Origin of the sequence: Larkinella punicea (assembly GCF_003334855.1) — a bacterium.
GTDB classification, from domain to species: domain Bacteria; phylum Bacteroidota; class Bacteroidia; order Cytophagales; family Spirosomataceae; genus Larkinella; species Larkinella punicea.
In genome coordinates, this window is sequence record NZ_QOWE01000029.1 from 1 (window position 1) to 57,671 (window position 57,671).

48 protein-coding genes are annotated in these 57,671 nt (G+C 51.6%); 17 read left to right on the top strand and 31 right to left on the bottom strand.

Annotation, left to right across the window (positions count from 1 at the left end; all coding sequences use genetic code 11):
* Window positions 1-80: 80 nt before the first annotated feature.
* From DUE52_RS27320 to DUE52_RS27340, 5 genes are all read right to left on the bottom strand, one after another.
* A complete protein-coding gene (locus DUE52_RS27320) occupies window positions 81-344 on the bottom strand; it encodes a hypothetical protein (RefSeq protein ID WP_114409269.1) in 264 nt (87 codons plus the stop codon).
* A gap of 20 nt (window positions 345-364) precedes the next feature.
* Entirely contained in the window at window positions 365-889 is a 525-nt protein-coding gene (locus DUE52_RS27325) for a hypothetical protein (protein ID WP_114409270.1), read from the bottom strand.
* 1 nt (window position 890) lies between these two features.
* Window positions 891-1,694, bottom strand: coding sequence for a hypothetical protein (locus tag DUE52_RS27330; protein ID WP_114409271.1), 804 nt, complete (start codon window positions 1,692-1,694; stop codon window positions 891-893).
* A gap of 91 nt (window positions 1,695-1,785) precedes the next feature.
* Entirely contained in the window at window positions 1,786-2,979 is a 1,194-nt protein-coding gene (locus DUE52_RS27335; RefSeq protein WP_114409272.1) for an NRAMP family divalent metal transporter, read from the bottom strand.
* A 46-nt stretch (window positions 2,980-3,025) separates the two neighbouring features.
* Window positions 3,026-6,817, bottom strand: coding sequence for a hydantoinase B/oxoprolinase family protein (locus DUE52_RS27340; protein WP_114409273.1), 3,792 nt, complete (start codon window positions 6,815-6,817; stop codon window positions 3,026-3,028).
* Between the two features lie 20 nt (window positions 6,818-6,837).
* Here DUE52_RS27340 and DUE52_RS27345 point away from each other — a divergent pair, with 20 nt between their 5' ends.
* Window positions 6,838-7,116, top strand: a complete 279-nt coding sequence (locus DUE52_RS27345; protein ID WP_222930334.1) for a hypothetical protein — start codon at window positions 6,838-6,840, stop codon at window positions 7,114-7,116.
* 3 nt (window positions 7,117-7,119) lie between these two features.
* A complete protein-coding gene (locus DUE52_RS27350) occupies window positions 7,120-7,500 on the top strand; it encodes a type II toxin-antitoxin system VapC family toxin (RefSeq protein WP_114409274.1) in 381 nt (126 codons plus the stop codon).
* Between the two features lie 26 nt (window positions 7,501-7,526).
* On the opposite strand, the gene DUE52_RS27355 is transcribed toward DUE52_RS27350, so the two are convergent.
* Window positions 7,527-10,049 (bottom strand): PIG-L family deacetylase, encoded by a 2,523-nt coding sequence (locus tag DUE52_RS27355; RefSeq protein WP_114409275.1) that lies wholly within the window; start codon window positions 10,047-10,049, stop codon window positions 7,527-7,529.
* 224 nt (window positions 10,050-10,273) lie between these two features.
* On the opposite strand from DUE52_RS27355, the gene DUE52_RS27365 reads away from it, so the two are divergent.
* Window positions 10,274-12,958 (top strand): sodium-translocating pyrophosphatase, encoded by a 2,685-nt coding sequence (locus tag DUE52_RS27365; protein ID WP_114409277.1) that lies wholly within the window; start codon window positions 10,274-10,276, stop codon window positions 12,956-12,958.
* Window positions 12,959-13,198: 240 nt separating this feature from the next.
* On the opposite strand, the gene DUE52_RS27370 is transcribed toward DUE52_RS27365, so the two are convergent.
* From DUE52_RS27370 to trpS, 4 genes are all read right to left on the bottom strand, one after another.
* Window positions 13,199-13,762 (bottom strand): 50S ribosomal protein L25/general stress protein Ctc, encoded by a 564-nt coding sequence (locus DUE52_RS27370; RefSeq protein WP_114409278.1) that lies wholly within the window; start codon window positions 13,760-13,762, stop codon window positions 13,199-13,201.
* A 114-nt stretch (window positions 13,763-13,876) separates the two neighbouring features.
* Window positions 13,877-14,818 carry a ribose-phosphate pyrophosphokinase gene (locus tag DUE52_RS27375; RefSeq protein WP_114409279.1) on the bottom strand — a complete coding sequence of 314 codons (942 nt, stop codon included), beginning with the start codon at window positions 14,816-14,818 and terminating at the stop codon, window positions 13,877-13,879.
* Between the two features lie 171 nt (window positions 14,819-14,989).
* On the bottom strand, window positions 14,990-15,553 hold the full coding sequence (locus DUE52_RS27380; RefSeq protein WP_229312332.1) for a phosphatase PAP2 family protein: 564 nt from the start codon (window positions 15,551-15,553) through the stop codon (window positions 14,990-14,992).
* 93 nt (window positions 15,554-15,646) lie between these two features.
* The gene (gene trpS / locus DUE52_RS27385; protein ID WP_114409281.1) at window positions 15,647-16,621 is read right to left on the bottom strand and encodes a tryptophan--tRNA ligase; all 975 of its coding nucleotides are present in this window, start codon (window positions 16,619-16,621) and stop codon (window positions 15,647-15,649) included.
* 144 nt (window positions 16,622-16,765) lie between these two features.
* Between trpS and DUE52_RS27390 the strand changes: the two genes are divergently transcribed.
* Window positions 16,766-17,476: a DUF2461 domain-containing protein gene (locus DUE52_RS27390; RefSeq protein WP_114409282.1), complete on the top strand. Its 711-nt coding sequence runs from the start codon at window positions 16,766-16,768 to the stop codon at window positions 17,474-17,476.
* A 99-nt stretch (window positions 17,477-17,575) separates the two neighbouring features.
* Here DUE52_RS27390 and DUE52_RS27395 read toward each other — a convergent pair whose 3' ends face one another.
* Window positions 17,576-17,983: a DUF4332 domain-containing protein gene (locus DUE52_RS27395; protein ID WP_114409283.1), complete on the bottom strand. Its 408-nt coding sequence runs from the start codon at window positions 17,981-17,983 to the stop codon at window positions 17,576-17,578.
* Window positions 17,984-18,070: 87 nt separating this feature from the next.
* Window positions 18,071-20,149, bottom strand: coding sequence for a TonB-dependent receptor (locus DUE52_RS27400; protein ID WP_114409284.1), 2,079 nt, complete (start codon window positions 20,147-20,149; stop codon window positions 18,071-18,073).
* A gap of 187 nt (window positions 20,150-20,336) precedes the next feature.
* Between DUE52_RS27400 and DUE52_RS27405 the strand changes: the two genes are divergently transcribed.
* The 4 genes from DUE52_RS27405 (at window position 20,337) to DUE52_RS27420 (ending at window position 24,501) form a co-directional block, all read left to right on the top strand.
* Window positions 20,337-21,407 carry a sensor histidine kinase gene (locus DUE52_RS27405; protein ID WP_133299957.1) on the top strand — a complete coding sequence of 357 codons (1,071 nt, stop codon included), beginning with the start codon at window positions 20,337-20,339 and terminating at the stop codon, window positions 21,405-21,407.
* Between the two features lie 15 nt (window positions 21,408-21,422).
* Complete coding sequence (locus DUE52_RS27410; protein ID WP_229312333.1) at window positions 21,423-22,472, top strand: sensor histidine kinase; 1,050 nt, start codon at window positions 21,423-21,425, stop codon at window positions 22,470-22,472.
* 30 nt (window positions 22,473-22,502) lie between these two features.
* Entirely contained in the window at window positions 22,503-23,561 is a 1,059-nt protein-coding gene (locus DUE52_RS27415; RefSeq protein WP_114409286.1) for a sensor histidine kinase, read from the top strand.
* A gap of 163 nt (window positions 23,562-23,724) precedes the next feature.
* Window positions 23,725-24,501 carry a LytR/AlgR family response regulator transcription factor gene (locus DUE52_RS27420; RefSeq protein WP_114409287.1) on the top strand — a complete coding sequence of 259 codons (777 nt, stop codon included), beginning with the start codon at window positions 23,725-23,727 and terminating at the stop codon, window positions 24,499-24,501.
* Window positions 24,502-24,510: 9 nt separating this feature from the next.
* Here DUE52_RS27420 and DUE52_RS27425 read toward each other — a convergent pair whose 3' ends face one another.
* The 8 genes from DUE52_RS27425 to DUE52_RS27460 all read right to left on the bottom strand — a co-directional run bounded on the left by DUE52_RS27425 (window position 24,511) and on the right by DUE52_RS27460 (window position 33,973).
* Window positions 24,511-24,981: an SRPBCC family protein gene (locus DUE52_RS27425; protein WP_114409288.1), complete on the bottom strand. Its 471-nt coding sequence runs from the start codon at window positions 24,979-24,981 to the stop codon at window positions 24,511-24,513.
* 10 nt (window positions 24,982-24,991) lie between these two features.
* Complete coding sequence (locus DUE52_RS27430; protein ID WP_229312334.1) at window positions 24,992-25,342, bottom strand: hypothetical protein; 351 nt, start codon at window positions 25,340-25,342, stop codon at window positions 24,992-24,994.
* A gap of 156 nt (window positions 25,343-25,498) precedes the next feature.
* Window positions 25,499-26,068 (bottom strand): Crp/Fnr family transcriptional regulator, encoded by a 570-nt coding sequence (locus DUE52_RS27435; protein ID WP_114409290.1) that lies wholly within the window; start codon window positions 26,066-26,068, stop codon window positions 25,499-25,501.
* A 27-nt stretch (window positions 26,069-26,095) separates the two neighbouring features.
* On the bottom strand, window positions 26,096-27,244 hold the full coding sequence (locus DUE52_RS27440) for an FAD-dependent monooxygenase (RefSeq protein WP_114409291.1): 1,149 nt from the start codon (window positions 27,242-27,244) through the stop codon (window positions 26,096-26,098).
* Window positions 27,245-27,372: 128 nt separating this feature from the next.
* On the bottom strand, window positions 27,373-28,710 hold the full coding sequence (locus DUE52_RS27445; protein ID WP_114409292.1) for a sensor histidine kinase: 1,338 nt from the start codon (window positions 28,708-28,710) through the stop codon (window positions 27,373-27,375).
* A gap of 236 nt (window positions 28,711-28,946) precedes the next feature.
* Window positions 28,947-31,214, bottom strand: a complete 2,268-nt coding sequence (locus DUE52_RS27450; RefSeq protein ID WP_114409293.1) for an aconitate hydratase — start codon at window positions 31,212-31,214, stop codon at window positions 28,947-28,949.
* Window positions 31,215-31,420: 206 nt separating this feature from the next.
* Entirely contained in the window at window positions 31,421-32,194 is a 774-nt protein-coding gene (locus DUE52_RS27455) for a glycosyltransferase family 2 protein (RefSeq protein ID WP_114409294.1), read from the bottom strand.
* 60 nt (window positions 32,195-32,254) lie between these two features.
* Window positions 32,255-33,973 carry an LIC_10190 family membrane protein gene (locus DUE52_RS27460; RefSeq protein ID WP_114409295.1) on the bottom strand — a complete coding sequence of 573 codons (1,719 nt, stop codon included), beginning with the start codon at window positions 33,971-33,973 and terminating at the stop codon, window positions 32,255-32,257.
* A 424-nt stretch (window positions 33,974-34,397) separates the two neighbouring features.
* On the opposite strand from DUE52_RS27460, the gene topA reads away from it, so the two are divergent.
* Window positions 34,398-36,950 carry a type I DNA topoisomerase gene (gene topA / locus DUE52_RS27465; protein WP_114409296.1) on the top strand — a complete coding sequence of 851 codons (2,553 nt, stop codon included), beginning with the start codon at window positions 34,398-34,400 and terminating at the stop codon, window positions 36,948-36,950.
* 164 nt (window positions 36,951-37,114) lie between these two features.
* Complete coding sequence (locus DUE52_RS27470) at window positions 37,115-37,825, top strand: SIR2 family NAD-dependent protein deacylase (RefSeq protein WP_114409297.1); 711 nt, start codon at window positions 37,115-37,117, stop codon at window positions 37,823-37,825.
* Here DUE52_RS27470 and DUE52_RS27475 read toward each other — a convergent pair.
* Together DUE52_RS27475 and DUE52_RS27480 are read right to left on the bottom strand one after the other, a co-directional pair.
* The gene (locus DUE52_RS27475) at window positions 37,803-38,693 is read right to left on the bottom strand and encodes a YitT family protein (protein WP_114409298.1); all 891 of its coding nucleotides are present in this window, start codon (window positions 38,691-38,693) and stop codon (window positions 37,803-37,805) included. The two genes, DUE52_RS27470 and DUE52_RS27475, sit on opposite strands and share 23 nt — an antisense overlap.
* Window positions 38,694-38,751: 58 nt before the next feature.
* Window positions 38,752-39,096 carry a hypothetical protein gene (locus tag DUE52_RS27480; RefSeq protein ID WP_133299958.1) on the bottom strand — a complete coding sequence of 115 codons (345 nt, stop codon included), beginning with the start codon at window positions 39,094-39,096 and terminating at the stop codon, window positions 38,752-38,754.
* A gap of 190 nt (window positions 39,097-39,286) precedes the next feature.
* Here DUE52_RS27480 and DUE52_RS27485 point away from each other — a divergent pair, with 190 nt between their 5' ends.
* The gene (locus tag DUE52_RS27485) at window positions 39,287-40,168 is read left to right on the top strand and encodes a bifunctional 5,10-methylenetetrahydrofolate dehydrogenase/5,10-methenyltetrahydrofolate cyclohydrolase (protein WP_114409300.1); all 882 of its coding nucleotides are present in this window, start codon (window positions 39,287-39,289) and stop codon (window positions 40,166-40,168) included.
* Window positions 40,169-40,618: 450 nt separating this feature from the next.
* Here DUE52_RS27485 and DUE52_RS27490 read toward each other — a convergent pair whose 3' ends face one another.
* Window positions 40,619-43,507 carry a TolB-like translocation protein gene (locus DUE52_RS27490; protein ID WP_229312335.1) on the bottom strand — a complete coding sequence of 963 codons (2,889 nt, stop codon included), beginning with the start codon at window positions 43,505-43,507 and terminating at the stop codon, window positions 40,619-40,621.
* Between the two features lie 164 nt (window positions 43,508-43,671).
* On the opposite strand from DUE52_RS27490, the gene DUE52_RS27495 reads away from it, so the two are divergent.
* Complete coding sequence (locus DUE52_RS27495) at window positions 43,672-44,112, top strand: response regulator (protein WP_114409302.1); 441 nt, start codon at window positions 43,672-43,674, stop codon at window positions 44,110-44,112.
* A gap of 12 nt (window positions 44,113-44,124) precedes the next feature.
* Here DUE52_RS27495 and DUE52_RS27500 read toward each other — a convergent pair whose 3' ends face one another.
* Window positions 44,125-45,126, bottom strand: coding sequence for a hypothetical protein (locus DUE52_RS27500; protein ID WP_133299959.1), 1,002 nt, complete (start codon window positions 45,124-45,126; stop codon window positions 44,125-44,127).
* A 73-nt stretch (window positions 45,127-45,199) separates the two neighbouring features.
* Complete coding sequence (locus tag DUE52_RS27505; RefSeq protein ID WP_114409304.1) at window positions 45,200-46,630, bottom strand: aldehyde dehydrogenase family protein; 1,431 nt, start codon at window positions 46,628-46,630, stop codon at window positions 45,200-45,202.
* Between the two features lie 73 nt (window positions 46,631-46,703).
* Here DUE52_RS27505 and DUE52_RS27510 point away from each other — a divergent pair, with 73 nt between their 5' ends.
* Window positions 46,704-47,804, top strand: coding sequence for a helix-turn-helix transcriptional regulator (locus DUE52_RS27510; protein ID WP_114409305.1), 1,101 nt, complete (start codon window positions 46,704-46,706; stop codon window positions 47,802-47,804).
* A gap of 416 nt (window positions 47,805-48,220) precedes the next feature.
* On the top strand, window positions 48,221-49,579 hold the full coding sequence (locus DUE52_RS27515) for a hypothetical protein (protein ID WP_133299960.1): 1,359 nt from the start codon (window positions 48,221-48,223) through the stop codon (window positions 49,577-49,579).
* A gap of 9 nt (window positions 49,580-49,588) precedes the next feature.
* Here DUE52_RS27515 and DUE52_RS27520 read toward each other — a convergent pair whose 3' ends face one another.
* Together DUE52_RS27520 and DUE52_RS27525 are read right to left on the bottom strand one after the other, a co-directional pair.
* Window positions 49,589-50,368 (bottom strand): hypothetical protein, encoded by a 780-nt coding sequence (locus tag DUE52_RS27520; protein ID WP_114409307.1) that lies wholly within the window; start codon window positions 50,366-50,368, stop codon window positions 49,589-49,591.
* Window positions 50,369-50,412: 44 nt separating this feature from the next.
* A complete protein-coding gene (locus DUE52_RS27525) occupies window positions 50,413-51,465 on the bottom strand; it encodes an AMP-binding protein (protein WP_114409308.1) in 1,053 nt (350 codons plus the stop codon).
* Window positions 51,466-51,639: 174 nt separating this feature from the next.
* On the opposite strand from DUE52_RS27525, the gene DUE52_RS27530 reads away from it, so the two are divergent.
* The 3 genes from DUE52_RS27530 (at window position 51,640) to DUE52_RS27540 (ending at window position 54,105) form a co-directional block, all read left to right on the top strand.
* A complete protein-coding gene (locus tag DUE52_RS27530; protein WP_114409309.1) occupies window positions 51,640-52,098 on the top strand; it encodes a DUF2452 domain-containing protein in 459 nt (152 codons plus the stop codon).
* Window positions 52,099-52,254: 156 nt separating this feature from the next.
* Complete coding sequence (gene menB, locus DUE52_RS27535; protein WP_114409310.1) at window positions 52,255-53,079, top strand: 1,4-dihydroxy-2-naphthoyl-CoA synthase; 825 nt, start codon at window positions 52,255-52,257, stop codon at window positions 53,077-53,079.
* Between the two features lie 9 nt (window positions 53,080-53,088).
* Window positions 53,089-54,105, top strand: coding sequence for a GntR family transcriptional regulator (locus DUE52_RS27540; protein ID WP_114409311.1), 1,017 nt, complete (start codon window positions 53,089-53,091; stop codon window positions 54,103-54,105).
* Here the strand turns inward: DUE52_RS27540 and DUE52_RS27545 are convergent.
* From DUE52_RS27545 to DUE52_RS27560, 4 genes are all read right to left on the bottom strand, one after another.
* On the bottom strand, window positions 54,078-54,974 hold the full coding sequence (locus tag DUE52_RS27545) for an N-acetylmuramoyl-L-alanine amidase-like domain-containing protein (RefSeq protein ID WP_114409312.1): 897 nt from the start codon (window positions 54,972-54,974) through the stop codon (window positions 54,078-54,080). The genes DUE52_RS27540 and DUE52_RS27545 overlap by 28 nt on opposite strands.
* Window positions 54,975-55,104: 130 nt before the next feature.
* The gene (locus tag DUE52_RS27550) at window positions 55,105-55,512 is read right to left on the bottom strand and encodes a type II toxin-antitoxin system VapC family toxin (RefSeq protein WP_114409313.1); all 408 of its coding nucleotides are present in this window, start codon (window positions 55,510-55,512) and stop codon (window positions 55,105-55,107) included.
* Window positions 55,509-55,745 carry a hypothetical protein gene (locus tag DUE52_RS27555; protein ID WP_114409314.1) on the bottom strand — a complete coding sequence of 79 codons (237 nt, stop codon included), beginning with the start codon at window positions 55,743-55,745 and terminating at the stop codon, window positions 55,509-55,511. Before DUE52_RS27555 ends, DUE52_RS27550 begins: the two co-directional genes overlap by 4 nt.
* A gap of 120 nt (window positions 55,746-55,865) precedes the next feature.
* Window positions 55,866-57,611: an alpha-amylase family glycosyl hydrolase gene (locus DUE52_RS27560; protein ID WP_374755927.1), complete on the bottom strand. Its 1,746-nt coding sequence runs from the start codon at window positions 57,609-57,611 to the stop codon at window positions 55,866-55,868.
* Between the last annotated feature and the right edge of the window lie 60 nt (window positions 57,612-57,671).

Consider the following 57,671-nt stretch of genomic DNA (forward strand, 5'->3'; position numbering starts at 1 on the left):
GGCCCTGATTGACTAACAGGTAGTCCGAGTAAAGGTCGAAAATAGGTGAGACGAAGTGCATACCTAATTTTTTGTTAAATTTAATCAGTAAGCTGGCTTTCACGAAAGAGCTTGCGTAACATCAGTTCATCAAATTTAATTGGCTCCCATGTGTGGGTCTCCATTCCCACAAAAAGTATCTTCTTGTTTGCTTGGATGTATTCAGGATAAACATGCATCATGAATGGCCCCGAAACCTTTGTTAAATCATTACCGCCTATATTAGCATGAATGATTGAATTAATTGTGGGGAGACGATCTAAATAAAGTTTGCGAAGGGTTTGGTTTAAAAAGTAATCATTCATACTATTTTTTCATCATGTAGTTATCGACTCAAGAAATACGCTTTAAACGCATCCAATTCCCCCAATTCAACTTCTAGGTATTTTCCAAACAGCTTCTCACCCACCTGAGTCTTTAAAGCCGAAATTCCGACATCAATCAGCCGTAACCCTTTATCAGTCAGCATAATGTTGTCGTATTTCTCTCCGCTCTGATCGGAAGGGCGCCGGATATCCCGGTGGACAAAACCGGCCTTGTGCAGTTCTGTTAATTCATCCTCAAAAACATCCAGCAACAATTCCCGTTTGGAAATTTCAATACTACGGAAATCCAGAGGATAAAGCCGTTCCATCACCAACATGTCCCACTCGTTCGCTTCGTCGTAATCCAGTCGTATAAACTGGGCAACCAATCCATTGATCTGATTGGCAATCTTCAGCTTTTCGGCTTCCGATCCGATATCCGAACGCGTATCCCCCCGAAAAACCTTGGCCACTTCGGTTTCGGATAAAGCCACGACGAGATTATTGGCTCCGTAGGAAAGCTGGTTGGGATACCGTTTCTGCATGTTACCTCCTCCGCTTTTCCGCTTTTACCCATTCTTGCTGAAACGTAATCATAATCGATTCATAATCAGACACCGGATAGTTGACCAGCAGGTGTTTGGCATCGCGGCTCATGGGCAAATACACCAGGCCCCGAACGGATTCGCCGGGCTGTAAGGTCGTGGGTTTGAGTGCTAATTCCTTCCAGCGGTAGGATTCGTAATCGTAGCGTTGCATCCGGTCGGCAAACATTCCGTGGTCGATGATGCGTTTGGCCTGAATGGCGGAGTACATATTGTTGTGGGTAATCCGGTTCTGTACCCAGCGTTCGGGCCGCTGGTTGTTGCGGGACGACGAACTGGCGACATCGCTGGCCACGGCCGCCACCAGCAAAACCGTATTGATGACTTTCGCCGTTTTGAGCCGTTTCACCTCCCGCTCCTGGTTGTAAACCGTGCGGTCGGCTTCGTGAATAGGGTCAGCCGCTGAGAACATGAGTGGTTTCTGGGGCGAACTGGCTGTCCGGAAAACCGTGTGCTGTTCTTCATCCAGGGCCGTGTATTCAAAGTTGGCCGGATTCACCTCGAACGGGCGATCCGTCTTGTTCTTTACTTCAACATCCAGTGCCACATACTGCAAATCCAGCCGCTCGTAGGAAGCCACGACCACAATACCGTCTTTTTCCGCTTTGGTGGTCGGCCGACCGTCGATCAGGGCCACATCGCCGGAAACCGGTTTAAGTTGGTATACTTTTGTCGCACAGCCGCTTAATCCGGCCAGCAACACCATTGAAATCCACAAAGTCAGTGTAGTTTTCCCCGTTTTCATACCATCATTTGTTTGATTAATCGAAGATACACTTCTCCTTAACCAAAATCAAAAGGTTTTGTGATGAACGAACGGGAACGGGTTTGATCTGCTACTTCAGCCAGTTCTGAACCGCCAGCCACACGTTCCAGCCGCCAAAAAGCAGGGAGACGGCCACCACCACCAGCATCGCCAGATTTTGCAGTCCTGAATTCCGGTAAGCTTCCGGAATGAGTTTTTTGTCGTTCACCGCCCGAAACAGAAATATCGTCACAACCGGCAGCAAAACCCCGTTAATGGCCTGAACCACAATGATAACCGGAACAGGTCGCGCATTCATCAGCCCAAACATCAGCCCTACACCCATCACTCCCAGCCACACCAACCGATACCGCCACGAAGAACCGGCCCAGCCCAGCAAACTCTGGGACGTTACCGCAGCAGCCATTGGGGCCGTCAGGGCCGACGTAAATCCGGCGGCAAACAAGCCAAACGCAAAAAGTCGCCGGCTCCAGCCACCAACCCGGTTGGCCAGAGCGTCGGCGACCTGCTGAAATGAAAACTCGCCGGTTACCAGGGTTCCGGTCACCAGAATCGCCATCGAAATGAGTCCGCCAATCAGCACCGCCAAGCCGATTCCCCAGCGCATTTCTGCCAGGGATTGCCCCTTTCCAAGACCCGATGCAAGAAACAGATTATACGGAACAATGGTCGTACCGATCAGGCCAATGACCAGCACAAACGAATCGGCGGTGGCAACCGGCACCACCAAAGCCTTCACAAACATACCGGCTGACACGTCAGTCCGGGTTGCCACATAGGCGAACGCAACGCCCATGACGAAAACAATCACGCCCAAAAAATTAGCAATCAGGCGTGTGGAGCCCTGCCAGAGCAGAAAAATGCAGACCAGCCCGATTCCAGCGGTTAACCAGACCGGCGAAACCGGCAGGATCATCGATAACCCTGCCACCGCCCCCAGAATGTTTCCGGCCTGATAGGCGGCACACCCCAACACGATAGAAAAAAGCAGCGCACCCGCAATCCAACGGCTCCCGGTTCCGTATGACCGGGCCACCACCTGCCCCAGACTTAAGCCGGAAGCGATGGTGATCCGGGCGGCAGCTTCCTGCAAAACGATCGTGCCGATGGTCGAGAAGGTAAGCGCCCAGAGTAAATCCAGCCCGAAGCGTGAACCCGCCATGGCACAGGTCGTGACCGTTCCGGGCCCAATGAAAGCCGCAGAAATGACCGACCAGAACAACACACTTCCGAGACCGGAACGAAAGGAAAGGGATTTTGGCACGAAAAGCTGAGTTAAGAATGAGGAGTTAAGAATGAAGAGTTAAGCGTTATGTTAGGTCGGGGTTGGGACTTCCATAGCCGCCACCACCCGGCGTTTCAATCCGGATCCGTTCGCCCGGAAGCATGGCGCGGGTAAATATTCCCGGCAAGGCGGTTTCGGTTCCATCCGGTTCAATCAGTGTCTGCTTTCCGGTCTGCCCCGGTTCTCCGCCCTGCAATCCGTAGGGTGCCTCTACCCGATGCTGGCTGAGCAGGGTGGCCTGAACGGGCTCCAGAAATTCGATTTCCCGGACAATGCCGTCGCCACCGGGCCAAGCCCCCGACCCTCCCGAACCAGCACGAATATCAAACCGATGCAGGCGCACCGGATACCGCCGTTCCAGTTCTTCCGGATCGGTGAGTTTGGTGTTGGTCATGTGTTGATGAACCGCCGGGCGACCCGCAAAACCGGGTCCGGCACCCGCGCCCCCGCCGATGGTTTCGTAATAGCCAAACGCCGAATTACCGAACAGGAAATTATTCATGGTTCCCTGACTACAGGCAGCTAATCCCAGGGCTTTCAGTAAGGTATCCACCAGCCGCTGGCTGACTTCGGTATTGCCACCCACCACGGCCGGACAGTCGGCCGGGTCATCCGAAAACGTGGGATTGAGAAAACACTCGGGCAAGCGAAGCGAAACCGGAGCCATCAGACCTTCATTGAGCGGTATGTCCTGCCCACACCACAACCGAAGCACATACAAAACCGCACTGTATAAAATGGACAGGTTTGCATTCAGATTGCGGGGATGAACGGGCGACGTACCGGCAAAATCAAAGAGAATCGACTCCTGCTCAACACCTATTTTGACACAAATCCGGTGACCATCGTCCAGCAACTCCTGCGCCGAAAAGGTTTGTCCGGCAAAATGCTTCAAAACCGGTTTTAATGCATTCGCAGCCGCCTGCTGAAGACGGTACATATACCCGTGAACCGTTGCTAAACCGTGCTGACGAACCAAGGCCTGCAAAGCGGTTTCTCCGGTCCGCAGTGACGCCAGCGCGGCTTCGATGTCGGCCCGGTTTTCGGCCAGCGAGCGGGTCGGGAAAGTGGCTTCCGTAAACCGTTTCTGGATGTCTTCCCACAAAAAGTTGCCGCTTTTAACAAGGTATTGCGGTTCCAGCACCACACCTTCTTCGACCAATCGCGTGGCATCGGGCGGCATCGAACCGGGCACTTTCCCGCCAATTTCGGCGTGATGGGCGCGGTTGACGACGTAGCCAATTAATTCATTTTTCTCGGTAAAAACACCCGCGATTAAGGTCACATCGGGCAAATGCGATCCGCCGTATTTGGGGTGGTTGGTGATCACAACATCGCCCGGACCCAGCGACAGCTTGTTCAAGACCAGACGCGTGCAAATCCCCAGGCTTCCAAGATGTACCGGAATGTGGGGCGCATTAACCAGCAATTCGGCCTTTTCATTCAGCAAGGCACAGGAAAAATCCAGCCGCTCTTTCACGTTCACCGAAAAAGCCGTTCGCTGCAACTGAGCGCCCATTTCTTCGGCAATGGCCGTAAACCGGCGGGCAAACAATTCGGTTTGAGCCGTTTCCAGCAAGGGTGCATCGGCAGTTTTTACCTCACCTGTATACCGGGCAACGGCATTTCGATTCGGGCCAATGGTAACTTCCCAGCCCTCTTCCAGAAAACCGGACGACGTAGTATTCAATAACAAGGCCGGACCTTTGAAAACCGCACCTTCCGGTAGCATTATCCACTCATAAACAGGAACCGACCCGACAGAAAAAGCCGGGGTGGCCGGTACGTCAGGTACCTTAATTAGGCTGGGTGACGCACGTAAACGTTGTTCACTGACAAGGACCCGAATGCTTTCCAGCTCAATCACCCGGTTGGCCGGAAAGTGACCGTAAAGCTGCTGATACCGGTCGCGGAAACGCGCTTCAAGGTTCTTTTCCAGGTCCAAAATCAACCCGGTTTTTTGGTCCATCATTCCGTTATACGGGACTTCGATCGCACTTTCCTGGCCCTTCAATCGCATGAAAAACAGAACATTATTCACCTCAACAGCCGTTTGTTCACCAATATCCCGGCGTAAAACCGCTGTTGCTTCTGTGATTAAATCAGTAACTAATTTGCTCAATTCGGGCGCGGCTTTTTCAAGCGGTTGCAGGATTTGCCGGACAGCCATCCGCTCGATCCGGGCCTGACCAATCCCATACGCACTCAACAAACCGCCGTCGAATGGTAGAATCAGCGTCTGAATGCCCAGCAACTGCGCCACGGCGCAACCATGCAAGCCCCCGGCACCCCCAAAAACCAGCAAGGCGTAGTCTCTCGGATCAAACCCACGGGCCACGGAAATTTTACGAATCGCACCGGCCATCGTTTCGTTGGCAATCCGTTCGAATCCCAGCAAAAGGCTTTCTTCTTCAACGGCTTTACCGGTTTTCTCTTCTACCTGTTTCTGAACCCGTTGCAAAGCCGCCTTTGCCTTTTCGACCTGAACCGGAATGCCAAACAAGGCCGGATGCAGCCGTCCCAGTAACAGATTGACGTCCGTAATCGTCAACGGCCCACCCGCTCCGTAACAGGCCGGACCCGGCGACGCACCCGCACTCTGTGGCCCAACCCGCAATTGTCCGAATGTCGACCCGGTTTCGTCGAACCAGCAAACCGAACCACCCCCGGCCGCCACGGTTTCCACGGCCAGCGAGGGCGATTGCAGCGCAAACGAGCCTACTTTGGTCATAAACTGGTAGTCGACCCGGCCATCGAACCGGGCCACGTCGGTGCTGGTGCCGCCAACATCGAGGGTCAGCGTGCGGTTAATCGAAAACCCAGCCAGACTTTTGGCAACGTGTCCGGCGCCAATTACCCCACCAGCCGGGCCACTCAGCAAACTGTCTTTGGGCTGAAACAGGTCGGCTTTCACCAGTCCCCCTCCGCTGGTCATCACCCGAACGGGATTTCCGCCGAGTTGCCGGGTCAAATTAGACAAATAGGTACGCAAAACCGGGGTCAGATACGCATCGACCACCGTCGTTTGCGTGCGGGGCAGGTAGTGAATGGAGGAGGATAGTTCACTGGAAAGCGTCACCAGAAAACCGGCTTTGCGCAAGGCTACCCCTATCTGCTGTTCGTGTTCCGGGTTTCGGTACGCGTTCATCAGAGAAACAGCGACGACCTCCGGTTTGGTCAACTGAAGATGTTCCAGAAGTTGGGTCATCGAATCATCGGCCAGCGGCTTAACCGGTCGCCCGTCGGCATCCATTCGTTCGTCCAGTTCAAACACGGTTTCGTAGACAAGCTCCGCCGGTGGAATGTCCAACTGGAAAAGATCAGGTCGCTGCTGCGTCCCGATTTTGAGCAAATCTTTGAATCCGCTGGTAACGATCAGCCCGACCCGACCACCTTTTCGCTCCAGCAAGGCGTTGGTTCCTTTGGTCGTTCCCAGACGCATTTCCAGGGATGGAAACGGCTTATCTAACGGTGTTAAGGTCAGTAATCTCGTGGCTAAAACCGGTGCTTCTTCGCCCGTAAATAACTCAACTGTTACTTCACTTTGAAGGTTTATTAGTTTATCCAACAGAAGATTACCAGCCAAATCCAAGCTTAAAACCGTTGCTTCTTCACCGGTTTCCAGAATTCGCAACCGATAGCCATTAAAAATGGGAGCCTGAAGCCATTGCGCGTCCAGATGAAGCCCGTTATCAGACGTGATTATTCCCCGAAGGCAACTACTGCTTAGTACTTTGGTGCGGTGTACCGTACCTTCCGGATCGGTGGCCATACCATCCGTGAAGGTTCCACCGGTATCAATCCAGATTTGCCACATATTACCAATTTTTGAACGCCATGCTTATTAATTTCGTTTCTTTGCGTGAGTATCAAACCAAACCAGCCATGGCTTTACAGTATTTATCAGATGCTTCCGGCAAGCCTACCGCCGTTGTGATTCCGATCAAGGAATGGGAGATGCTCAAAAAAAGGCATCAGGATCTTCAACAATTGGAAAAATCAAATTCCAGTTGGAAGAAGAAACCATCAGATTTTGCCGGTACGCTGCCTGCTGATATTGCCGAAGCGATGCAAAATCATGTAGCACAGTCAAGAAATGAGTGGGACCGGTTATAATCTATGCATTTACTCGATTCCAATACCATCATCGATTACCTCGCGGCTAAACTACCTCCTTCATCCATGCTGAAAATGCATGAGATTGTTAATGGAGGTTTATTTATATCCGTCATTTCACAAATAGAAGTCTTAGGATACAATACAGGCTATACGGATATCGATACTCGTAATGCCCTTTTTATCGACTTGGCTGAGATTTTCACCTTATCGACTGAAATTGTGCAGAGAACCATTGCTATTCGCAAACAGTATAAAATTAAACTTCCTGATGCGATCATTGCAGCAACAGCACTAGTCCATGATTTTACACTGATCACCCGCAACAGTAGCGATTTCAAAAGAATCGATGCATTGCGGCTTACCAATCCCTACGAGTTATAAAACGCAGGTTTCTCTCCAAAGTCGCATTACTTCCCAACCGAAATCATGTTTGCGAATAAACGATAAGCTCCCGGAACACCAGCCGGTAATTCCCGGAAAAACACCAGACCGGTATACATAAAGTGGCCTTTTCCGTACTTGCAGTATATCAAGCTCCCGTCCTTGGCGGCTTCGTTTGTGTCGTGCGCCGAAAATAGGGGTTCATACGCTTTGTCCCATTCCTGCGCAAAATAAATGCCGCGCTCCTGAACCCAGCCGTTGAAATCTTGATCCGTAATCTTGTTCGGCGTATTCAGCAAGGGATGCTGCGGTTTTAAAAACGTCATTTTGGCCTCTTCTTCCGTCACCCGATCCCGGCCAACGGTAAACGGATACGGCCCGATCTGATTCACTTTCAGGCCATTCTGAATGAAAGAACCACCCGGTGTTACGTATTGCACGATCATGGTACCGCCATTTTTGACGTAATCCATTAGCTTCGGCTGGTAATACCGCAGCCATTCTTCGGTGTTGTAGGCCCGGACGCCCACAACAATGGCATCGAACCGCGCCAGATCGGCGTTCAACTCGCGGGGACCAAGCGGAGTTACCAGACATCCGATCTGCTGCAAAGCTGCCGGAACTTCGTCACCTGCTCCCGCGATGTACCCAATGTTTTTACTTTTTACCTTGACGTCCAGCTTCACCAGCTTGGCTTCAGCCGCCGGAAACAAGGTTTGGGTGGGAATGTGCTTGTAGGCCACCATCCGCAGACTGCTGGCGTACCCGGTTTTTTCCGGCGATTCGGTGCTGACCACCGCCCGCAGTTTGCCCTCGCTGTAGGCCACCGATGGAAATACCCGGAACGACACCCGCACTTCCTGCGCCTTTTCTTTCAACTCGAACGGCAGTTGCGCCGGTTCGATCCGCCAGCCCGCTGGAACTTCGAGCTTTAACGTCCCGGAAACGTTTGCCCGGCCGGATTTCAAAATTACATCGACGGTTTTGGGCGTATTGTCGGCAAATACATAAACCCGTTCGGCAAGGTTCGCCATGACGGCCGGCTGGATGATAAACGGGCGGTAGATTTCGCCATCCACCGGATCGGTCGATTTGTAGCTCCACGGACGGCTAAAGGTAAACGTCTGTCCATCAATGTCGAAGGTATAAAGCGTCGTGAAAGCGGGCGGATTTTCGGGATAGCCGATCAGTGCCTGGTTGCTCACCTGAAACAAGCCTTTCACCACCGGTTTTTCCAGCCAGTAGGGCTGCGAGATCGGCTGGTTGGCCGGAATGCTCACCGTCGTTGTAAACGCAGCCACATCATTTGGCTTCAGGACCAGATTCATGACGGTATCTTTCTGGATCGCGGGCATTTGAATGCCAATCAACTTGACCGGGTAGTCGGTGCGGTTCACCACGCTGCTCGTCACTCGGATGGCTTCACCCGGCGCGGCTGCGTAGTTGCCGGGGTTGGTTTCAAACCAGAGTCCGATGCACTGCTGAATCAGCGTTTCAATTTCCAGGCGTTTGGTTTTGACGTAAATATTGGCGGTGTCGAGCCGACTGAGTGCCTTATACGTCTGCACCAGCACCGGCACCGAAGCCACCGGTTTTTCGGGTTTGAAGTTGGCAATCGCCTGATTGATCAACTGTTGCACCGGTTCGCTCCCCGCAACCCGTTTCCAGCTCAGATCGACACCATCGAAGGGGTCATTCGGGGCCGGTTCTCCGCCTTTCAAGGCCAGGTAATCAATTTTAACGCCCCGGTTGGCCGGAACGCCAAAGCCCTGGCTTTTGTGCTGACTCCGGCTTTCGGCGGCAATTTCACCGTACGATTTTCCCAGCAACGGATTATACAAACCGGTTTCCACCGAAATCACACCCGGTTCGTCCGGTTTTTTATTGCTCATAAACGCCCCCGGAATAAACACGTTCCAGAAAATCCGCTTCGGTTGCCACGGTTTCACCCACTTCAGTTGCTCGGGATATTTGGTCGGATCGTTGGCAATCTTGAAGGCTTCCTCGGCCAGATACCCCGACGCGCTGTGGTGACCGTGCCCCGCCCGGCTGTCGGGCGGAAACCGGGTGATGATCACATCCGGGCGGTATTTCCGAATCATCCAGACCACATCGGCCAGGGCCTGCTCCTGCCCCCACATCCGAACGGCTTCGTCCGTCGATTTGGAAAAACCGAAATCGTTGGCCCTGCTGAAAAACTGATCCGGCCCGTCGATTCGCCGGGCCGCCAGCAATTCCTGCGTCCGAATCACGCCGATGTATTCGCCCTGCTCGGGTCCAATCAGGTTCTGACCGCCGTCGCCCCGAGTCATGGAGAGGTAGCCGGTCCGGAGCAGCCGCTCGTTGGCCAGATAGGTCAGCAACTGCGTATTCTCGTCGTCCGGGTGAGCTGCCACATACAGAACTGACCCTACCACGTTGAGTTTTTTGAGTCCCTGCAAGATGGTTCCGGCCGCGGCCGGTTTGTTTTGCCCGAACGAAAGGTGAGCGAACGCGGTGATTACAAACGCGGTATAGCAGCAGAATTTAAAATAAGGTCGATTGATCATCAGAAGGAAGCAGTCACATGAATAACAAAAATAGTCAGGGTAACCGAACGAATTACTACCGGCTTCGGCGCATTTTGAATTAAAAGTGCGTTTTTTTTGAACCCTAAAAATAAGCACAGTTTTTCTCTAAAAAATCTATCAAAACCAGTTTCCCGATTTTCAATTGCTGTCAATCCAATTATATTTGCGACTTTGCAAAAATTAAACCTCATTAATCTTACAGCATGAATTCGAGTATTTACCTTGTTCCCATTCTGGGTCTCATTGGCCTGGTGGTGATGTACACCAAATTTATATGGGTTTCGCGCCAGGATGCTGGTAACGAACGGATGCAGGAGATCGCATCCTACATCGCCGACGGTGCCATTGCCTTTCTAAAAGCTGAATGGCGGGTCCTCATAATCTTCGGTGTTTTTGTTGCCCTCCTGCTCAGTTTTGCCGGTACTTTAGTTGAAAACTCCGACTGGCCCATCGGGATTGCCTTCGCCATCGGGGCCTTCACTTCGGCCCTCGCCGGGTACATCGGCATGAAAATCGCTACCAAAGCGAACGTTCGCACGGCACAGGCCGCCCGGACCAGCCTGACCCGCGCGCTGGCGGTTTCGTTCACCGGCGGCTCGGTAATGGGCATCGGCGTGGCGTCTCTGGCCGTGATTGGGCTGAGCGTTTTGTTCATCATTTTTTATTCCATTTACGTGGGAGCCACCGGCGATGTGAACGGGATTCCCATGGAAAAAACCCTGGAAGTGCTGGCCGGTTTCTCGCTGGGTGCCGAGTCCATTGCCTTGTTTGCGCGCGTTGGGGGCGGTATTTACACCAAAGCAGCCGATGTGGGTGCGGATTTGGTGGGGAAAGTTGAAGCCGGAATCCCGGAAGATGACCCACGAAATCCGGCAACCATTGCCGATAACGTGGGTGACAACGTCGGTGACGTGGCCGGAATGGGTGCTGATTTGTTCGGTTCGTACGTGGCCACCATTTTGGCCACGATGGTGCTGGGTCGCGAAATCCGGATTCCGGATGTGAGCAACATTTTTGGTCACGCGCCCATCGTGTTGCCGATGCTAATTGCCGGCATGGGGCTGATCTTCTCCATCATTGCCACCTATTTTGTGCGGGTAAAAGACGACAACGGCAACGTGCAGGCGGCTCTGAACATGGGCAACTGGGCGTCCATCATCCTGACGGTTGTTGCGTCCTATTTTCTGGTGAACGCGGTTCTGCCCACCGGGATCCTGGAAATCCGGGGCGTTGAGTTCACGCGGCTCGATGTGTTTTACGCCATTGTCACCGGTTTGGTGGTCGGGGCGTTGATGTCGATTATTACGGAATATTATACGGCGATGGGCCGCCGTCCGGTGATGACCATCGTTCGCCAGTCGTCGACCGGTCACGCGACCAACATCATCGGCGGTTTGTCAGTAGGGATGGAATCGACGGTTTTGCCAATTCTGACGCTGGCCGCCGGTATTTTCATTTCCTACAAATTTGCCGGTCTGTACGGGGTGGCGATTTCAGCCGCCGGGATGATGGCGACAACCGCCATGCAGTTGGCCATCGACGCCTTTGGTCCGATTGCCGATAATGCCGGTGGGATTGCCGAAATGAGCGAACTGCCCGAAGAAGTTCGGGGTCGTACGGACATTCTGGATGCCGTTGGAAACACGACGGCCGCTACCGGAAAAGGATTCGCCATTGCTTCAGCCGCCCTGACGTCGCTGGCCCTGCTGGCCGCTTTCGTGGGCGTTTCGGGTATCACCGGCATCGACATTTACAAAGCCGATGTGTTGTCCGGCCTGTTCGTTGGCGGGATGATTCCATTCATCTTCTCGTCGCTGGCGATTGCCGCCGTGGGTCGGGCGGCCATGAAAATGGTGGAGGAAGTTCGTCGTCAGTTCCGCGAAATTCCAGGCATTCTGGAAGGAACCGGCAAACCGGAATACGAAAAATGCGTCGCCATTTCAACCCAGGCGTCGATTCGCGAAATGATTCTGCCGGGTGCTATCGCCTTGATTTCACCGGTCATTGTCGGATTTATTTTTGGCCCCGAAGTATTGGGCGGTTTTCTGGCGGGGGTTACGGTTTCCGGTGTTTTGATGGGGATTTTCCAGAGCAACGCCGGTGGTGCCTGGGACAACGCCAAGAAATCTTTCGAGAAAGGCGTCGAAATCAACGGGCAGATTTATTACAAAAAGTCAGAACCACACAAAGCGTCGGTAACGGGTGATACCGTCGGTGATCCGTTCAAAGACACCTCCGGCCCATCGATGAACATTCTGATCAAGCTGATGTCGATTGTATCGCTGGTTATTGCGCCGTACATCGCCGTGCAGTCGACTGAAACCGCGGAATTTGTGCAGGAAGGCCAGGTTGCGGTGGGCGGCATGGAAGGCGTCGATCTGGAGAAATCCACCGGTGCTGACAATGAAACCGTTAGCACGCCCAATCTGGGCGCGTTTCAACCGGTTAAATTGACAAACGGCACTGAACTCTCCCTACCTGAACTGGGCGTTGAAAACAAACTGCTGGCCTTTATCGAGGATGACGAAAAAGCCGTCGATAAAGAAACCTGGTTTGACTTCGACCGGCTGACGTTCGAAACCGGCAGCGCCACGCTCAAACCCGAGTCGCAGGAGCAGTTGAAAAACATCTCCGAAATCCTGAAAGCCTATCCGGGTGTCGCCATTAAATTGGGCGGTTACACGGATAATACCGGCAATGCGGATTCCAACCTGAAACTCTCGGGCGACCGGGCCAAATCCGTACAAAACGAACTGGCCAATCTGGAAATTGACAAAAGCCGGCTGGATGCAGAAGGCTACGGCCAGGAACACCCGGTGGCATCGAACGACACCGAAGAAGGCCGCGCCCAAAACCGCCGGATCTCGATTCGGGTAACGAAGAAGTGATTTTTATAGACAAGAGAGGATAGACAATAGATCAAAGACGAAAACATTTCAATCAGAAGCGTAGCTCTTACTTCTCTTGTCTTACCTCTCTTGTCTTACCTCTCTTGTCTTACCTCTCTTGTCTTACCTCTCTTGTCTTACCTCTCTTGTCTTACCTCTCTTGTCTAATAGATTAGAAACAGAAAACCCGCCCAATTGGGCGGGTTTTCTGTTTCTAATCTATTAGCATTCAAACCGGTGTTAAGCGGTTTTTCCCCGCATAGAACGCGGAATTTCAATCGTAGCAATCGGGAGAGCTGTGCTATCCAGAATTTCGACGCCTTCCAGTTGGATGGCGCTTACTTTCACCGTTTTGCCCAGTTCCAGATTCGAGATGTTCACTTCAACGTAATCGGGAATCTTGGTGTAAGGCCCGCTCAGTTTCAGTTTACGCATTTTCTGAATCAATTTACCCCCTTGTTGTACACCGGGAGAAATACCGCTAAAACGAATCGGTACTTCCACTTTAATATCTTTTCCTTCAACGATTTCCAGGAAATCGGCGTGCAGAATCTGGTCGTTCACCGGATGGAACTGCGCGTCCTGTAAAATCGCCTTGTATTCGTCACCTTCAATGTTCAGAGTCACTTCGTACGCGTCTGGCGTGGTCAGCAAGGTGCGGAACAGGATAGCCGGCGAATAGAAATGGACCTGGGTTTTACCTCCGTACAATACACAGGGTACATTTCCTTCGATACGAAGAGCCTTCGACTCTGTCTTACCGAGATTCGCTCTGTTATACCCTACAATCTCGTGTTGTTTCATTATAATAAGATGTTAGATGTGAGACAAGAGATAAAAGATTTTAAACCGTCGAGAATGGCACCAAGCGTGTAGCTTTTTGCCTTTCCTCTCTCGTCTATCCTCTTTCCTCTCTTTTTAAGAATTTATAAACAATGAACTAATAGATTCATGATCGCGAATGCGGCCGATGGCTTTGGCGAACAAATCCGCCACCGTCAGCACTTTCACTTTTGGACTCAACTGGCGCAACGGCATGGTGTCGGACACCACCAGTTCTTCCAGCACCGAATTCGTAATGTTGTCGTGCGCTTTGCCCGACATCACCGGGTGCGTACAGATTGCCCGGACGGATTTGGCTCCTTTTTCCAGGATAATTTCAGCCGCCTTACACAAGGTCCCACCCGTATCGATCAGGTCATCGACCAGAACGACATTGGCACCTTCTACATCTCCAATCACCTGCATCGACGCAATTTCATTGGCGCGCTTGCGGTGCTTGTCGCACAGCACGATGTCGGCGTTGAAATGCTTCGCAAACGTCCGGGCGCGGGCTGCACCACCAACGTCCGGTGAGGCAATCAGCAGATTGTCCAGGTTCAGGCTCCGGATGTAGGGAACGAAAACCGACGTTCCTTCCAGGTGATCGACCGGAAAATCAAAGAATCCCTGAATCTGACCGGCGTGGAGGTCAATCGTCATCAGACGATCCGCCCCGGCAGCCGCCAGCATGTTGGCCACCAGTTTGGCGGCAATGGCCACCCGCGGTTTGTCTTTCCGATCCTGCCGGGCGTAGCCGAAGTACGGAATGACGACCGTTACATAGTGAGCCGAGGCCCGACGGGCTGCGTCGACCATCAGCAACAACTCCATCAGGTTGTCGGCGGGTGGGTTTGTCGAATGAATCAGAAAAACGTCGCAACCACGAACCGACTCCTCGTAGCTCGGCGACAATTCGCCGTCGCTAAATTTACGCAGGGTGTAACCGCCCAGATCCTTGCCGTATTGGTGGGCAATTTTCTCTGCCAGATACGTCGATTGACTACCTGAAAAAATCTTAACCGTGTTGAGGGATGCCATTCAGTGCTGAATCAGTGCCGAAAATGTCCGCAAAAATACAAATAGTATTTGACTCTTGGGAAGAGAACCTTAAAGTTTTCTTGTAGAAGATTGATTATAAGATTATTAGAATATAATATTGAATAATATAAATCTATATTGACCTCAACTCCCTGAAGGGACTTAAATCAATCAGGGGGTTGGGGGTAAAATCATAAGTTTTCGGTAGAGACTTACGCAACCAACAGCCATGAGTACGCCAATCCCGGCACCCGCCAAAACATCCAGTGGATAATGCGCACCGACGTAAATTCGGCTGTAGGAAACGACGGCGGCCCACAAAAACACCCACCTGACCCACCAAAACCGTTTGCCGATCATCAACCACAAAGCCATTGCCAGGGCGAAGGTGTTGGCGGCATGGGAAGACGCAAAACCGTAGGTGCCGCCACATTCCAGCACCGGATGAATGAGTTTTTGCAAGGCCGGTTCGTGACAGGGGCGCAACCGGAGCGTCAGCGGTTTCAACACTGAAGAAGCCATCTGATCACTCAGTACGACGGCCAGCACCAACGTTAGCACCAGACCGAACGCCAGTTTCCGGTATTGATAAATCAACCAGCCAATCAGCAGCGCATAGAACGGAATCCACGTATTGCGCATCGTGGCCCCCACCATGATCGAATCCAGCCACGGCGCGTGCAAGCTATTCAGCCAGAGGAAGAGGTCGGTGTCGAGTCGGTTGAGCGTTTCCAATTTTGAATGATAGAATGAGTGAATGATAGAATGAATGAATAAAAATCCATGAGCTTGTTTGTCCCATTCTATCATTCATTCTATCATTCAAAATTAATTGTAGCCTAATTTCCGCCGAACCCGTTCCATTGTGACCGACGCAACGGCGCGGGCTTTTTCTTCGCCGTTGCGCAGTTCGCGTTCCAGCGCTTCTTCGTTTTCCATGTAGAAATTGAATTTTTCGCGAGGCTCGGCAAACTGGCTGATGATCAGTTCGTACAGTTCTTTTTTGGCGTGACCGTAGCCATACCCGCCGTTCAGGTAATTCCGGCGCATGGTTTCCACCTGAGCCGCATCGGCCAGCAGCGCATACAACTGGAACGTAATATCGGTAGCCGGATTTTTCGGTTCTTCGAGGGGCGTCGAATCCGAAACGATCTTTTTAATCACCTTGTAAAGCTCGTTAGCCGGTACGAAAATGTCGATGTAGTTATTATACGACTTGCTCATCTTCTGGCCGTCGATACCCGGAATGGTCATAATCCGCTCGTCGATGCGGGATTCGGGCAAAACGAAAATCTCCTCTCCCACCTGGTGATTGACCGCGCTGGCCATGTCGCGCGTCATTTCAACGTGCTGTTTCTGGTCTTTTCCAACCGGAACCAGATTGGCGTCATACAGCAGAATATCAGCCGCCATCAAACACGGATACGTAAACAAACCGGCGTTGACATCCGCCAGCCGCTCGGATTTGTCCTTGAACGAATGCGCATTGGACAGCATTGGAAACGGCGTAAAGCAGTTCAGGTACCACGCCAGTTCGGTATGCTCCGGCACGTGCGATTGCCGCCAAAAGGTGTTTTTAGTCGTATCGAGTCCGAACGCCAGCCAGGCCGACGCCACCGCCCGGATGTATTCCCGGCGCAAGGCACCGTCTTTGATGGTCGTTAGGGAATGCAGGTCGGCAATGAACAGAAAGGAGTCGTTACCGGGTTCTTCCGACAATTTAATGGCGGGTTTGATGGCCCCCAGAATATTACCCAAATGCGGTCGTCCGCTGCTTTGAATACCAGTGAGAATGCGAGACATATTTTTTGAATGAGTGAATGAGTGAATGAGTGAATGAGTGAATAAAAAAGGGAGGTGATCGATTTTTTATTCACTCATTCACTCATTCACTCATTCAAAATTGATTTCGCAAACTTCGCTATTTCTGGCTAGCTTTGGAACTGTATGAAGACGAAAAACGCACCTAATTCTCAGCTCTCCGTTCAAACGCTTGACTTTCTGCGCGATCTGGTTCAAAACAACAACCGGGAGTGGTTTCAGGCAAACCGCGCCCGCTACGATGCGGCTAAATCCGAGTTTGAAGGCTTTGTGGGCAAGCTGTTGCAGGGCATCGAAGCCTTTCAGCCACTGCCCAATACCGCCGTGAAGGATTGTATTTTCCGCATTAACCGCGACATCCGGTTTTCCAAAGACAAGGCGCCTTACAAGAAGAATCTGGCGGCTGCCGTGGGTCCGGGCGGGCGGCATTCGGGTCGGATCGACTATTATTTCCACCTGCAACCCGGTGGCGAAACGTTTCTGGGCGCGGGCATGTGGCAACCGACACCGGCGCAACTTGCCAAGTTTCGGCAGGAAATCGACTACAACGTTGATGAGTTGAAAGACCTCATCGAGGCTCCGGAGTTCAAGGGGTATTTTCCGGAAATTTTCGGCGAAACGATGAAAACGTCACCCAAAGGCTATTCAGCCGACCATCCGGAGATTGCCTTACTGCGCCGGAAAGAATTGTTTTTCCTCCACCGGTATTCGGACCAGGAGGTGGTAAAACCGGATTTTGTGGATGAAGTCGTGAAAGGTGCCCGGTTGATTAAACCGTATTGCGATTACCTGAATTACCTGTTTTACGAAGAAAAAGACGAGTCGATAACGTTATAAATGAATTATAAATGTAAAATGATGAACGCCCAATGTAAAAGTGGGGACTGCCCTGATAATTTTACATTGGGCGTTCATCATTTTACATTTATAATTCGATCAGTACTCCAATCCGGCGGGCAGGGTTTTGGCCTGATTGATAAAATCGGTGATTTTTTCCAGGGTTGGGGGCCGTTGCGTTAGCTGCCGTTCCTGGTTGATTTCCGTGATTTTGGTAAAGAGGTTTTCCGGTGAACGGTGGGCCAGTTCTTTAACCGTGTCAACACCGGCTTCTTCCAGCAAATCGCTATAGACGCCACCAATGCCCGCAATGCGATTCAAATCCGCGCGATTGGCCAGATCCAGAATCACCGCCGTTTCGACACCGACCGTAGCCGCCAGTTTCTTCCGCAAAGGCACGGTTTTGGTGGCTTCGAGCAGGGCGTCGGTGTGGGTCAAACCCTGTGCTTTCAAGGCTTCGGCCAGATCAGCAGTAATGCCTTTTAATTCTTGAACGGGTAAACTCATGAGAATAGTTTATTATTTAGGAATATGACTACCTACTTGAGACCGCTTTCCGGTCAAAAAGTAACGCAGAATCCTAAATAAACCCGCCTACCACCGAACCGCCAGCCTCACCCCTCCCGTAAAATTCCGGCGCGGGGCGGCATTGTAAAACCGGCCACCAAAAGCGTTCAGGTCATAGCCCAGGCTGTAGGTTTGATCGAGCAGGTTATCCCCACTGACATACGCATCGAGCGTCCAGCGTTTGGCCAGCGTTTTCCGGAACCCCAGCGTCGCGTTCAGCATCCGGGCGATATCGGACGTAAAAGCGTTGGCGTCATCGAGCGGGAATTTATCGATAAACTGGTGCGTCAGGTGCGCGTAGAATCCCAGCCGGGTTTCGGCGTCGAAACCGGTGACCACCACCAACGGGGGTACGCCCGTAACGCGGTTACCCGACACATCGGCGGTGCCCTGCTGGTAATTCTTAAACCGGTAATTGGTCACCGTGGTGCTGTTCCAGACCCGGACGGTTTGCCACAAGGCAGCCGGTTTCGGAACCACCAAATTGTAGGCTAGTTGGGCTTCCAGCCCTTTTTGATTCGTAGCCCCGGCATTGATGAAGTATTCGGCTCCGCTTTCCACCGACCGCCGGACGATCGTTTGCCGCAAGCGGAACTGATACACGGCAAGGTCGAACTGAAACCGGTTCAACTGACCGCGCACCGCAGCTTCGAGGTTGGTACCCTGCTCCGGCTCCAGCGTCGGGTTGAAGGTTCCGGCCGATGGCCGGACTTCCTGGATCGTGGGGGCGGAATAACCGGTGCTGACGCTGGCAAAAACCGACACATGATCGCCAATTTTCTTCAACAGCGCCACCCTCGGCAACCAGACCGGCTGAAAGCCGCGGGGCTGGGAAACAATGGGTTGATCCGAAAACCGGGTAAACCGGTACGACACCTCGTTGCGACTCAACCCGGCCGTGGCAATGATGCCAAACGGCAGGTTTGCTTCCAACTGGGCAAACAAAACCGACTGCGACGCCCGGAATTCGTCGTCCGACTGCAGCGTGTCGGGCTGACCCCGGCGGTTGCCATAATTGCGGGTGATGGTGAAATTGTTCTGCCATTCGCCCCCAAAAACCAGTTGGGTCGGAACGCCTGCTTCGATCATCTGCCAGCGCGTCACCGTCCGTCCCCCAATGCCCTGATCGGCGCGTTTTTCGTAGTTGGTAATAAAAGGATTGGCAAAGTCGGTCAGCGAACCGAACAAAACCGTCGTGTTTTGAATCCGGTCGTTCCAGCGGTATTGGTGCGAGAAGCCCAGATAGCCGGTTTTCTGGTAAATGGCTGCCCGCTGGTCCACGCTGCCGGGTGTGACCCGCGTCGAAGGCCGGGCCTGGCGCGGATCGGCCAGAAACTGCGCCTGGGTCAACCCGCCCGGTGTCTGGTACATCAGATCCGAGTATAACCCCATGACCGAAACCGTTTGCTTTGGGTTAACGGCAAAAGTGGCGCTCAACGACAGATTATCGCGGTACATTCGGCTGTTGGCCCGGTAGCCATCCGACTGTAAATGCCCGTAATTCAACGAAATAGCCGAATTATTTTGACCGGTTTGAATCGTATAGTTCTGGCCCGACAACCCGTAGGAACCCGCCAGCGCGCTCACTTCGGCCCGGTTGGCCTGGTCGCCCGAAGGGCTGGCCTGCCCGCTGAGCAAAACCGTGCCGCCGGTTCCGGCCCCGTACAAACTGCCCGACGGGCCTTTGATCACTTCCACCCGGCCAATGGAACGAACGTCCAGCGCGTTCAGGTAGGTGCCGCCCCCCGCATCGGTCATCGGCAATTCGTTCCAGTAGACTTTGACATTCCGAACGCCAAATGGCGACCGGATCAGGCTCCCCCGGATCGAAAGCCGGTAGCTGCCCGGCGATCGTTCGTCCATCCGGACGCCCGGCAGGGTGTTGAAAGCCGGAACGAGGGCCGGGGTGCCAAACCGCTGATTCAGTTCTTTACCAGACAACACATTGACCGATGCCGCCGTTTCGAGCAGCGGGCGGTTCGTTTCGTAACCCCGGACGGTTACTTCCGCCAGTTGAATGGAATCGGTGACGGAACGATTGGACGGCGTTTGCTGGGCGAAGAGGGAAATGGGCAGAAATAGAAAAAGTAAACTGTATTTAAGCATGTCTTTGCCGGATTCGGGTTGTTTCTGGGATTCTTACGTAAAACTAATCGCTCAAAATGATTTTATACTCTTTAGGGTCAACTAACCTCAATTCAACCCCAAAAGTCGGCGTTTCAATCCAATCTGTATTGAGCCAACGGTTAACTACCATTTATTTTACAAAAAATAATAAACCATTGCAAAGTACGTGACGACGTTGGAAAGACCGAACGACCGATGGCTCCGCTGGATTGGAATCCCGCTGATGGTGCTGTTGGGCAATATACTTTACCTGAAAGATTACCAGCATAACCCGGTTCTGTATTCAGGCTGGGTCTTTATTGGCATGGCCTACATGACCCTGGCCTGGGAAGGTTCCGTGAGTTGGGTGCATTATGTGCGCAAAAAATTCCCGGACGCCCGGCATGCCTTCCGGCGGATAGTCATCACCTTTACCGGCTACGGGCTGCTGGCGGTTTTGTGCCAGTCGCTGTTCATCTTTCTGACCGATCTGACCGGGCTGGCCATTATTCCCATCACGGCCCGCGTTTATCAGGCTTACATCGGAATCGGTATCTTTTGTTCCCTGATTCTGGGTACGACCTACGAAATTATTTATTACCTGCAACAATACCGCAAAGCGATTGCCGAAGCCGAAGCGATTCAGAAATCCCGGATTCAGGGGCAGTTCGACAGCCTGAAAAGTCAGGTCAATCCGCATTTTCTGTTTAACAGTCTTAATTCGCTGTCGGCTCTGATTTCCGAAGACAAGCAGCAGGCCAACAAATTTCTGGAAGAGTTATCGAGCGTATACCGGTATCTGCTGCAATCGAATGAGCGCAAACTCGTATCGCTCCAAACGGAACTGAACTTCATCCACTCGTTTTTTTACCTGTTAAAAGCCCGCTATGGCCCGGCCATCGAATTGCACATCGGCATCGAATCGTACCTGCTGGAGTGTTATCTGCCGCCTTTTAGCCTGCAAACGCTGATCGAAAACGCCATCCGCCACAACATCATTCTGGCCGACCGACCGCTCGTGATTTCGCTCCAGGCCGAAGCACAAATCAACGACGGGATTGTTGCGTTGCGGGTGACCAATAACATTCAGCGAAAAAATGTACAGGTCAACAAGCAGCCCGGCGGGTTGCGGCAACTCACCGAGCGGTTTACCCTCCTGCGGTTGCCGCGCCCGGTGATCACCGACGACGGCCGACAGTTTAGCGTCCGGGTGCCGCTAATCGTTAAAGGTGCCGATTTTTTGGTAAATTTACCCTGACTTTTCCCTACCGATGTGGGCCTGAAATCTATCCGTTATACCAACCGTGACACCTGGATCGCACTCGGCCTTTTGCCGGGTTATTACCTTTTCCTGAACTATATGATGCTCGGGAAGCCCTATTTTCAACGGCTGGATATTTTTCTGGGTGCTTCTCTGCTGACGACACTCATCTGGACACCGGCTTTTTTTCTCCATGCCTTGCCGGCGGTTTATCTCCGCAAACGGTTTCCGCACATTCGCCAGACCTGGATGCGCATGTGTCTGGCCCTTTCGATCCATATTCTGATGTCGTCGGCCGCCATAACCTTTCTATTTTATGTTTATAAGTGGATCAATTTCCCGGGCTATACCTTCGACAGCAACCGGCTTTTTTGGGCAATTACCCTGGGGATCATCGGCAACATTGTCGCTAATATCGTTCACGAAAGTGTCTATACTTTTGAGAAATGGTCGCAAACCATCAGCGAAACCGAAAAACTTAAAAAAGCGAATTTGCAAAGCCAGCTCGACAGTTTAAAACAACAGGTCAATCCACATTTTCTGTTCAATTCGCTCAATACGCTTTCGTCCCTGATTGACGAAGACACCGACAAAGCGGAACTGTTTATCGAGGAATTATCGAGTGTGTACCGGTATTTGTTGCAGACCAACGAAAACGCCCTGACCAGCCTACGTGATGAATTGACATTTATCGAATCGTATTTCCACCTCCTGAAAACCCGGTACGGAAATGGCATCAATCTGGAAGTGCGCATAGCCGATGGCTTTAAAGAAGCGCAATTACCGCCCCTGACGCTCCAGATGCTGGTCGAAAACGCGGTGAAACACAACATCATTCTTTCCGACCAACCACTTCAAATACGAATTGAAACCACAAAAAACGGTCGGTTGATTGTTTCAAATAATGTGCAGTTAAAAAACCTGCGCGTGGCTTCCAACGGAGTCGGATTGGCCAATATTGCCACAAAATACCAATTGCTGGGGCAGGGAAATCTGGAAATCCTGAACACGGAAACCAGTTTTTGTGTCACCCTACCGCTCATGATGAACGAACTGAAATAAACCCGAATGCCTGGCTTTTAATCCGATGCTATGATGACTTTTAACGATACCCGCCTTCGGTTGACGGGGCCACTGGTATTGTTCTTTTTTGGGGCGTTATTTTTTCGGGTTAAACTGCTGCTCAGTTACACCAGCATCGAGTTGATCCGGTATTTGATCGTGGGAATTACCGCCGGTTATATTTGCTGGAACATAACCCGCTGGCTCGTCCGGCGAATTCAGTTGCGGCATCCGGGACTGGCCAACACCCGGTATCGGTTGTATTTATTGCTGCTGGCGTTTCCCATTCTGGTCAACATTGGGTATTTCCTCCGTTTTTTTGGTCACCGATTAATTTATCCGCACGACGGCGAATCGACCTTTGATTGGGATGTTAATTTCTTCATCAGCTACCTGGAAACCATCGGCATTCAGATTTTCTACCACTTTTTATACATCGGCATTTACGAAGGTTCTTATCTGTTTATTCAATGGCGGAAAACCAATCTTGAGAAAGAAGCTTTGCTCCGTATGCAGTGGCAGGGCCGGTTTGAGGTGCTGAAAAACCAGGTGAATCCGCATTTTCTGTTCAATTCACTCAACACGCTTTCGTCGCTCATCTCCGAAAATCCGAACCTGGCCGAAGCCTTTGTCGACGACATGGCCAGTGTCTACCGCTACCTGTTACAAACCAACGAACGCGAACTGACGCCCCTTCGGAAAGAACTGGATTTTATCGACTCCTACTACCATTTGCTCAAAACCCGCTACGGGCCGGGCATCTCTCTACAAGTAGCGGTCCGGGAGGAGGACAAAGACGCTTTGCTGCCTCCGTTGACGCTGCAAATGCTGGTCGAAAATGCCGTCAAGCACAACACGATGTTGCCGGAACAACCCCTGAAAATTAGAATCGAGACAACGGACGGTTTTTTACAGATCAAAAATACCCTGCAACGCAAAATCGTTCGGGTGGAATCGAACCACGTCGGTTTGTCAAACATTACGTCCAAATACAAACTACTGAAACAACCCAGTCCGATTATTGAAGAAAAAGACGGGCAGTTTATTGTGACCCTTCCCCTGCTGCAGGAACGGATTGGCGTCAACTGAGGACGGATGCATTTCATGGCCGGACAATACCGGTTTGACCCACCAATTTGCGGTTTCAACGGAAGGTGATTTGGAAAAAACGAGCTGAATCTGCTACTTGTAGGTACGATTTGAACCGTAACACCTTAACCCTCCTCCCTGAAAAAAATAACGACCGATTCGTATGGATGTACTGGTAATTGAAGACGAAGAACTGGCTGTCCGTAAGTTGACCAAACTGCTGCAGGACGTCGATCATTCCATCCGGATTGTTGGAACGGCCGCCAGCGTGCGCGCATCTGTCCAATGGCTGCAAAACAACGCGACGCCGGACCTGATTTTGATGGACATCGAATTAGCTGACGGACAGAGCTTTGAAATCTTTGAGCAGACGCCGGTCGAATCGCCGGTTATTTTTACGACTTCCTACGACGAATATGCCTTGCGGGCTTTCAAGGTCAACAGCATCGATTATTTGCTGAAACCCATCAAACGGCACGAACTGGAAGCGAGTCTGGAAAAACACCGCAAACTGCGCAATCCCGCCGAACCCGAAACCGGCGGCCGCATGGCCATCGACGCACTCGTGCAGCAACTCCGTCAGCAGATTCAGCCCGCCGAATACCGCAAGCGGTTTCTGGTCAAACACCTCTCGCAGTGGATGCCCGTCGAAGTGGCCGACATCGCTTATTTCTACTCGGAAGAAGGCGTCAGCCTGTTCCGGACGCGAACGAATCAGAAATTTTCGGTAGACTACACACTCGATGAACTCGAAGCGATGCTCGATCCGCTGCAGTTTTTTCGGGCCAACCGGCAATTCATCGTCGACATCAACTGCGTTCAGCAGATCCATCCGTACTTCAACAACAAACTGAAACTGACGTTAAAACCGGCTCCCGAAGAGGAGGTGCTGGTGAGCCGCGAGCGTGCCACGGAGTTTAAGAAGTGGATGGGAAAATAAAAACCGTCGCTACAAAAGCCGTTTCGGCAGCTCGATCAGCGGATTTGGGGTGTCTTCGAGCAATTGTTTGGCCCGGATCAGATCGTTCCGAAACTGCCGCTGCAACTGGTGAATCAACAAAGGCGCCATCAACCGCTGCCAGCCTCTGAGTTCCAGGCTCAACTCGTATGTGACCCGGGTTTCTTTGTCCACCCGCTCAAACAACCGCTGTTCCCAGAGTTCAACCGGGCTATCGACGCTTTCGTGGGCCGTCCGCCGGTTTGGGGCGGCTGCCGTAACCTCAGCCAGAATGGTCATTTCCTGATCAAAAAGCCGAACTTCCTGCCGGAGTTTCATGCCCGAGCGGGCCAAACCGGGTGCGTCCTGCTGCATGGCGAACAAATTACTGCGCCAGAGCAGATCGTATTCATAACAACCCAGCAACCCGTAGACCTCCGTTAACGGCAATCGAATCAATTCGGAATGACGAACGGTAATCATGAAAGGCGGTTTAGAAGTTAGGGTTTTGCCCGGCCATGAAACGTTCGGCCTCCGAAAGCGTTTCGCATAATTTGGTGGGTAGCACCGGGTTGCTTTTTTCAAACAGGGCTTCCGACGACAGTTTTGAAAACAAATCCGGTGACACAATGCTGATGTTGTAACGCACCCCGGCCGCATGAATCTTCGGGAAATAGTCATTCACAATCCAGTCGACGGTTCCGGCCCAGGCCACGTCAAACTCCTTCGTGTCGTGTACGTGAAACCGGCAAGCCCGCTGCTGCCCTTCGGCCTGCTGCCATTCCAGCATTTTCAGCGTCGCCTGCATCAGTTCGTCGTCGGTACAAAAGCCGATCCACTTCATGAGAAGGTAATTCTTCGTGGGTTCATACCGTAAAATGGCGTAAACGTCCCCTTCTTCGTTTTTTATTCTGCTTATTTCATTCACAGCATCATGTACCTTAGGTGTCGGAATTCATCCGTACGATTTGATGTCACCACAATCAACCACAAATATACTTCAAACCCCGATACCCGACCGGTAACGGCCCAGCGTTTCGGGGGTAATTCCCAGATAACTGGCGACGAATTCCGGCGGAATGCGATTCAATACTTTCGGGTGTTCTTCCAGCAACCGGCGATACCGGTCTTCCGGGGCCTCTTTCAGCAGGGAAGCCTCCCGTTTTTCAACCCGCATCAACTGGTCCTGCAGCAGCAAGGTAGCAAAGCGTTGCCAGGTCGGATAGGTTCGGCAAAGCGCCATGACGTCGTCGTATTGCATTTCGAGCAGGTGCGTTTCTTCCACCGTCGCCACATTGACATGGGACGGTTTCTGGGTAAAAAAACCGACGAACGAACCCAGGAGCGAATTTTCAAACAAAAACTCTTTCGAGACTTCCCAGCCGTCGATTTCGTAAAATAACCGCCCGCACCCTTTTTCGATAAAGCCGATGGTATTGCAAACGTCTCCCTCCCGCACATACAGCTCATCTTTAGCCAGCACGCGGTACTGAATGATTTGCTCAAAAGCGGTTTTTTCTTCGCTGGACGGCCGAACGATGCGTTCAATATTGAACAGAACCCGATGCATAGAGAATGAGTTGGGGCAGAAATATACTTAAAAATCCACTTTATACAAGGATTCCAACTGTCGTTCGTTCAGGGAATCCGGCAACATTCGAAACAAACCGTTGCGCACGGCCGCCAGCCAGGGATGCTGCACCTGGGCTACCTGGCCAATGCGCCGGGATTTCTCCACAATCGAATGCGTTCGCTTCAGCCGCCGTTGCTCAAACCGTTTAAAAGCGTCGGAAACCGTACCACCCCGGTCCAGTTCGTCGGCCAGAACCACCCCGTCTTCAATGGCCTGGCAAGCTCCCTGCCCCATGTTGGGCGTCGTAGCGTGCGCGGCATCGCCCAGCAACAATACGTTGCCGAAGGCAAACCGGGGCAGGGGTTTCAGGTCGATGATGTCATTCCAGAGTAAGCCGCCATCTGCGGTTCGGGAAATAACTTCCGGAATGGGCGCGTGATAGTCCGCAAACCGGGTCTTTAGGTCATTGACCCGAAAGGTTCGCATCTGTCCATCGTTTGCGGGCGCGTTGGCCGTTGCAAACCAGTAAATCTGGTTGTTGGCGAGCGGCACAATGCCCACCCGGCCCTGGGTACCCCAGGTTTCGGTGGCTTCGGTTAGATCCAGGCCAGTGCCGTCCACCACCGCCCGCCAGCACGTATAGCCGGCGTAACGCGGTTTGGAATCGGGAAGCAACTGCTGGCGAATGGCCGAATGAATGCCATCGGCCACCAGCAGGTAATCGGTCTGGTGTACGGTTCCGTCGTCAAACCGCATGATGACACCGTCGCTGCTTTGATCGATGGAAATGGCCCGTTTGCCCAGAATGACCGGATTACCAATCAGTTGGTCCAGCAAAACCCGGTGCAGCGTGGACCGGTGAATGGTAAAATTATCGGTTCCGTATCTTTGGCTGACAGCCCGACTGTCGGTGCGGGTAATCGCACGACCTTGTTCGTCCCGAATGACAAACGTGTCGATGACGCGGCCAGCGGGCAGAATGGCCTCCGCAATGCCTAGCTTTTGGTACGCCTTGATGGCGTTGGCGGCCAGTACAAGCCCCGCCCCCAGCGGTTTAATGGCCGGTGCGGCCTCGAACAGCGTCGCCCGAATCCCGATTTTTCGCAGGGCAATGGCGGTGGTCAGGCCCGCAATACCACCACCGACGATGGTAAACCGATTCGTGTTTTTCATGATGTGGTTCTTTATAAGACTTTCGCTTGGACGTATGTGTTACCTGTAGCGCAAATTTGCCCCATAAAACCCACCAAACCCATTTCAACTTCACTGAAACGGAAAAAGCCCCCACTGAACCGACTCTCCTAGGGGATTAAAGGCAGGGTGACAATAAATTCGCGATCGGTTTCTTCCACCACAGGCGCCGAGTGGCCCAGCATTTTGTATTTTGTCAGGATGTTGAGCAAACCCTTCTGGGTCGATTTGACCCGGTCGACTGATTTTTTTTGCAGATTATTCCGAACCGTCAGCAAAGCGGAGTCGGTCGTAAAAATATGGATTTTCAACGGAAGCTCGCTGGAGACAATGTTGTGTTTGACGGCATTTTCCACCAGCAATTGCAACGTCAGCGGGGGAAGCCGTGAAGTCAAAAAGGCGTCATCCACCTCGATTTTGAGGGAAATGCCCCGCGCATACCGGGTTTGCAACAGATGAAAATACGAATGAATAAATTGCAGTTCGCGTTTCAGTGTTGTCAATTCAACGTCGTTGGTTTGCAGAATATAGCGGTAGACACTCGCCATTTCATCCACAAACTGCTCGGCTTTCACGGGTTCATCGGCAATCAGCGACGAGAGCGAGTTGAGAGAATTGAACAAAAAATGCGGATTCAGTTGCGACTGCAACGCCCGCATCTGGACTTCGGACATCTCCTGCCGCAGTTGCTGAACCGATAGTTCGGTTTCGAGTTGTTTCCGCTCGTGTTTTTCCTGCTGCCGTTCTATTTTCTGTTCCAGAACCGCCGTTCGAATGGCGGCTCTTCGCTGGCGATAGCCCAATCCCAGCGAAAAAAAAACCAGTTCGAGGATGATGCCAATCTGGATGGCAGTCAGTGGAGCCGTCCAGAATGGCGAATGGGGTCCGGCATAGGTGTCCAGATAGGTTAATATCATTGAGGTCACCGCTCCCACCATCAGACAGGCCGAGCCGATGATGAAATACCGCGCGACGGTATCCTTCAACTGCAAAATTCTGTAGATCCCGTACACGGCTAAACCGATCATTCCCAAGCGAATGGCCGTGTGGGCTGTGTCATAAACCATGGGGTACCAGTCTTCCCGCAGGTAGCAGACGGTAAACTGGAGAATCACGTAAAGGGCAATACAAAGCTGGGTGTACTGGAAGATCCGGAACAAATCCGGCAGTCGTTTCCGCAGTCCGATAAACGCGTCGGTGAAGCCAAAATAAATGAAATACGCGATCATGGGCGCACAGCCCCGGATGAAATACCAATCGTTGTTGGAAAGAGAAACCGCTTCCTGGAAGCCATCGAACCGGATGGCGAAATACGTCAGCCAGGTCAGCATGTAAAGCGTATATAACCCGTAAATGCGCTCCCGGTAAGTAACCCACTGGACGACATTGATCAGCAGGATCGAAATTACCATGCCGACAAACATGGGTTGCCAGAATTCATAGGTCATAGGGTACGCTGGGCTTGTGCGTTAAGGTACCGGCAAACTTACCAACGAATCAACTCTTTTTTCGATGAAACGGTATAAATGGTGGGTGAAGTGTATATAAAAAAGAGTTGTTTCGCGGAGTTGAGCGGAGTAAAAAACAGCTTAGCAGAGTTTTCTTTTAGAATTTCTCTGTTTAACTCCTTTTTACTCCGCTCAACTCCGCGAAACAACTCTTTCAAACACGTTATCGCAACAATTTATGCGTTTTGCTTTTGCTTGATCAGGTTCAGGGCCGAACCGGCTTTAAACCACTCGATCTGCGTTTCGTTGTAGGTATGATTGACCTGGAATTCTTCGCTCGTTCCGTCGGTATGGTTCAACCGGATCGTCAACTGACCGTTCGGGCTGAACTCCGTCAGACCCAGAATGTCGATCGTGTCGTCTTCGCGGATGTCTTCGTAGTCGTCAGGATTGGCAAACGTCAAGGCTAACATGCCCTGCTTTTTCAGGTTCGTTTCGTGAATCCGGGCGAATGACTTCACCAGAATGGCCCGAACACCCAAAAACCGGGGTTCCATAGCCGCGTGCTCACGTGAGGAGCCTTCGCCGTAGTTTTCGTCACCCACCACAATCGAACCAATGCCGGCGGCTTTGTAAGCGCGCTGCACGGCTGGCACTTCGCCAAATTCGCCTGACAACTGGTTTTTGACGGTATTGGTCTTTTCGTTGTAGAAATTGACCGCACCAATCAGCATGTTGTTCGAAATATTGTCGAGGTGACCCCGGTATTTCAACCACGGACCTGCCATCGAAATGTGGTCGGTCGTACACTTGCCTTTCGCCTTGATCAACAGTTTCAGACCCGTCAGGTCGGTTCCTTCCCAGGCTTTGAACGATTCGAGCAATTGCAGACGATCCGAAGTCGGGCTAACGGCAATCTGAATGCCGCTGCCATCTTCGGCCGGAGCCTGATAACCCGCGTCATCCACGGCAAAACCGTTGACAGGCAATTCGATTCCTTCCGGTTCATCCAGCATTACCGATTCGCCGGTTTCGCTAACCAGGCTGTCCGTCATCGGATTGAACGTCAGGCTACCGGCAATGGCCATCGCCGTCACCAATTCGGGTGACGCCACAAACGCGTGGGTGGTGGCCAGACCGTCGTTCCGCTTGGCGAAGTTCCGGTTGAACGAGGTAATGATGGAGTTTTGACGTTTCGGATCGTCGATGTGACGCGCCCACTGACCGATACAGGGTCCGCAGGCATTGGCCAGAACAACACCGCCGATTTGCTCGAAGGTCGTCAGTAAACCGTCGCGCTGGGTCGTAAACCGAACCAGTTCCGAGCCCGGCGTTACGGTATATTCGGAATGGGTTTTCAGATTTTTGGAAATGGCCTGGCGGGCAATTGAAGCCGCGCGGGTCAAATCTTCGTACGACGAGTTGGTGCAGGAACCGATCAGACCGACATCCAGTTTTTCGGGCCAGCCGTTTTCTTTCACGGCCTGCGCAAATTTCGACAGCGGCCACGCCAGATCCGGCGTGTAGGGACCGTTGACGTGGGGTTCGAGTTCCGACAGGTTGATCTCGATCACCTGGTCGTAGTAAGAAGCCGGATCGGCGTATACTTCGTCGTCCGAACGCAGGTGCTGACGAACGGCATGAGCCGCATCGGCCACATCGGCGCGGTCGGTTGCCCGGAGGTAATCGCCCATTTTTTCGTCATAGGCAAAGATCGACGTCGTTGCTCCGATTTCGGCACCCATGTTGCAAATGGTGCCTTTTCCGGTGGCCGACAGACTATCTGCGCCTTCACCAAAATATTCCACGATGCAGCCCGTTCCACCTTTTACGGTCAAAATACCGGCCACGCGCAGGATAATGTCTTTCGCGGAAGCCCAGCCCGACAATTTTCCGACCAGTTTGATACCGATCAGCTTTGGCATTTTCAGCTCCCAGGGCAAACCGGCCATCACGTCACAGGCATCGGCACCACCGACCCCAATGGCAATCATGCCCAACCCACCGGCGTTCGGCGTGTGCGAATCCGTCCCGATCATCAGACCGCCCGGAAACGCGTAGTTTTCGATTACGACCTGGTGAATAATCCCGGCACCCGGTTTCCAGAAACCGATTCCGTATTTGTCGGACACCGAAGCCAGGAAGGCATATACCTCCCGGTTTTTATTGTTGGCATTTTCCAGATCCTGCACAGCCCCCACTTCAGCCTGGATCAGGTGATCGCAGTGAACGGTTGACGGTACAGCCACTTTGGAACGGCCGGCCTGCATAAACTGCAACAATGCCATCTGGGCCGTTGCATCCTGCATTGCCACGCGATCGGGGGCAAAATCAACGTAATCTTTGCCCCGATTGAACGCCTTTTGGGCGATTCCGTTGCTAAGGTGGGCGTACAATATTTTTTCCGACAGCGTGAGCGGATGGCCCACCACTTGCCGGGCTGCTTCGACACGTTCGCCGAAACCGTCGTATACGCGCTGAATCATGTCAAAATCAAAAGCCATAGACAGGAGGAATTAGCAGTGAATAGTAAAATGTATCTAAATAAACAACACCGGCTACCGGAAAATGAGTTTCCCGATGAGCGTGTCAAAATTAGGTGATTTTCATTCTAAAATAAAACAGGATGGAATTTTCCCGATAATTTGTAAACGTTATCGCTATTCTGTTCCCTTTTACAAGCCTATTTGTAGAAACAAGGCCGGTGGCGTCAATTACTACTCGACATGGCATTCGGGGTGTCCATCGTGAGGTCGGTTTGCGAGCGGGGTTTCCAGTCCAGCAAATTGTATTTCAAAATGCAGAAAATGGCCCGAAACCCATCACGCCAGCCGATTTTTTTGCCCTCCTGATACGTTCGGCCGTAGTAGGATATGCCGACTTCGTAGATCCGGATGCCCGGAATGCGGGCAATTTTAGCGGTCACTTCCGGTTCGAAGCCAAACCGCTTTTCGTTCAGGTCGATCGATTTGATGATTTCGCTGCGAAACACCTTGAAACAGGTTTCCATGTCGGTCAGGTTCAAATCGGTGAGCATGTTCGAGAGCAGCGTCAGAAACCGGTTGCCGACGGTATGCCAGAAATACAACACCCGGTGGGGTCGCCCGCCCATGAAACGGGATCCGTATACCACATCCGCCCGACCCGCCAGCAACGGCTGCAGCAAATGGCCGTATTCTTCGGGATCATATTCCAGATCGGCGTCCTGAATGATGATAAAATTCCCGTGAGCGCATTGAATTCCTACCCGCAGAGCCTCTCCTTTTCCCTGATTGACAGCCTGTTTGATGTATCGAACGGTTATGTCGGTATGATCTTCATTGAATCGCCGGACAATCGGTTCGGTTTGATCCGTAGAACCGTCGTCAACGACGATAATTTCCCGACTCAACTGACCAGGAAGGCCCACTTCGGCCACTCGTTTCAAAACGAAGCCGATGGTTTTTTCCTCGTTGTAAGCGGGAATGATAATCGATAAAAGCATAGAGAAAAGTGAGTTTATCCCCTATTTTAACAGCTTTTATTTACTTTATTGACAAAACGGTTACAAATTTTTATTTCGTCTGACGAGTGTACTCCGAAAACCGTCCGCGACGGTTTGGCCCCGCAATTCCAGATCCGGATAAAAATAGGGAGAGCAGGGTGCTTCCAGTTCGTAACAACTCTGGACGATGGGCGTGTTGTTCGGAATCAGCACCACCAAACCGCTTTGGCTGCGATGGCGGGTGAACATTTCGGTCGCCGTGCCGTGGCTGCGATACGTCAGCGGTTTGGGCAACAATGCGTAGGTTTGCAGTGGAAATCCTTCTTTCCAGAGAACAACATATCCATAATACCCCATCAAAATGCCGATCAGCCCCACCACCAGGGCGTTGGTCCAGGGCATGATGTTCCAGAAGTTGGTTTTGGCCGGAAAGAACGGTAAGAGGGGCAAAAAAGCGGTCATCCAGACGAAGGCATACCCGAACCGGAATTCCGGCGCCGACAGAAACCAGAACAGAAAACCGGCCAGGGCGGCTCCATACGGAACTACCAGCGGTTGAAACCGGGTTTGGCGCGCCGGATTGAAAAAATGGCTTAGAGCCAGAAAAGGCGACACGACGGCCAGCAGCCAGATTGGTTTGTTCAGAAAATAATAGTCCTTGTATTGCCACCAGGCCGGAATCCATTCCGACGCCGGGGTTTTCAGGCGTGAAGCATCAAAATACGGTTCGATAATCCGGAATTTGGCCCAGAACTCGACAAAATCCTTTTCGAAACGCACCCGCTCAACCGGAATTTCCCAGTCGAATGAAAACAGATCCAGTGCCGGAAAAGGATATAGCAGATAGCCCGACAGAATTGTTGTCCGAACCATCCAGGGCAAAACCGTCAGCAGGCCCAATCCGCCCAGCCACACGAAATGACGGACGGTAAGCTGTTTTCTGACCGCCCAGGCCAGCGGCATCAGACCCAGCGCAATGGGAATCGTCGCTAATTTGACGGTGATGCAAACCCAAACCAGCATAAAGAGCAGGACGTGCCGAATGGAAAAAACCGGTCGAAGTTCCAGCCAGATCATGAAAATGGTGATGGGGAGCAGCGCCCCCCAGACATCGGGCGTCGGCGAAAAAACCTGCCGGATCTGGTAAAAAAGAAGCAGGCTCAGAATGACGACAGCCAGAAACCGGACGGGCGTGGCCGAGCGAATCTGACTCAAGAGTCGCCAGCAGACGACGAGATACAGAAATCCGTTGAGCGGAAACAGCGTCTGACCCGCCCAGTCCGTAAATCCAAAGGCCGCAGACGTAACCAGAAAACTGGAGTTAAACGCCAGCCGTCCGTGTAGATTGCCCAGACCGGGAATGACCCGAAACCGTTCGTACCAGCGCATGGAAGGCAAATGATACATACCACTGTCGATGTTAGCCGGTTCGAGAGCCGAATAAAGCAGTACGACAACGACAAATAGCCAGAATAAAGGAATCTGCTTCTGCTGCCGGGTAAACCGCCGGAGGTAGGCCGAAACCGCTGACGGAGACCCGACGGCCATCAAAACCGCCCCGGCCAGCCAGCCCAGCGCCAGGTAATGATTGGCCGGTAAAAAAATGGAGGCTAATTGCACGAATAGAACCAGCAGACACAAACCGACTAAAATCAGATCACTTCCTTTGACCGGTTCCGAACCATCGATCAACCGCCATCGAATCAATACGCTGTAGAAAAATAAACCATATGCAAAACAACCGGACGCCAGAAACGCCCACAGAATCAGAAGTATCATTTTAAGATATTGAAGCGATTAAAATCGTAAGATCGTCCGCCGAAGTGGCCATGGCGGATCGTTTCATCTTTCAACATTAGGCATTTTAAGGGTTCCTTTCACAAATAAATTTATTTCTTTTCAAATCCGGGTTTGTGGCCGAGGGAACGAATCGTTTCAACATTATAAAAAATAGCGGGTTAAAATGGCAAAGCGGTTGTCTGAAAGGGGTTTTTAGCCCCGATCATGCGGTCAGAGAGGATCATTTTTACCTGGTTTTCCGGAACGAATAACCCCCTAAAATCGTTATCAAGCCGCAACTATCACCCGCCCGGCCACCTTTCCCGGCCTAAGATTTGTAAGTATTACGGCTTTTGCTTCTATATTTGGCACGAGACGTGGGGACCGATTGTCGGTGCAGTTTTAACATTCAACCTGAATTTATATGTCAAAAAACCTGGTTATCGTGGAATCACCCGCGAAGGCGAGGACCATTGAAGGGTATCTGGGTAAAGATTTCGTGGTGAAATCGAGCTATGGTCACGTTCGGGATTTACCTAAAGATGATATGGCGATTGACATCCAGAATGGTTTTCGTCCGATCTATGAAGTCTCCCCTGATAAACGTCAGGTTATCAGTGAATTGAAAAAACTGGTAAAGGAATCTGAAGTAATCTGGCTCGCAACGGACGACGACCGCGAAGGAGAAGCCATTTCCTGGCATTTAAAAGAGGCTTTGGGTCTGAAAGATGATACCAAACGGATTGTTTTTCATGAGATTACCAAAAAAGCAATTCAGAATGCCATCGATTCACCCCGTCTGATCGATATTGATTTAGTCAATGCCCAGCAGGCCCGGCGCATTCTCGACCGGCTGGTGGGGTTTGAATTGTCACCGGTTTTGTGGAAAAAGATCAAATCAGGCAGTTCAATGGCCTTGTCGGCGGGTCGGGTGCAATCGGTCGCGGTTCGGCTCATTGTGGAGCGTGAACGCGAAATCGACGGTCACAGCACCAAATCCAGCTACAAGGTAACGGCCCAGTTTATTGTCGACAACGGCAAGATTCTGAACGCCGAACTGCCCAAAAACTTTGCCACGCTCGACGAAGCGCGCGCTTTTCTGGACAAATGCCGGGAAGCCATTTTCACGATCAAGAATCTGGAAACCAAACCCGCCAAAAAATCGCCCGCACCGCCCTTTACCACCTCCACGCTGCAACAGGAAGCCTCCCGCAAATTGTCGTTTTCGGTTTTGCAAACCATGACGCTGGCGCAGAAACTGTATGAAAGCGGGAAGATTTCGTACATGCGGACCGACTCGATCAGTCTGTCGCAGGAAGCCATCGACAAGGCGAAACAGGCGATTACGACCGATTTTGGGGAGAAATACGTTCATACCCGCCAATATAAAACCAAATCCGAATCGGCGCAGGAAGCCCACGAAGCCATCCGACCGACCGATTTTTCGGTCAAAACCGCCGGTGGTGACCGCAACGAGCAACGGTTGTATGACCTAATCTGGAAACGCTCCATTGCCTCCCAGATGGCCGATGCACAACTGGAACGGACAACTGCGACCATCGGTATTTCGACCACCCCGGAAGAATTGATTGCACAAGGTGAGGTGATCAAGTTCGACGGTTTTCTGAAAGTGTATCTGGAATCGACCGACGACGAAGACGAAGAAAGCAAGGGAATGCTGCCTCCGCTTTCCATTGGTCAGGTGTTGAATCTGGATCAGATGAAAGCCACCCAGCGATTCAGCCGCCCCGCGCCCCGGTATACGGAAGCGAGTCTGGTGAAAAAACTGGAAGAAATGGGCATTGGACGGCCGTCGACCTACGCGCCGACGATTTCGACCATTGTCAAACGGCAGTACGTCATCAAGGAAGACCGGCCCGGCAAAGAGCGCGATTTCAAGGAATTGATTCTGAAAAAGGGCGAAATTGAGGAAAAAACCGGCAAGGAAAATTACGGTTCCGAAAAAGCCAAGCTCTTCCCAACCAACATGGGGCTGGTGGTGAACGATTTTCTGGTCGAATATTTCGAAGGCATTGTCGACTACAAGTTTACGGCCAACGTCGAGAAGGAATTTGATGAGATCGCCAACGGCAAAATGGGTTGGCAGGACATGATTCAGAATTTCTACGGCGACTTCCACCGGAACGTTGAAACCGTGCAGGGTGCCGCCCTGACGGGTTCGAAACCGGGTAGCCGTGATTTGGGAATTCACCCGGAATCGGGCAAAAAGGTGTCGGCCCGGTTGGGCAAATACGGTGCGTACGTCCAGATTGGCGAAGCCACCGACGAGGACAAACCGCAGTTTGCCAACCTCAAAAAAGACCAGTTGATCGAAACCATCTCGCTCGAAGATGCCCTCGATCTGTTCTCGCTGCCCCGCGAAGTCGGCTTTTTTGAAGACAAACCAATGGTGATTGGCATTGGCAAATTTGGTCCGTATGTCCGGCACGACGACAAGTACGTCTCGCTTTCGAAAGATGACGACCCCTACACGATTACGGCCGAACGCACCGTCGAACTGATTCAGCAAAAGCGGTTGGAAAACATCAGCGAATCCATCGGGGAGTTTGAAGGCAAGCTGATTTCCACCGGGAAAGGCCGTTTTGGCCCGTATGTCAAACACGACGACAAATACATTTCGCTCCCGAAAGGTGAATCGCCTGCCGGTTTGACGCTGGAGCGCGCCATCGAACTGATTCAGGCCAAACGCTTGACGGAGAGCAATAAATATATCAAGGAGTTTCCGGAAAATCCGGCGGTGAAAGTCGTCAACGGCATGTATGGCCCCTACATTTCCATCGGAAAACGGAATGTCAAAATACCCAAGGACGTAGAACCGGCCACCCTCACTCTGGAAGACTGTCTGAAACTGGCGGGTGACACCGGTGTTGAGGAAAAACCCAAAGCGAAGAAGGTTACGAAAGCACCGGCAACGCGTCCCGCTGCGGCCAAGAAAACCGCTGTGAAAAAGAAATAAATACGGCCCGTTGTAGATACGAAGCCACTCAATCAAGATTGAGTGGCTTTTTTTGTCATTACCTCTCAATTGGTTTCCTTCCAGAGCGGTTATTCCAAAAAGTTACCGCTTTTTTGTTTCCGAAAGATGCACTATTTTGAAGGCCTATTCAATTGGTGTACCCCATGCCCAAACGTCTTAAACTGGTTGTATTGTCCGGAGCCGGGATCAGTGCCGAGAGCGGTTTGAAAACCTTCCGCGACTCCAACGGTTTGTGGGAAAACCACCGCATCGAGGATGTTGCCACGCCCGAAGGCTGGGCGAAAGATCCGGATCTGGTGCTTGATTTTTACAACCAACGCCGGAAACAGGCCCTTGATGCGAAACCCAATGCCGGCCATCTGGCGTTGAAATCCCTGGAGAAGTTCTATGAGGTAACCATCATCACCCAAAATGTTGATAATCTGCATGAAAAAGCCGGTTCATCGAACGTAATTCACCTGCACGGCGAACTGTTCAAGTCGCGCAGTACGCGGGATGAAAACCTAATTTACGACATCGATGGCTGGGAATTGAAACGAACCGACCGCTGTGAAAAAGGGGCGCCGTTGCGCCCCCACATTGTCTGGTTTGGCGAAGCCGTGCCGATGATGGAAACCGCCGTTGAACTGACCCATGCCGCCGACATTCTGATCATCGTCGGCACCTCGATGGTGGTTTATCCGGCAGCCGGTTTGATCGACTACGTCCGGCCGGGCGTCCCGATTTATGTGGTCGATCCGAACGTGCCGGATATACGTCCCCGCAAAAACCTGACGTTTATTCCCGAACCAGCCACGACGGGTTTGTCGCGGCTGGCCGAGCAGTTGATCGTCAATGCAGCGGACGGGGCTTGATCATCCCGCCTTTTACGTCGGCGATGCTGTGTTCAATCAGAAAGGCTTTTTCATCGACTTCGCTGATTTTATCTTTTAAGCGGGTGATTTCCAGCCGGGTAACAACGGCATACAGAATATTGATGTCGTTTTCCCGCATGCCGCGTTTGCCAAATCCTTTTTCACCTTTCAAAACGGTAACCCCGCGTTCGAGTTCTTCCGTAATCAGTTGGCGCACTTCTTCGTGCCGATCCGAAACGATCATGACGGCGATGTATTCTTCAATGCCGTGAATAATGAAATCGACGGTTTTTGAGGCCGAGAGATACGTCAACATGGCGTAAAGGGCGGTTTCGACGTTGATGAACACGGCGGCAGACCCAAAAATCAGGACGTTGATGATCATGATGACATCCCCTACCGACAGGGGCGAACGGCGGCTCACATAAATCGCCAGCACCTCCGTCCCATCCAGCACTCCGCCCCCCCGAATGGCCAGTCCAATGCCGGCACCGAGGAAAAAACCGCCAAAGACGGCAATCAGCAGTTTATCCGTTGTCACGACGGGATACGGGATAAAAGCCAGACACAAAGCCAGCAATCCAATGGCGACGGCGGTTTTGAGGGCAAAGGTCCAGGATACCTGACGGAATCCCATCCAGATAAACGGGATGTTGACCACCACGACCAGAATGGCCAGGTCGATGCCGGTTTTAATTTGAAGCAGCAGCGAAATACCGATTACGCCCCCGTCCAGAAAATCATTGGGTAACAAGAATCCTTTCAGTCCCATTCCGGCGCTGAGTACGCCCAGAACAATCAATATAACCTCTTTTATTTCCCGAAAAACGGCCGAATTACGAGCCCGTTGTATGCGTTTCTTTACCATAATTCCTGAGTTGATGGTGGATAATTAATTAATTAATTGATTATCAATCTCAGGAAGGTCAGGGGGCGTTAATGGCGATCTGGTGGCCAAAGAGACGCCGAAACCAGGAGAAGAAATAATAGAAAACGTCGCGCCGGAGGAAAAGGGCTACGGGCTTGATCAACACCCAAATCGCAGCAATAATTGCAAAAAAGGGCAGCGGTACCTGGTGAGAAACCGTGGGAGTGACCAGGGCTTCGTGAACAATCAAGTGCGCAAATCCGTCTGTCAGATGATCCGTCAGTTCATACCCGGATGACACATCGATCGTCGCCACTTTCACGGACAACTCCTCCTTCACACGCCCGTCGGACATTTTGGCCCATGAAGCCAATGTCCACCCGATCAGGAGGAAAGAAATCACATGAAAAAGGGGGCGATAAAACTTCATCAACGAACCATTTTTAGTAAAACGATAGGTAAAGCCACAATGCGGTTTTTACAAGTATACTAAATTTTTCGCTTAAAAACCAGCCTGCTTTCAAACAATGTGGAAGAAATCCGGTCAATCGTCTGTGTAAAACCGCTACCTTTGCGTTTTATCGAATTAGCGCATGCAACTCCTCGACGGAAAAGTTCTCTCCCAACAAATCAAACAGGAACTCGCGGCAGAAGTCGCCGAAATCAAATCCCAGGGCGGCAAAACTCCGCACCTGGTCGCCATTCTGGTCGGCACGGCGGGGCGTAGTGAAACCTACGTTGCCAGCAAAATGAAAAGCTGCGAAGAAATCGGCATGGCATCCACGCTCATCCGGTTCGATGATACGGTTTCCGAAGCGGAGCTGATCGATGCTGTTCAGGCCGTAAACGCCAATCCGGACATGGATGGTCTGATTGTTCAGTTGCCCCTGCCCGCCCACATTTCGGCCGACAAAGTCATGGAAACCATTGATCCCGCCAAGGACGTGGACGGTTTTCATCCGATCAACATTGGCCGCATGGCCAAGGGCTTACCGGCTTATATTTCGGCCACTCCGCAGGGCATTCTGGAAATGCTGCAACGGTATCAGATCGAAACCGCCGGCAAACATTGCGTGGTGGTGGGTCGCAGCCAGATTGTGGGTTTGCCGATGAGCATTCTGATGCAGCGCAACACCTATCCCGGCAATTGCACCGTGACCATGACCCACAGCCGGACGCAGAATCTGCCCGAAATCTGCCGTTCAGCCGATATTCTGATAGCGGCCCTGGGCCGACCGGAATTTATCACCGCCGACATGGTGAAGGAAGGGGCCGTGGTAATCGACGTGGGGCTGGAACGCGTTCCGGATCCTTCCAAAAAAAGCGGTTTTGCGCTGAAAGGTGATGTGAAATTTGACGAGGTAGCTCCCAAAACGAGCTTCATCACGCCGGTTCCCGGTGGCGTCGGCCTGATGACGATCTGCTCCCTAATGCAAAATACGCTGAAATCGGCCCGCAAGGAAGTTTATCATTGAGTGATTTGTGATTGAGTGACAGTACTGTACGAAGGATTTAAAATGATTGGTAAACCGTTTTTTCTTCCCTTTTTTGGTCACGATTTTGCAAACGCTTGTCGATGCTAACGCAAATGAGGGGTGGTTGGCCGCGTAGCGGACGGATGTTTGTAGCCACAGTGTGCCATCAAGAAAGCCCGCGTGCCTTTGGGTACGCAATCACCTGCACCTGCCTGTTGCGTACCCAAAGGCACGCGGGAGGAACCGGGTAGTCTTTTCGTTACAAACATCCGTCCGCTACGCGGCCAGCAACCCCTCATTCGCGTTACAGCATCAGAAAAAACCATTCTAAAGATCGTTCTACGCCAACAGCCAAAGAGGGTGGAAAAAAATGCATCCTTCGTACACTACTGATTGAGCGATGAGAAGGATGTATTGTCACTCAATCGCTCAATCACAAATCACTCAATGCTAAAAGCCAATTCCGATCACCAGCGGTTGCAGCAGTAGTTCACCGGTTTTGAGGTTGTAGATGGTTCGCATCCCCGCTTCGAACGGCGTGCGTAACCGCATGACGTTGAAGACAAACGAAAGATCCAGCCCCGTTGTATAAAACTGATCGGTAACGACCCGGTTTTGCCCCTGCACAAGCACCTGACTCTCCCCCTGCGCGGTATCGTAAAAACCGGTGGCTTTGACGCGTTGGATGTAAAGCCAGCGCCCAATCGACCAGTGGGGATTGAGCAGCGGCAGGCGGTATTCCACACTGCCTGCCATCAACTGGTCATAGCTCACATAGGACTGACCGCGCGGATAGAAAACCGCCGGTGCAAACCGGTACGTTCCCTGCATTTGCTGTTGATAGCCCGCCCGCAGCCGCAATGAATGGTGTTTTCCGACCCCCGGAAAATACAGACTGCCCTGCACCGCCCACACCTCGCCGGTCAGTTTTCCGCCAAACGGCGTGTTTCGCCAGACGGCCGAAACCGCCTGTCCCCAGCGGGGGCCAACGTCGCGTTTGCTCTGTTTCAGCGTACGCGAATAGGATGCCGCGTAGGACATGCCATGCAGCACGCGGTCAAAACCCACTTCCGTGATGGGACGCACCGGCAGGTCATACCCGCTGACCTGCTGCAAGTTATAATACGCTGACAAAGAAGCGCTTTGAAAATATTTTGAGGTCGTGAGTTGTAGTGGAATCCGGATGCCGGCGTTCAACTGGTTGTAATTCCAGGCGTCGCTCCGCAACGAATCGAGCGGTGCCCGGCGGTCGATGTAGACGGACGTGGACCGGCGGCCCCGCTGAAAACCGAGGTCGATGATCGGAAAAAACCCCTGATAGCTGAGATTTCCGTAGTAATTCACCGTTCGTTCCGACTGGTCATACCCCACGCCCAGGTCGATTTGAGTCGTACTCAAGAGATCCTGCGACCGCAAACCGACCGTTCCGCTTTGGCCGTCAGAACTCACCACCGGCCCCCAGCTATACACATTGACGGCGTTCAACAGGCGGTTAAAGCGTTTTTTGGGAAAATCGGTCGTCGGGGGCAGCGAATCGGCCAGAGCCGACCTCACCTGCGCACCACCCGTTTCCTGGCTGATCAAGGGGCCAAAATACCGGACGGCGCCATCACGAACCTGACCCACGGGAGTCCACCGGGACGGATCGAGCGGCATTTCGGCGATGCGGTAGCCTTCGGCGTGAAAGTCATGGAAGCTCAGTTTCTGCCCGTCGGCAGAGATCGCCGGGTGATAGGCCCCGAGCGGTCGGGAGGTTACCTGGTACGACTGACCGGTTTTGGTGTCGAGCGCATACAGGTTGTCGATGCCGGACTGGGGCGAATTGTAGAAAACATATTGTTTCCAGGGTTGGGGGTGGCTGATGTTCTGACCGGAAACCGGCATCAAATCACGTCGAATATTCGTTTCAGAATCAATGGATTGAATCGTTTTTCCGGATTTGGTGCGGGTCACCACCACCAGCGTTCGGTTGTCGTCCTGCCAGCGGGGCTGACCATAAAAGTCATTCTGTGGATTATCCAGAACCCGCAGTTCCTGACCGGTTTGGGCGTCGAGAATGACCAGCCGGATTTGGTACGATTCGTCGTTGCGGACGGCCACCACCCGGGTTCCGTCGGGCGACAGAGACGCCACCGAATAGCGGCTGTGGCTGGACAATCGTTTGAGCTGGCGGGATTTCAAATCGAAGAGCTTGATCTCGGACTGAATTCGTTGCCCGAAACGGACATCATATCGGAATTCGGTCCAGCAGATTTTTCCGGCCGCCACCGACAACATTTCGGGGTTGTTGTATAAACCGGGTACCATGACTTTGGATTCAATGCCATTCCGATCCAGCCGTACAAACTGCGCAATATCTCCCAACCCGGATTTCAAGGCAATCACCTCGTGGTCTGAGACATACTGCGGATATTGGTAATTGGTAAACACCTTTCCCGATGCGTTTACTGGAAACGTTACCGCATCGGTTAAACGCAGACTTTCCTGTTGTTTCCGCCAGCTTTCTTCGATATCGGCCATCGACCGCCGGTAGAGTTCTTCAATCCGGTAGTTCGTCGTTTTTTTAACGCTGTTGGAAAAAGAAAACGGGTACAACGGAAACCGGTAATACCGATTCAGGGCGCTGCTCCAGGCATCCGCACCGTAGGTCCGTTTTAAATAGGTAGACATAAAGTATCCCAGAACGTAATGATTGGGTACATTGTCGCGGTACGATCCACCGACGGCTTTGGAATAGCTAAACCGCTTTCCGGCCAGCAAATTGGCCCGCATGCCCAGATCGAAGTTCGGAATTCGCCCGCGACCTCCCAGCGTCAGAGCGGTTTCCGTACCCACGGCGTCGCCTTCCCAAAACCAGTCCGGCACGCCCAGCGTCAGGGCCGTGAAGGCGGAATTTCCAAAAACCGTATACGCCAGCCGCGTCAGTCCCTGCAATGCTTTATCGTATTGAACGACGTGCCGGAACTCGTGAACGGCCAGCAGATCGAGCCATTCGAGATTTCCGGCCAGAAAAGGGTCCTGAGACGGAATGGCAAAAAACTCCGAGCGCCGGGGCATCATGGTCACAAAGCCGTTGCTGATCATGGTCTGGTTCTGCAGAACCACCGACAACCTGCGGGGCTTTTTTTGCAGCGTCGCACTGACGGGTTCATACACCTGCTCCAGACGCCGGGCGGTTTGCTGGGCGGTTTGGTCGAAACCGGTTGGATACAGAACCCGAAAGTGGGGTGTTTGCAGTTGATACCAGTGCAGGCGGGGGGGATTTTGATCCAGAACGGGAAGGGTCTGAGCCGCAGCCGACAGGGTTGTAAGCAGAAAAACCGGCAACCAATAGCGCATAATTTTGAAAGGGGCCATCAAAAAAAGTTGGACCGGTAAGGTACACAAAACCGCTAAACAATCGAACCGGGGCGAAATATGATTTACAAGTTGGCAATAAACCGGAAAACTACTACCTTCAATCTCTCATTTAGGGCCATTGTCCGGCACCTGTTTATTTCTTTATGTTGCCCAACCGACCTTTTACCATATTAGTTGCCGAAGACGATGAAGAAGATCGGCTGTTGCTGGATGAAGCGTTTATGCAAAATGGGTTGTTCGACTGCGGACGGTTTGTGGAGGATGGGGATCAGGTCATCGACTATCTGATGAATTGCATTGGCGTGGAGGCCGTCAACCCGCTTCCTTCGCTGGTGATTATGGACATCAATATGCCCCTCCGGAATGGATTGGAGACGCTTCAGGCCATTCGGGCCGACCACCAGTTAAAAAATATTCCGGTGCTGATTCTGACTTCGTCGCGGCAGGAGGTGGAAAAAGCCTACCGGTTGGGGGCCAATTCCTACCTCGTTAAACCCATCCAGTTTACGGAATTGATTCAGATGATCAGCGACGTTACGACGTATTGGCGGGATACCGTCAATCTGCCCTACAATGAATATTGATGCTTTCCGGCCTTATCGCACCATGTGATAGAGTACGGAAGCCCGAAAACGAATCTCCCTTAAGGCTTTGTTTCCCAGCAATCCTCCTCCCGTATAATACCGGTGGATAATGTTTTTGCTATTGCCCTGAAAGTGGAGCGTATGGAGAATGATCTCTTTTTTCAACAACAGGTTGTAGGCAACAGGGTGTCCATTTTTGATCACGATTTTCTTGCGCCCCAGCCCAAATTCGTATTCATCCAGATCGTAATTGGTTGCCATCGAAATGTTGTGATCGAAAGCCGACCCATTCAGACAAGCCGACAGATTACGGATGCGCGAATTTTCTTCCTCGTAAAAAACATACAAAGCCGTCATGTCCGAAATGCCGGCCCGGTCGTTTTTGATGATCTTCTCCGCCCGAATCTGATCCATGAACGTGATAAACCGGGGCAGGGTATACAGGTTACTCATCAGATCACAAAACTGGCTGATTCCCTCCCAGGTCCAGTACGACGAATGGCCCGATGCTGACCGAACCCACTGATAGTCAACGCCGATATTGAAAGCAGCCTGGTATTTTGTCAAACCGGCCTGGTTCACGTAGTGGGTAATATCCGAATAAATCATGACATCCGAATCGGCCACGAAAACCTGTTGATAGCCTTCGCGTCGCATCAGTTCTTTTACCAGATACCAGCGCACAAAACAGAACAGTTCGTAGTCGTAATGATTGGGAGACTGGTGTTGATACACACTTTTAAACCTGTCCGTTTCCGGATTTAACAAATCACTGACCTTGTGGTGAATCAAAAACGGGAACCGGTTATTGTCGTCATCACCCAGGAGGTGAATCGGACTGTCGGGATTGGAATGAGCGGCTTGCCGAAGGGTGTATTCCAGATAAAAACTGTAACGCTGATGAACGAAAATAATCGGAATGCCAGATCGACCTCCTGACTTTTTGTTTTGTTCCTTGGTTGTACCGGGAACCGTTTCTTTCAAGTCGGCAGAGGAAGGAGACGTATTTATCATACAGAGGCTGTTGAGTAAAAACTGATACTAATATAGCAATCTTATCAATTGACCCAATACGGATTCAATTCGTTTAAAAGTATTTTAAAATTATTTTGACCATTCGTTTAACCCTGTCTGAATAAGGAGGATAGAGATACTTCACTGTTCCAAACTGGCGCTTCACAACGCCCCGGGCATTGGAAAATTCCTGAAAACCATAAAACCCGTTCGATTTTCCAATCCCACTTTGGTTGATGCCGCCCACCGGCAATTCAGCATGGGCAAAATGAATGATCGTGTCATTCAGGACCGTATTTCCGGCCGTCGTCCGGTTCAACCAGAACTGGCGGTTCGATTCTTTCCCGCTAAAAATATACAAAGCGAGCGGCTTGGGCCGGCCACCCAGAAAACGAACCACTTCTTCGCGGGTATCGTACGGAATAACCGGCAAAAGAGGGCCGAAAATTTCTTCCTGCATCACGGCCATTTTCACCGTTACATTTTCGAGCAGAGTAGGCTCCATAAACCGCTCACCGGCATCGGTTTGCCCACCGATCGACACGTTTGCTCCTTTCTGTACCGCATCGTCCAACAGGGATTTGAGCCGCTGGAAATGCCGGTCATTGATGATTCGGGCATAACTTTCCGAAGCCTGAATCCCCTTCCCCTCCGCATCGTACATGACCCGAATCGCTTCACGAATCTCCCGGATAAACCGGTCTTTTTCAGATCGCTGAATCAGGATGAAATCCGGAGCCACGCAGGTCTGTCCGTTGTTGATCCATTTTCCCCAGGCAATCTGCCGGGCTGCAGTCCGGATATCGGCGGTTTCGTCGATAATGCCGGGGGATTTACCGCCCAGTTCCAGGGTCACCGACGCCAGGGTTCGGGCCGCTGCCGTCATCACTATTTTCCCCACTTCCGTACTGCCCGTAAAGAAAATATGGTCGAAGGGTAATTCCAATAAGTATTGAGCCAACGTAGCGTCGCCCTCCAAAACCGCCACTTCTTCCGGCGGAAATAGCTCCTCCACCAGCGTTCGAAGGAAGGCAGAAGCACCGGGAGAATGCTCCGACGGTTTGATAACCGCCGTATTTCCGGCGGCAATGGCCGAAATGAGTGGTTTCAGGGTCAGATAAATGGGGTAATTCCAGGGCGAAATGATCAGCGTTACGCCTTTGGGTTCATAGTGTATAAAGCTGGTCGTTCCCAACATACCCGGCGGAGTGGGAACCGGCTGGGGTTTCATCCATCTTTTCAAATGACGAATGGCCACATTCAGTTCGTTGATTGTGCCATACACCTCGGTCAAATCGGTTTCGGTCGCCGGTTTTCGGAAATCGGCATAGAGTGCCTTTGCTAAAACCGCCCGGTTGGCCAGCAGATACGCTTGTATCTTTTTCAATTTAGCCACCCGTTCCCCGGCCGAGGATTCTTTCAGAAAAACCGTCTGTCGGCGTTGGGCATCGAACAAATCCCGGAGCTGTGTCTTATTTTCGCGATTAAATGGCGGCAAAATCATTGGATGATTACGTTTTCATGAAAAAACCGGTAATAATACAGAAATACTAATATTTTTGTCAAAACACTGTCCGATGAGTATTGTCAGCAACAACATTAAATACCTTCGCCGGCTCAATGGGTTGACTCAGGAACAGTTTGCCCGGCGGATTGGCATCAAACGATCGCTGTTGGGGGCTTACGAAGAAGCCCGGGCCAACCCTAATCTGGACAATCTGATGTCGATTGCCCGCGCGTTCAGCACTACAGTCGACAATCTGTTGAAGAGTGACCTGCGGAAAATCCGTGAAACGCCCGATCTGGCGCTGCCGCTCGACCGGTCGCCGTCAGGTGCCCAGCCCTCCACCGGTTTTCCGGCTTCGCCCCTGCCGAAAGAGATTGCCGAAACTGAAAATACCGCGTCTGCTCCCCAGGCTCTCTCTTCCGTTCTTGAAAAATACTACCAGCAACCGGCCTCGAAGCCACCGGTAAACTTTCAGAAACCGGTCGATCATTACCCGCCTGCCCAGCCGCAAATCAAGCTGGTATCGCAACGGATTGTTCCCCGGCCGGTTTCGCGTCGCGAAGGATTCTCGCCTTATTCTTTGTCTGGTAATCCGCCTTCATCACAACCTTTATCTTTCAATAATAGTTACGATACTACGCGAACGGTAACCAGTCCGCCCCCCGAACACCGCAGTTCGGCCGAGACGTATTCAACCAGTACAATTGCTTACGTCCGAAAGCGTCAGTTCAGCGATTATATGCAGCGGTACCAGCAACCTGATTTTTTGAATCGGTTGGCGATTTTACAATTACCTTTGCTCCCGCCCGACACTTACCGGGCTTTTGAAGCGGGGGAAGAGTTTGCTTTTCCGGGCGCGGTGCTGATTGGCAAATACATCCGGAACTGGTATGATATTGCCGACAGCAAGCTGCATGTCCTGCTGATTCAGAACCAGGGCATCCTGTGCCGCCGGGTTTTTAATCAGGTCAAACTGAAAGGGACTTTGCTGTTGTCTTCCGATCAGCCTTCGATCAACAGCCGGGAAGTTTCCATTCGTGAAGTGATCGAAGTGTGGGAGGTTTCTGCTTTTATCAGTCAGCAAATGCCCGAAGCCAGCCCGTCTCTGGATGGCATTCGAACCCTGGTTGAAGACCTGCAGTATGAGCTGGATCGCCTTCAGAAAAAATAGTGTATAGAGTCATCATCCGAATTTACAGTTCGCTTACGAAAGTATATTGACAACGTTACCGACTTACTAGTGTGAACACTTTGTTACTCAACCAGCCAAAGACAAAAAGCCCTGTTTTCATCCATATTTTAAATTGGATATCGGGTTTGGTAAGTGTCGGCGCTGTTGTTTTTTTTGTCTATTACGTCGCCATTTATTCCGTCAACTTCCCCTTCCAGGATGACAACACCTTTCTTCAGTTAATTACTGAAATTAGAAAAGGATTAAGCTGGCCAGAAACGATTTCTACTTTTTTTCGGGCGGATAACGATCACCGTATTTTCGTACCCCGGTTTGTTTCCTACATCGATTATCTGATTAACGGCCATTTGAATTTCCGAAGTTATATTTTTATTGCTGCAATTAATTTAATTTTTGTGGCGGGTTATATCTATGGATTATTTCGGCAGTTAAAACTTCCTCTGGCGTATTTTCTTCCCATTCCGTTATTGATTTTTCAGCCGCAATACCATGAAGTTACGATCTGGGCATTAACCGGACTGCAGCACATCACCCTGCTCCTCCTCCTGTGCGCCTGCCTGATCCTGCTCCAGGAGCCGTCACCAGTTCGGGTCGCGACGGCCGTTTTTCTGGCCCTTTTGGCCACCTACACGCACGGAAATGGCATCCTGGTGTTTGCAACCGGTTTTTTTATTCTGCTGATTAACCGGCATTACGTTGTTTTGTTGCCCTGGATGCTGGCCATGATGATCGCTTTAGCCGGTTATCTGGCGGGCTACACGCCCGGCAGTGGGGTCAAAAGCAGCATCGACTGGCCGCTCATTCCGGCGGCTTTTGTAGCGAAAATTGGCGCAACCCTGTCGACCTGGCCTTCATTATCCATCGGTGCCCCAATCATCTGGGGGACCTTGATCTGCATTGTGGTCATTCCTTCCATGCTAATGGCAGTTTATCAAAGCCTTCGGAAAAATTCAACCCAACCGGCGGTTGCCCACACGATATTTGCGTTTTTTTGTTTTATATTTTTAACGACGGGATTGATTACGATTTATCGGGCTTCCTCCGAAATCGTTCTGGAAAACCGCTTTAAAATTTATGCGGCTTTCAGCTCCGTTTTCTTTTATTTATTTTTACTCATCACCTATCCTAAACTGCGCCGGGGAACTTATGTCTTCTTTGTCGTTTTTGCGACACTTTTTTATTTAAGTTCCTACTCTCTCTACACGCCTGAAGTCGTTAACAAATATACCCGCTACGTTGCCGACACGTATAACTGGCGAAAAAACCAAACGGAGTTATGCAATTTCAGTTCCATCGAAAGCAGCATTGAGTTTCTGGTTCCGGCCTATCAGCAGGGCTACTGGCAGGTGCCTGAACGATTCGCGGATTTTGACGAACGGCTGAAGGCTACCATCCGGCAGAATCGTTTCAAACCGCTGGTTTTCCAGACCAAGCACTATCTCCACGAAGGAAACGGCCCTCCACAATTGCTGATTGAAACCCCCGAATTTCCGCTCCGCCGTAGGCAGTTGCGCGATGAATTGTTTGTGGTGCTGCACGATGAAACCACCCAGCGTACCTATCTGACCGGAACGCTGCCCAAAATGGCAGGCTGGCGTCGGTTGCTCACTGAGGGGGTTTATTTTGGAAACGGTTTTTCAACTACGGTGCCTTTAAAAGCCACCCAACCGGGGCAATACCGCCTGGGGTGTTTGCTGAAAGAAGCCGGCGGAAAATCGGAGCTGATCATGACACAGCAAACCGTGACGCTGTAAACCAGCCGTTTACGATTGAATGAGCCGAACCAAAACTTTCCGAAGTTTGCTCACGGCTCCTTCATCACCGATGATGGCCGTGCCGGTTTCGTACCATTCCGGCGTTCCCAGGTTCAGATACCGGCCGGGTTTGCGCGGAACATCGAGCAGAGCTTCTTCGCTGTTGTAATCCACAGCGAAAAAAACTTCCATCAGGGCCTTCAATTCTTTCCACGGCAGGGTTTTGGCTTGGGGTTGGTTCGCACGCCGGGTTTCCAGACGCACCTCCCGTCCGGCAAACGATGCGGTCAGGTGCGCTTCTGTCCGGTTGCCCGACTCGATTTCCAGGTAGGTTGCTTCAAACGGTTTTTCTTTCCCCGAAACTTCGTATACGGCCTGAATCAATTCCTGGCTCAAAAACTGCCATTCGGAGCGCTGAGAAGGCGTTCCGGACTGGCTGCCCTGCGCGTACGTTTCAATCGTCACCAAAAAATAATCCTGATTGTCACTTAGTTTTTCTTCATTAAAAGTCTTGAGCTGGGTTTTTCGGGCCAGATCGCTAACGGTTTGCTCCCAAATGGCCGGCAGGTGTCCCGCCCATTGGTAGTCATCGTTCATGGAAAAGCCTTCTCCGGTAATTTCTTCTTCGTCCAGTTCTTCCCGATCGGTATAGGTCATCGTCAGGTTGATCGACAGACGGCCGTCATTGGTCGGATGGAGTTGAAGGGTAAAAAAGTGGGCGTACGGTGGTGGAACTACCAGAGCGGTTTGGTACCGGATTTCGATCATTTTGAAGCGCTGCTCAATCATGTTGCAAGAATAGGGATTAAAGACCGGAGAAAAAAGACGCCCGGCTATGGGTGAGCCGAAACAATCGCTTTTCGGTCGATCTTCCCGGTGGGTGTTTCGAAAAAAAACGGCACCCGTACGGTTTTTCGGGGCACAGCATACGGCCCGATGGCATGCTTCACGACCTTTTCAATGGCGTCCAGGCAACTTTCCGGCCATTCGGTTCCTTCCAGAAACAAAACAACCTGCTGCCCCAACCGCTCGTCCGGCACACCCGCGACGAAAAACCGGGCCGAAATGCTCTCCTTCGCCAGTAGTTCGGCAATCACGTCCTCCACCCTTTCCGGCTGAATTTTCACCCCCCCGCTGTTGATGATCGAGTCGGCACGGCCTAAAAGGCGAAAATGAAAAGAATCAATCAGGTCGACCACATCGTTGGTTTGAATCGTTGCAAAGTCAGAAGCTGCGGCTGTGATAAATAGACAATTTCGCGCATCGACCCCGATTTCAACGCCTTTCAATGCCTGAAATACCTCCGTTCGACCCGGCCCGTTGATGCGCCGGATGGCAATGTGGGAAACGGTTTCGGTCATGCCGTAGGTGCTGAAAACCGGGGCCGATACGGTTTGCAACCGTTCAGCCAGTGTTCGATCCACGGCGGCTCCCCCCACCAGAATTGCCTTCATGCGATTCAGAATGGGCAACGAATGACCGGGATGGTCGAGCATCGTGTGCATCTGCAAAGGCACGAAAGCCGCAAAATCAAACGGTTCGGTTTCCGGATTGAGGGTTCGCAACGGATTGGACGACGGTTCTACGACGGTCATCACCAACCCGAGTTCAAGCCCCCGAACCAGCATCATGACCCCGGCAATGTAGTCCACATTCAGGCAGACCAGCGTGTGATCGCCCGGCGCCAGGCCGAACGTGTGGCCCGTCAGAACCGCACTGGCCCTCATCTGGCGTCGACTCAGGTTGATCGGTTTCGGCGTTCCGGTCGATCCGGAAGTATGGAGCGTGAACATCGACTGGCCGGAAAGCCATTGCCGGCAAAACGCGATGGCCTTTGCTTCGTATTCCGTTTGGGGTATCGGTAAATTACCGGGTGCTATTCGCATGGGGAGTACGGTATGAATCGTAAAAATAAGCTACTTTTGCCCCGATTTTTGTTCCTGACAAAACTCTGAAGGCCCACATCGGTTTTCAAGTTTATCGTTTCTGGTTTATCGTTGCCGATCGTGGTACACTTTTCGGAACATTAAACCGTAAACTTAAAACTGACCCACTTTACTATGGCGAACGAAGCGTTTGTAAATCCGATTTCAGTCGATAAAGTTACGGATAAACCCGGTTTGCTCGAATATGCCCACTCGGTTGGTGGCGCCTTGATCAAGCCGGAGGACAAGGGAAAAATGAAAGGCCGGGCGGTGACGGCCATGCGTGAACAAACGGATTTGCAACTCTCGCAGTTGTACCGGCAGATGCAGTTGCTGGCCGAACAGGCCACCGCCATCCGCAACCGCGTGGAAGTGTCGGAACGGATTTACGGTGCCCAAATGGGTTTCGAACCCATTGTCGGACACACGTATTATTTCTATGAGAAAAAAGACGGAACCGATGTGTTGTCCATGATCGCACCGAATGAGTGGGGACGGACGTATCCGTTTCGCCGGTGTGTTGCCACGGTTCGCATGATGGCCGACCACACCTGGGACGTCGTTTACCATGAAACTGAGTTTACAGAAGAATAAATTAGATGGCTAATTATGGTTTGATGGTTAAATGGTTTTGATGGTTAATTAGCTAGTTAGCTGTCATTCAAACTTTTAACCATCAAACCATAATTAACCATCAAACCATAGTTAACCATTTTAACCATAGTTAACCATCACAAACTTTAACATTCAATGCAAAGCAAATATCCCTGGGAAACCATTAAAGAATACCGCGAGATTCTGTTCCAGTATTACGAAGGTGTTGCCAAAATCAGCATTAACCGGCCCGAAAAGCACAATGCGTTTACGCCGTTGACGGTCAGGGAAATGAGCGAAGCCATGGAACTCGCCCGCCAGGACGAGCGCGTGGGGGTTGTGATTTTGACGGGTGAAGGTGGCAAAGCGTTTTGCAGCGGTGGCGATCAGTCCGTCCGGGGCCATGGCGGGTATGTGGGTGAAGACAGCGTTCCGCGGTTGAACGTGCTCGATTTTCAGATGCAGATCCGGCGGATTCCGAAACCGGTGATTGCGATGGTGGCTGGCTGGGCCATCGGCGGTGGTCACGTTCTGCACGTGGTTTCTGACCTGACGATTGCGGCCGAAAACGCCCGTTTCGGCCAGACCGGCCCCAAAGTCGGGAGTTTCGACGGCGGTTTTGGCGCTTCGTATCTGGCCCGGATTGTCGGACAGAAAAAAGCCCGCGAAATCTGGTATTTGTGTGACCAGTACGACGCACAGGAAGCCTTGCAGATGGGGCTGGTCAATAAAGTGGTGCCGCTGGAACAACTCGAAGAAACCACCCTGGAATGGTGCCGCAAGATGCTCGAAAAAAGTCCGATTGCGCTGCGGATGCTGAAAGCATCGTTCAATGCCGAACTGGATGGTCAGGCCGGCATTCAGCAACTGGCGGGTGATGCCACCCTGTTGTATTATTTGTCGGATGAAGCGAAAGAAGGCAAAGATTCGTTTCTGGAGAAACGCAAACCGGATTTCAGTAAGTTTCCAAAATTCCCTTAACCCCTGTCCATGATTGATCTTCATATCGAATCTCAGTCGAGCGTTCCGAAATACCGTCAGATCGTCAACGCGGTGATCAATGGCATTGAAATTGGTACCCTCAAAAGGGATCAGCAACTGCCGTCGATCAATGAACTGAGTGAAGAATATTACCTGGCCCGCGATACCGTCGAGAAAGCTTACAACTTCCTGAAAAAAGAAGGGGTGATTCAGGCGGTTCAGGGCAAAGGATTTTTTATCCGGCGCGATGGTCCCGGCCAATTGCGGGTTCTGTTTCTGATCAACAAGTTTAGCGCCTACAAAAAAATCATTTACTATTCGCTGGTGAATGCTTTGGGCCACAACGCTGTGGTCGACCTGCGCATTCACCACCACAGCGCGCAGCGGTTTAAAAAACTGCTGGAAGAAAATCTGGGGCAATACCACTATTACGTGGTGATGCCGCACTTTTACGAAGAAACCGAACAGGTGAACGTCGTCAAGTTGCTGGAGCAGATTCCGGCCAACGAACTGATCATTCTGGATCGGGAGATTTCGGAATTACACGGCAACTATTCGGCGATTTACCAGCAGTTTGACCGCGATATTTACGAAGCCCTGGAATCAGGTCTGGATGTGCTGGAAAAGTACAAAAAACTGACGTTGGTTTTCCCAAAAGAAGTCTATTATCCCCGGGAAATCGTGCGCGGTTTTCGAAATTTCTGCGTTCACTACCACAAAGAGTTCGAGCTACTCGATACGCTGACGGGGCGCGAACTGCAAACCGGTACGGCCTATATTGTGCTGGAAGACGGCGACCTGGTCGAACTGGTTCGGCAGGTCAAACAGCGGGGTTTGAAACTGGGGCAGGACATCGGAGTGCTGGCCTTTAACGAAACGCCCCTGAAGGAAGTCCTGGCCGACGGCATTGCGGTGATTTCGACCGACCACGAAAAAATGGGCGAAACCGCGGCCCGGCTCATTCTGGAAAAACGACATGAAAAAGTAAAAAATCCCTTTCAGTTGATTCGGCGGGCGTCTTTGTAAGAGAGGTTCTGCGGACTGTTTTCTTTCAAACGCGCCACCCGAATGCCCGAAAATTGCCGGTTCCACAACACGTAATCGGCCAACGGTTCTTCCGATATCATTACTTCACCGTAGTGCGACGACGCGTGCAGCAAATGCGCCCTTTTCTCTCCATTAGGGCCATTTTGCCAGACCACAAAACCAACGTGCTTCATGTCCAAACCGGGCCGGGAAGCCGTCAGCATGATGATGTCGCCTTCTTTCAGGCTACTTTCGATCTCTTTGATGCGTTTTTTGGGAATAAACCAGAAGCTCTGCTGGCTGATGGCCGACTCCACCAGCGCGATCTGCTGAAGGGTTGAAGGGTCCGAAAGCTGCGGGTATTTCCAGGTGCTTTTGGTCATATACGACACCGGTTTTGACACCTGCATACCGCCAATTTTTCGCGTCACATCCTGTACAATCCCCTTTTGCTCGTTATCGACCAGCCATTCCGAAAAGTAATGCAGGCGACTGGCAAACCCATCGATGGTGCCGTTGCGATACCGCAGTTTGGTTAGGTTCTTGCGAAAAAGGCGGTCGAACTGCACCGAATCCTGCTCGTTGAGCAACTGATGACGGGCCAGCGAAAGCGCGAGGGTGGTTTCCAGAAATGTGGTGCAATCGAACGCCCGAAAATTGACAACCAACTGTTCGGTTTCATTGCCATCCAGCGTGTGGGCCACATACGGACGCCCCTGAAACGATTTACTGATGGCAATTGCCGTTTCGGCCGGGGAGATTCCGGGCGCAACGACCACCTGCCGAAGTGGCGAAGTCAGAGTAATTTCCTGAGCAATCGACCGGGTAAAAGGCACTAACGCAAGCAGAACGGTAAACAGTTTCTTCATCAAGTACGGTGATTAAGAAAACGCAGGAATCAAGACAGCGAACCGGTTTTCCGTGAAAATAGCAAAAATCGGATCACGATGCCACATCAATCTGTATATACACGGTTGAAATAAAAAACCAGCTCCTATTTCAAAATACCGTTATTTTGATCTTTGTCAGTTTTTGGATTCGCTTAAAGTCTGACTGATTGAAGGTGTACAGCTCCTGGCAATGATGGGTTTCGGCAATAGCTGTATGGAGACAATCATTGATATTTTGAAAGCCAATCACTTTCGCTATTGAGATAGCCCGAAGCATCTCCTCCATTTGATAGAAAACGGGTTCAAAAGGCAGAAAAGTTTGCAACATGGCCTCAATGTCATCCGGCTTTCGGTCAAGCCGGTGTAACACGTAAGCGGTTTCTTGCAGGGATAAAAACGAAATCAGAAACTGACTGGCAGATGTTGCTGCTTCGTAAAGCTCTTTTGCTTTTTTATTTTTGGTAGAATCCTGTGGAACCAGAAGGTGGATCAGCACATCCGTATCAAAGTAGATCATAAATTCACTTCATTCGCCAAATCAGAAAGATTTAGATTCGGGTCTACTTTCATGTCTTTGAACCGATCAAGCAAAACCAACGACTTTTTATAAAGCTCTTTTTGATTGACTGGTTTTTTATCTGGCACGTCTTCAACCGTAATACTGACTTCCTTACCCGCAAATTTGGCTTTGATAGCCTCTAAAAAGCCACTATTCAACGAATCTGCCGGTATTCTGTACGTTAATTGCATAGCACGCTGCTTTAAAATCTCACCAATTTAACATTATTCTTCTTCATCTCGTTCGACTTTTTTGCAAATGCATCAAGAGCATTTCGTACGAAAACGACAAAATTAATCCATCTAGCTAGCTTATTTGATTTCCAAAACCAGCACACTCAACGGCGGCAATTCGACCGGAACACCGGAAGTCGCGGCTGATTTTAACTTGGTTTTTGTCCGAAAAATATCGCTAAACGAATAGATTTTGGTCCCGTCCAGCTTCATGGTTTTCCAGGCTTCCACCGGAATGCGAACCGTCGTTTTAGCGGTTTTCTGTTTGTCGAAATTACAAACAATCAGCAGTTTCTGTTTGGCCGAGTGCCGCAGGTAACTATACAGCCGGTGCTGGTCGTAGCCGGGGCTTTTGCCGGCGTTGTTTGCGTATTGCAAGTCGTAAAAAGCACCCATCCGGATGGCGTCGCTGGTGTTGACCAACTGGTTCAACTGCTGGTAGAATTTCCGAAGATTTTTCTGGTCGTCCGTTAGCTTGCCACCATCGAACCTGGCGGGTTTGTCCACGCTGCCGTTGGTCCAGGCCTGAAATTCCGGGACACCCCAGTAATCAAAAATGGTCGTCCGGCCATCTTCCCCCTGAAACCCTTCGGCCTGCGTCGGGTTGACGCCCAGTTCCTGCCCGAAATAGATCATCAGCGGGCCGGTGTGCAGGGTGGCCGAAAGCGTCATGGCCGGAACCGCCGTCCACGGATCGCTGGCAAAAAACCGGGAGGCCACGCGCTGTTCGTCGTGGTTTTCCAGAAACCGCAGCATGTGATTGGCATAATCGCCCGACTCCTGTTGCCAAACCCGCGTAATATCCTCCGTCGTCCCGTGGCCTTCCATCAACCGCCGAACGGCGTCATACAGGCCAACTTTGTCGTAGAGGTAATCGAATTTGCCGGTAAAAATATAGTTGCGGTATTGCTGCGGGTTGTAGATTTCGGCGATAAAAATGACATCGGGAAAAGCCGCCTTGACCTGCGGAATGGCCCAGCCCCAAAATTCGACCGGCACCATTTCGGCCATGTCGCACCGAAAACCGTCCACGCCTTTGGCCGCCCAGAACAGCAGAATATCCTTCATTTTTACCCAGGTCGACGGAACCGGATCGAAGTGCGTTTGGCGGTTGTTGAGGTAATCGACACCGTAATTCAGCTTGATCGTTTCATACCAGTCATTGAGGTCGGGCTGGGCTTTGAAAACGTCATTGCCTGTCGCTTTGGCCGGATTTTCAACGTAGTTCACCACCGATTCTTCCGGGGTCACGACGCCCTGCGGCACCTGAAATGATTGACCGGGCAAATAATAGAAATTGTTTTTCGGATCGAAGGGTTTGCTGGTGTCATCGCCCTCTCCCATGTCCTGCACGCCTGCCGGTTTGGCGTCGGAATGATACTCCCGGGCCACGTGGTTGGGAATAAAATCGATCAGCACTTTCAGATCGTTGGTGTGCGACCGTTTCAGTAAATCCTCGAATTCCTTCATCCGGTTGGGCACATCGACCGCCAGATCCGGGTTCACGTCGTAATAATCTTTGATGGCATAAGGCGAACCCGCCCGGCCTTTCACCACCTGCGGATTGTCTTTCCGGATCCCGAATGCCGAGTAATCCGTCATCAGCGCGTGTTCGATAATTCCGGTATACCAGACGTGCGAAACACCAAATTTCTTCAGTTCCTGCAAGGCTTTGGCGGTAATGTCGTTGAATTTGCCAACGCCGTTTTCATCCCGGCTTCCCCAGGGTTTATTGGTCGTATTCTGATTACCGAAAAGGCGTGTAAAAATTTGGTAAACAACGAGTTTGTCTGACTTTTCTTCGATGGGCACAGATGTATTCATGTTCGACTGTAAGGGTTCAACGGAAAAAGCCGCCAGGGTATGCAGCATACCGGAAGCCAC

Coding starts and splice junctions, on each gene's coding strand:
- DUE52_RS27420 (WP_114409287.1), top strand. CDS start 23,725: ATGGATGTACTGGTAATTGAAGACGAAGAACTGGCTGTCCGTAAGTTG.
- DUE52_RS27350 (WP_114409274.1), top strand. CDS start 7,120: ATGCATTTACTCGATTCCAATACCATCATCGATTACCTCGCGGCTAAA.
- DUE52_RS27430 (WP_229312334.1), bottom strand. CDS start 25,342: ATGAAGTGGATCGGCTTTTGTACCGACGACGAACTGATGCAGGCGACG.
- DUE52_RS27545 (WP_114409312.1), bottom strand. CDS start 54,974: ATGAAGAAACTGTTTACCGTTCTGCTTGCGTTAGTGCCTTTTACCCGG.
- DUE52_RS27415 (WP_114409286.1), top strand. CDS start 22,503: ATGATGACTTTTAACGATACCCGCCTTCGGTTGACGGGGCCACTGGTA.
- topA (WP_114409296.1), top strand. CDS start 34,398: ATGTCAAAAAACCTGGTTATCGTGGAATCACCCGCGAAGGCGAGGACC.
- DUE52_RS27370 (WP_114409278.1), bottom strand. CDS start 13,762: ATGAAACAACACGAGATTGTAGGGTATAACAGAGCGAATCTCGGTAAG.
- DUE52_RS27440 (WP_114409291.1), bottom strand. CDS start 27,244: ATGAAAAACACGAATCGGTTTACCATCGTCGGTGGTGGTATTGCGGGC.
- DUE52_RS27495 (WP_114409302.1), top strand. CDS start 43,672: ATGTTGCCCAACCGACCTTTTACCATATTAGTTGCCGAAGACGATGAA.
- DUE52_RS27400 (WP_114409284.1), bottom strand. CDS start 20,149: ATGCTTAAATACAGTTTACTTTTTCTATTTCTGCCCATTTCCCTCTTC.
- DUE52_RS27505 (WP_114409304.1), bottom strand. CDS start 46,630: ATGATTTTGCCGCCATTTAATCGCGAAAATAAGACACAGCTCCGGGAT.
- DUE52_RS27425 (WP_114409288.1), bottom strand. CDS start 24,981: ATGATTACCGTTCGTCATTCCGAATTGATTCGATTGCCGTTAACGGAG.
- DUE52_RS27375 (WP_114409279.1), bottom strand. CDS start 14,818: ATGGCATCCCTCAACACGGTTAAGATTTTTTCAGGTAGTCAATCGACG.
- DUE52_RS27445 (WP_114409292.1), bottom strand. CDS start 28,710: ATGACCTATGAATTCTGGCAACCCATGTTTGTCGGCATGGTAATTTCG.
- DUE52_RS27320 (WP_114409269.1), bottom strand. CDS start 344: ATGAATGATTACTTTTTAAACCAAACCCTTCGCAAACTTTATTTAGAT.
- DUE52_RS27395 (WP_114409283.1), bottom strand. CDS start 17,983: ATGAGTTTACCCGTTCAAGAATTAAAAGGCATTACTGCTGATCTGGCC.
- DUE52_RS27325 (WP_114409270.1), bottom strand. CDS start 889: ATGCAGAAACGGTATCCCAACCAGCTTTCCTACGGAGCCAATAATCTC.
- DUE52_RS27460 (WP_114409295.1), bottom strand. CDS start 33,973: ATGATACTTCTGATTCTGTGGGCGTTTCTGGCGTCCGGTTGTTTTGCA.
- DUE52_RS27485 (WP_114409300.1), top strand. CDS start 39,287: ATGCAACTCCTCGACGGAAAAGTTCTCTCCCAACAAATCAAACAGGAA.
- DUE52_RS27490 (WP_229312335.1), bottom strand. CDS start 43,507: ATGCGCTATTGGTTGCCGGTTTTTCTGCTTACAACCCTGTCGGCTGCG.
- DUE52_RS27560 (WP_374755927.1), bottom strand. CDS start 57,611: ATGAATACATCTGTGCCCATCGAAGAAAAGTCAGACAAACTCGTTGTT.
- DUE52_RS27500 (WP_133299959.1), bottom strand. CDS start 45,126: ATGATAAATACGTCTCCTTCCTCTGCCGACTTGAAAGAAACGGTTCCC.
- DUE52_RS27510 (WP_114409305.1), top strand. CDS start 46,704: ATGAGTATTGTCAGCAACAACATTAAATACCTTCGCCGGCTCAATGGG.
- trpS (WP_114409281.1), bottom strand. CDS start 16,621: ATGTCTCGCATTCTCACTGGTATTCAAAGCAGCGGACGACCGCATTTG.
- DUE52_RS27470 (WP_114409297.1), top strand. CDS start 37,115: ATGCCCAAACGTCTTAAACTGGTTGTATTGTCCGGAGCCGGGATCAGT.
- DUE52_RS27365 (WP_114409277.1), top strand. CDS start 10,274: ATGAATTCGAGTATTTACCTTGTTCCCATTCTGGGTCTCATTGGCCTG.
- DUE52_RS27345 (WP_222930334.1), top strand. CDS start 6,838: ATGCTTATTAATTTCGTTTCTTTGCGTGAGTATCAAACCAAACCAGCC.
- DUE52_RS27330 (WP_114409271.1), bottom strand. CDS start 1,694: ATGAAAACGGGGAAAACTACACTGACTTTGTGGATTTCAATGGTGTTG.
- DUE52_RS27450 (WP_114409293.1), bottom strand. CDS start 31,214: ATGGCTTTTGATTTTGACATGATTCAGCGCGTATACGACGGTTTCGGC.
- DUE52_RS27550 (WP_114409313.1), bottom strand. CDS start 55,512: ATGATCTACTTTGATACGGATGTGCTGATCCACCTTCTGGTTCCACAG.
- DUE52_RS27340 (WP_114409273.1), bottom strand. CDS start 6,817: ATGTGGCAAATCTGGATTGATACCGGTGGAACCTTCACGGATGGTATG.
- DUE52_RS27475 (WP_114409298.1), bottom strand. CDS start 38,693: ATGGTAAAGAAACGCATACAACGGGCTCGTAATTCGGCCGTTTTTCGG.
- DUE52_RS27555 (WP_114409314.1), bottom strand. CDS start 55,745: ATGCAATTAACGTACAGAATACCGGCAGATTCGTTGAATAGTGGCTTT.
- DUE52_RS27540 (WP_114409311.1), top strand. CDS start 53,089: ATGATTGATCTTCATATCGAATCTCAGTCGAGCGTTCCGAAATACCGT.
- DUE52_RS27435 (WP_114409290.1), bottom strand. CDS start 26,068: ATGCATCGGGTTCTGTTCAATATTGAACGCATCGTTCGGCCGTCCAGC.
- DUE52_RS27520 (WP_114409307.1), bottom strand. CDS start 50,368: ATGATTGAGCAGCGCTTCAAAATGATCGAAATCCGGTACCAAACCGCT.
- DUE52_RS27525 (WP_114409308.1), bottom strand. CDS start 51,465: ATGCGAATAGCACCCGGTAATTTACCGATACCCCAAACGGAATACGAA.
- DUE52_RS27530 (WP_114409309.1), top strand. CDS start 51,640: ATGGCGAACGAAGCGTTTGTAAATCCGATTTCAGTCGATAAAGTTACG.
- DUE52_RS27455 (WP_114409294.1), bottom strand. CDS start 32,194: ATGCTTTTATCGATTATCATTCCCGCTTACAACGAGGAAAAAACCATC.
- DUE52_RS27390 (WP_114409282.1), top strand. CDS start 16,766: ATGAAGACGAAAAACGCACCTAATTCTCAGCTCTCCGTTCAAACGCTT.
- DUE52_RS27355 (WP_114409275.1), bottom strand. CDS start 10,049: ATGATCAATCGACCTTATTTTAAATTCTGCTGCTATACCGCGTTTGTA.
- menB (WP_114409310.1), top strand. CDS start 52,255: ATGCAAAGCAAATATCCCTGGGAAACCATTAAAGAATACCGCGAGATT.